This window comes from Bradyrhizobium sp. 35 (assembly GCF_023073215.1).
Classification (GTDB): Bacteria; Pseudomonadota; Alphaproteobacteria; order Rhizobiales; family Xanthobacteraceae; genus Bradyrhizobium; species Bradyrhizobium canariense_D.
Genome location: NZ_JADPJC010000058.1, coordinates 1 through 56,943, shown reverse-complemented (window position 1 = coordinate 56,943; position 56,943 = coordinate 1). Strand labels below are relative to the sequence as shown.

Here is a 56,943-nt window from a genome sequence, read left to right as displayed (position 1 = left end):
GCCGTAGCCGCTGGAGGCGTTGCGGGCCGGCGAGCATGAGGTAGGGATGACCCCGGCCCGCCCGCAAGGTTTCAAGGTGCGTCGCGGAGCCGCGGCACTGGTTTGAGGTCAATCGTTCCATTAAGCTTGGCCGAGAATCCAAGCGTCTCCTCCCCTTGCGGAAACCTCATGCTCCAGACCCGATTTGCGATCGCGGCCGCCGCCCTGCTCACGCTCGCCCTTCCCGCCTCTGCCCAGTTGGCGCCGCCGCCGGCAAAGCCCGCGGCTCCCAGGGCCACTGGGCCCTCGCCGCGCGCGGCGTCGTGCCATAACGGGGCGAACTTCGATCGCTTCCTGGTCGACGTGAAACAGCAGGCCGTTGCCGCCGGCGTGTCGCAGCGGACGATCGCGGCGGCCTCGCCTTACCTCGTCTACGACCAGGGCATCGTCAATCGCGACCGCGGCCAGCGCGTGTTCGGCCAGCTCTTCACCGAATTTGCCGGCCGCATGGCCGCGCCCTATCGCATGCAGAACGGCCAGCAGCATATCAAGCAACATGCGGCCGCGTTCGCGCGCGCGGAAAAGGAATACGGTGTGCCGCCGGCAGTGATCGCCGCGTTCTGGGGACTGGAGAGCGATTTCGGCGTCAACATGGGTAATCTGCCGACACTGAAATCGCTGGTGTCGCTGGCCTATGATTGCCGCCGCTCGGAGATGTTCGTGAACGAGACCATCGCCGCGCTGAAGATCATCGACCGGGGCGACCTGCATCCGGACGAGATGGTCGGCTCCTGGGCCGGCGAGCTCGGTCAGACCCAGTTCCTGCCCGTGCATTACGTCAACTATGCCGTCGACTATGACGGCGACGGCCGACGCGATCTCCTCCGCAGCGAGGACGACGTGATCGGCTCGACCGCGAACTACATCGCCAACGGCTTGAAGTGGCGGCGCGGCGAGCCGTGGCTGGAGGAGATCAAGGTGCCGCAGAACCTGCCGTGGGATCAGACCGACCTCACGGTGCAGCTGCCGCGCTCAAAATGGGCGCAGCTCGGGGTTACCTATCCCGACGGCCGGCCGCTGCCGAACGACAATCTCGCGGCCTCCGTGCTGCTGCCGATGGGACGCTTCGGTCCGGCCTTCATGGCATACCCGAATTTCGCGGCCTACACCGAGTGGAATAACTCGCTGATCTATTCGACCACCGCGGGCTATCTCGCCACCCGCATCGCGGGCGCGGCTCCGATGCGAAAGCCGTCCACACCGGTCGCGCAGCTGCCATTCAACGAGCTCAAGCAATTGCAGCAGCTTCTGGTCCAGGCTGGCTTCAATGTCGGCAAGGTCGACGGCGTGCTGGGCCAGCAAAGCCGCGCCGCGGTGAAGGCGATGCAGATCAAATACGGTCTGCCGGCCGATTCCTGGCCTACGGCCGAACTGCTCGCTCGCATGCGTGGGGGCACGGCACAGGCGCAGCCAGTGGGGACGATCCGGTAAGCACCAGGATCGCTCTCATGCCCCGCGAAAGCGGGGCATCCAGTACGCTGCGGCCTTCAATCACAGCTGCTCGGAGTACTGGATCGCCCGGTCAACCGGGCGATGACACGAGGGTATGACGCCGATAGCACCACAGCCCGCTCGGTAGAATTTTCGCACTGCACAAGCCCCTCCGGCGATTGTATTTTTCCATGACGTTCCCATGTGAGTAGCTCAGGTTTCTCCTGAGATTTCCCACTTTTGAAGCGAGCATCACATGTCCTTCCACGACGCCGTCGTTCCCGCCTATTTGCAAATGTTGAACAGCCTGATCGGCCTGCTCACGAAAGCCGAAGCGCATTGTGCGGCCAAGAAGGTCGACCCCAGCGTCCTGCTGGGCTCCCGCCTGTTTCCGGACATGCTGCCGCTCTCGAAGCAGATCCAGCTGGTCAGCGATTTCGCAGCCAAAGGTTGCGCCCGGCTGACCCATAGCGACGTGCCCTCCACACCGGACACCGAGACCAGCTTTGCGGAGTTGAAGCAGCGCCTGGCGAAGACCATCGACTACGTGAAATCGTTCAAGCCCGAGCAGTTCGAGGGCGCCGACACCAAGGACGTCACCTTCCCGGCCGGCCCCGACAAGTCCATCACCATGAAGGGCCAGCAATTCCTGAGCGCGTTCTCGCTGCCGAACTTCTATTTCCACGCCGCAACCGCCCACGGCCTTCTGCGCCACGCCGGCGTCGAGATCGGCAAGCGCGATTTCCTCGGCGCGAACTGAAAGGCGATTATTCAGACGGCCGCGGCGGGAGATCCAATCTGCTGCTGCGGCTGAAATTGCACATGCTTTATGCTGCGCGGCTCGGCTGCGCATCTCGCCTGCAGTTTCTGTATGGCTCCTCCCTTGCGCTGATTGCCGCAATGCACAAGTGTTCCGGATCTCTCACCGCCTGGAAGCATTCTCATGAGCCGTTCGACCAAATTGTTTGAGACCTACAAGCTCGGCCCGATCACGCTGGCGAACCGTTTCGTGATGGCGCCGCTGACGCGCAACCGCGCCGTTCCCGGCACCTTCGTACCGGGCGCGCTCGCCGCTGACTATTACGCCCAGCGTGCCTCGGCGGGGCTTCTGATTACCGAAGCGAGCCAGGTCTCACAGCAGGGCCAAGGCTACCAGGACACCCCCGGCATCTACTCAAAGGACCAGGTCGCCGGCTGGCGCACGGTCACCGATCAGGTGCATCAGCGCGGCGGCAAGGTCTTCATCCAGCTCTGGCATGTCGGCCGCATCTCGCATGTCGACCTTCAGGCCAATGGCGCAGCCCCGGTGGCGCCGAGCGCGATCCGCGCCAAGGGCAAGACTTTCGTCAACGGCACTTTCGCCGACGTCTCCGAGCCCCGTGCGCTCGAGCTCTCCGAAATTCCAGGCATCATCGACGATTTCAGGCGCGCCACGAAGAATGCGCTCGAAGCCGGCTTCGATGGCGTCGAGATCCACGGCGCCAACGGCTATCTGCTCGAGCAATTCGCCAAGGACGGCACCAACAAGCGTACCGACGCCTATGGCGGCTCGATCGAGAACCGCGCGCGGCTGATGCTCGAGGTCTCCAGGGCCGTCGTCGCCGAGGCCGGCGCTGATCGCACCGGCATCCGCATCTCGCCGGTGACGCCGGCCAACGACATCTCGGATTCGAACCCGCAAGCCTTGTACGACCATATCGTCGACGGCCTCGCCGCGCTCAAGCTCGTCTATCTCCATGTCGTCGAAGGCGCCACCGGCGGTTCGCGCGACATCGCGCCGTTCGACTATGCGGGCCTGCGCAAGCGCTTCCCCGGCGCCTACATCGCCAACAACGGCTATGATTTCGACCTCGCTGCCAAGGTGCTCGAGGCGAACGCGGCCGATCTCATCGCCTTCGGCAAGCCGTTCATCTCCAATCCCGATCTGGTCGAGCGGCTGAAGCAGGGCGCGGCGCTGAACGACTGGGACAAGAACACGTTCTACGGCGGCGGCGCGAAGGGATACACGGACTATCCGACGCTGGCGGCTGAGCCGGCGGAATAAGGTGTCGTTGTCGCTCCATCCTCCGTCATTGCGAGGAGCGAAGCGACGAAGCAATCCAGACTACCTCCGTGGAAAGACTCTGGATTGCTTCGCTTCGCTCGCAATGACGTGTGGAAGCAAAATCCACGACAATAAAAAGAAAAAAGGCCGGGATTGCTCCCGGCCTTTCGTCGTTATGCTGATGTGCTTTACTGCAGCGAAGCGCGCTTCGGGGGCTGTGCCGGCCACGACTTGATCAGAGTGTCGTAGTCGACCGTCTCACCCTTCGGCTTCTCGTTGGCGAGCTTGCGCTGCGGAGCAATCGTGCCGTCCTTCTGGGCCTTGGCGAACCAGAACTCGGCCGACTCCTTCTTGTGCAGCTTCGGACCGCAGGCGCCCTGCACGCCCGACTTCTCCAGACGCTCCATGACGGAGTCCTGGGCCGCGGCAAGCGAGTCCATCGCGGCCTGCGGCGTCTTGGCACCGGACGACGCATCGCCGATGTTCTGCCACCACAGCTGCGCCAGCTTCGGATAGTCGGGCACGTTGTTGCCGGTCGGGGTCCACTGCACGCGCGCGGGCGAGCGGTAGAACTCGATCAGGCCGCCGAGCTTCGGCGCACGCTCGGTGAACGACTTGTCCCAGATGTCGGATTCACGGATGAACGTGAGACCGACATGGCTCTTCTTCAGCGACACCGTCTTGGAGACGATGAACTGGAGATAGAGCCAGGCCGCCTTGCGGCGATCCGGGGGAGTCGATTTCAGCAGCGTCGCCGAACCCGCATCCTGGTAGCCGAGCTTCATGCCTTCCTTCCAGTACGAACCGTGCGGCGACGGAGCCATACGCCACTTCGGCGTACCGTCCGCGTTCATCACGGCGATGCCCGGCTTCACCATGTCGGCGGTGAAGGCGGTGTACCAGAACATCTGCTGGGCGATGTTGCCCTGCGCCGGCACCGGACCCGACTCGGAGAAGGTCATGCCCTGGGCCTGCGGCGGAGCATACTTCTTCATCCACTCGAGGTACTTGGTGATCGAGTAGACCGCGGCCGGACCGTTGGTGTCGCCGCCACGCTCGACCGAGGAGCCGACCGGACGGCAGCCTTCCATGCGGATGCCCCATTCGTCGACCGGCAGACCGTTCGGGATGCCCTTGTCGCCGTTACCGGCCATCGACAGCCAGGCGTCGGTGAAACGCCAGCCGAGCGACGGGTCCTTCTTGCCATAGTCCATATGGCCATAGACCTTGACGCCGTTGATCTCCTTGATGTCGTTGGTGAAGAACTCGGCGATGTCTTCGTAGGCTGACCAGTTCACGGGCACGCCGAGCTCGTAGCCATACTTGGCCTTGAACTTGGCCTTGTAGTCGGCGTTGGTGAACCAGTCGTAGCGGAACCAGTAAAGGTTCGCGAACTGCTGGTCGGGCAGCTGATAGAGCTTGCCGTCCGGCGCCGTGCCGAACGACTTGCCGATGAAGTCATTGACGTCGAGCATGGGGTCGGTGACGTCCTTGCCCTCGCCGGTCATATAGTCCGACAGCGCGATGGTCTGGCCGTAGCGGAAGTGGGTGCCGATCAGATCGGAATCGTTGATCCAGCCGTCGTACACGTTCTTGCCGGACTGCATCTGGGTCTGCAGCTTCTCGACGACGTCACCTTCCTGGATGATGTCGTGCTTGAGCTTGATGCCGGTGAGCTCGGAGAACGCCTTGGCCAGCGTCTGCGACTCATATTCGTGGGTCGTGATGGTTTCGGAGACCACGTTGATCTCCATTCCCTTGAAGGGCTCGGCGGCCTTGGCGAACCACTCCAGCTCCTTCTTCTGGTCTTCCTTCGACAGCGTCGAGGGCTGGAATTCCGCGATCCACTTCTGGATCGCGGCGTCGTCGGCGGCGCGCACCGGCGCCGAGACGGCCAGCGACACCGCGACGATGGCGGCGACGCTGGACATCGTCAGAAAGCTATTCTTGGTCAATGGACGTTCCCTTCTCCTAAACTGCCGCATGTTATTCCTCCGTTGCAGCGACAAACTTTTTACAGGCCCGGGTTGGTCCCGGATCTGGCCGTTCCTTCGCGGGCTAGACCGTGCGGAAAATGAGTACGGCCGTGGCCAGCGAAATTCCTGATGCGATCCAAAGGCGCGAAATTTCAACTCCGTCCTCGCCGATCGGCAGCGTGGCGAGGGGGTCGGTGCCGGCGAAGGCGATCCACAGCAAGTGGATGACCGCCGCCGTGATCAGGGAGATGAACAGGCGGTCGCCGCGCGTGGTCGGGATGCGCAGCACGCCGACGCGCTCGGCTTCGGGATAAGCCACCCCGAGCCAGGTCATCACAGCCAGCGTGCAGGCGAGCGCGACAAAAAAGATCGCCGTCGGCGGCGTCCAGGCCATCCATGCAATCCATTCCATTGATGCCTCCCTAGACCCGACCGAGCGCGAAACCGCTCGCGATATAATTGCGGACGAACCAGATCACGAGTGCGCCCGGGATGATCGTCAGCACGCCGGCTGCCGCCAGCAGGCCCCAGTCCATGCCCGCAGCCGACACCGTGCGCGTCATGATCGCCGCGATCGGCTTGGCCGAGACCGAGGTCAGCGTGCGCGCGAGCAGCAGCTCGACCCAGGAGAACATGAAGCAGAAGAAGGCGGCGACGCCGATGCCGCTCGCAATCAGCGGCACCAGGATCTTGATGAAGAAGCGCGGGAAGGAATAGCCGTCGAGGAAGGCGGTCTCGTCGATCTCGCGCGGCACGCCCGAGACGAAGCCTTCCAGGATCCACACCGCCAGCGGGACGTTGAAGATGCAGTGCGCGAGCGCGACCGCCCAGGGCGTATCGAACAGCCCGATCGCCGAATAGAGATTGAAGAACGGCAGGGCATAGACCGCGGCCGGCGCCATGCGGTTCGAGAGCAGCCAGAAGAACAGATGCTTGTCGCCGAGGAAACGGTAGCGCGAGAACGCGTAGGCCGCCGGCAGCGCCACCGAGATCGAGATGATGGTGTTGAGGACGACATATTCCAACGAGTTGATATAGCCGGAATACCAGCTCTCATCGGTGAAGATGCGCTTGTAGTGCTGGAGCGTCGGCGCGTGCGGCCACAGCGTCATCGTCGAGACGATCTCGGCGTTGGTCTTGAAGCTCATGTTGACGAGCCAGTAGATCGGCAACAGCAGGAAGATCAAGAACAGCGCCATGATGAGGCGACGGCCGGGGATCGAGTGCATCACACGGCTCCTTCCTGCGGCTTCCGATCGCTGCCGGCGTTGGTCATGACGGTGTAGAAGATCCAGCAGACGATCAGGATGATGAGATTGTAGACCAGCGACAGCGCGGCGGCCTTGCCGAGGTCGAACTGGCCGAGCGCGATCTTGACCAGCTCGATCGAGACGAAAGTCGTCGAATTGCCGGGCCCCCCACCAGTCACCACGAACGGTTCGGTGTAGATCATGAAACTGTCCATGAAGCGCAGCAGCACCGCGATCAGCAGCACGCGGTTCATCTTCGGCAGCTGGATCGCCTTGAACACGGCCCAACGCGAGGCGCCATCGATCTGCGCCGCCTGGTAATAAGCCTCCGGGATCGACTTAAGTCCGGCATAGCACAGCAGCGCGACCAGGCTGGTCCAGTGCCAGACGTCCATCACGATGACCGTGACCCAGGCGTCGATGTCGTTGGAGACGTAATTATAATCGATGCCGGTCGCATTGAGGACATAGCCGAGCAGGCCGATGTCGGGACGGCCAAAGATCTGCCAGATCGTGCCGACCACGTTCCACGGGATCAGCAGCGGCAACGCGAGGATGACGAGGCAGGCCGCAACCGTCCAGCCCTGGCGCGGCATCGACAGCGCGACGACGATGCCGAGCGGCACCTCGATCGCGAGGATCACCAGCGAGAAGAACAGATTGCGGCCGAGCGAAGCCAGGAAGCGGCCGCCGAGATCGGTCGAAGGATCGAGCAATTCCTTGAACCAGCCGACACCGTTCCAGAAGAACTGGTTGTTGCCGAAGGTGTCCTGCATCGAATAGTTCACCACCGTCATCAACGGCAGCACTGCCGAGAAGGCGACGACCAGGAACACCGGCAGCACCAGGAACCAGGCTTTTTGGTTGATAGTCTTGTCCATCAGGCGGCTCCCTCCACCAGAAGGCTGTCGGCATAGACGTGGACGTGCGACGGATCGAATTTCAGGCCGGCCGTGCCGTCCGGGCTGGTGAAGCCGGCCGGCGCGCGCGCCGCTAGCTTGGCGTCACCGAGCCGCGCGCGCGCGAAGCGGATCCGGCCGAGGTCGTCGACGCGTTCGATCTTCGCACTGAGCAGGCCGGGCGCCGGCGCCACGACCTCAACGAATTCCGGACGGACGCCGATCTCGATCTTCGCGCCAGCAGGCAGCTTGTCGTAGCTGCGGTTGAGCGCAATGACGTGACCGCCGATCTTGGCCTCACGGCCCCTCACCTCGGCCGGCAGGATGTTCATGCCGGGCGAGCCGATGAAATAGCCGACGAACGTGTGCGCCGGCTTGTCGAACAACTCGGCCGGCGTGCCGCTCTGCACCACGCGGCCGTCATGCATGACTACCACGGTGTCGGCGAAGGTCAGCGCCTCGGTCTGGTCGTGGGTGACGTAGATCATCGTCAGGTCGAGCTCGCGATGCAGCGCCTTCAACTTGGAGCGGAGCTGCCATTTCAGCTCGGGGTCGATCACGGTGAGCGGCTCGTCGAACAGCACGGCGGCAACGTCGGAGCGTACCAGGCCGCGGCCGAGCGAGATCTTCTGCTTGGCATCGGCCGTGAGCCGCGTCGCCTTGCGGTTCAGATAGGGCTCGAGGTCGAGCAAGCGGCCGATCTCGGCGACCCGCTTGTCGATCTCAGCCTTCGGCACGCCGCGGTTCTTCAGAGGGAACGCCAAATTTTGCCCCACCGTCATGGTGTCGTAGATCACCGGAAACTGGAACACCTGGGCGATGTTGCGCTTCTGGGTTGACAGCGGTGTGATGTCCTCGCCGTCGAACAGGATTTTCCCCCGCGACGGCGTGATGATGCCGGAGATGACGTTGAGCAGCGTGGTCTTGCCGCAGCCGGACGGCCCGAGCAGCGCATAGGCGCCGCCCTGCCGCCAGGTCATGGTGACAGGCTTGAGAGCAAAGCTGTCCTGCGGGGCATCATTGCCGCCGTAGGAGTGGGCGAGATCGACGAGGTCAATGCGGGCCATGTCGCATCCCCCTCAGGCTTTTTTCTTTGACGCGTTTTCTTCACGCGAACCGCTCGGCACTTCGCTTGAAAACGCTATGGGACCGGGTGCCGCGACCAGCCGGTCGGCAGCATCGAAAACGAACACGTCGTTGGGATCGAGCACGGCATCGAGCGTCTGGCCGGGCTCGAATTCGTGCACGCCGTGCAGCACCGCCACCCAGTTCGATCCGTCGCGGGTCAGATGCACGAAACTCTCCGAACCGGTGATCTCGGTCACCGTTACCGTGGCATGGAAGGCGTGGCGGTCAGTCTCGCCATTGGCAAGTGCGAGCTGATGGGCGCGAAATCCGACGCGATAGGCGCCGTCCGCGAGCGAGGAATAGAGACCGGACGCCGGCGCGGCAATGCCGCCCGCATATTGCACGGAACCGTTCTTCTTCTCGATGCCGACGAGATTCAGCGGCGGATCGGAGAACACCTGCGCGACCCGCAAGGTCTGCGGATGACGGTAGACCTTTGGAGTCTCGCCGATCTGGAGCGCCTCTCCCTGCCACATGCACACCGTGTTGCCGCCGAGCAGCAGCGCCTCGGTCGGCTCGGTGGTGGCATAGACGAAGATCGCGCCGGAGGCCTCGAAGATGCGCGGCAGCTCGGTGCGCAGTTCCTCGCGCAGCTTGTAGTCGAGATTGGCGAGCGGCTCGTCGAGCAGCACGAGGTCGGCGCCCTTCACCAGCGCGCGCGCCATCGCAGTTCGCTGCTGCTGGCCGCCGGAAAGCTGGAGCGGCGTGCGCTTCAGGAACGGCTCGAGCCGGAGCAGCCGGGCGGCTTCCGCAACGCGCGCCTCGATTTCGGCGCGCGGCTTGCCCTGCACGCGCAAAGGCGAAGCGATGTTCTCGTAGACCGACAGCGAGGGGTAGTTGATGAACTGCTGATAGACCATGGCGACCGAGCGCTGGCGCACGTCGACCCCGGTGACGTCCTTGCCGTTGACCAGCAGCTTGCCCGATGTCGGTTTGTCCAGGCCAGCGAGCAGCCGCATGATCGAGGTCTTGCCCGACAGCGTCGGCCCGAGCAGCACGTTGAGCGTGCCGCTCTCGAGCGTCAGCGAGACGTCGCGGATGTGTGGGACCCCGTCGACAGTCCGGGTCACGTGATCGAGTGCCACCGTCATGAGCGTCCTCCGGCTTCCAGCAGGGGACTTTGCTGCACGGCGTGGGTCCTGATCCAGTCGTCCAGCGCCGCGATCTCGTCGGCACTTAGTCGCAGGCCGAGCTTGGAACGGCGCCAGACGATATCTTCGGCAGTAACGGCCCATTCGTTGGCGATGAGATAGCGGACTTCGCGCTCGGTCAGCGTCGCACCGAAGGCTTGGCCGAGATCGACCGCCGATTTCGCATCCCCAAGCAGCTTGATCGCCCTCGTGCCATAGGAGCGCGCCAGGCGCCGCGCATGCTCGTGGCTGAGGAAAGGATAGCCGCGCTGAAGCTCGGCGATCAGGCCGTCGACATCGGACACGCCCATGTCGCCGCCGGGCAGCGGCCATTTGCCGGTCCAGCCTTCGCGTGCTTTCGCACTGCGAAGATAGGGCGCGAGCCGCTCCAGCGCCTCCTCGGCGAGACGGCGATAGGTCGTGATCTTGCCGCCATAGATCGACAGCAGCGGCACGCCGCCGGACGTGTCGAGCTCGAACACATAGTCGCGCGTCGCGGCCTTGGCTTCGCTGGCCCCGTCGTCATAGAGCGGACGTACGCCGGAGTAGGTCCAAACCACGTCATCGGGCGTGACAGGCTTGGCCAGATATTCGCTCGCCGCCGTGCAGAGATACTGGATCTCTTCGGCCGTCGCCTTCACCTTGGCGGGATCGCCGTCATAGTCGCGGTCGGTGGTGCCGATCAGCGTAAAATCGTCCTGATAGGGAATGACGAAGATGATGCGGCCATCTGCATTCTGGAACATGTAGGCGCGGTCGTGGTCGTAGAGTTTTTTCACGACGATGTGCGAGCCCTGCACCAGGCGCACCTTGGCTTTCGCGTTGACGCCGGCGCCGCGGCCGAGCACATCCTCGACCCAGGGCCCGCCGGCATTGACAACCGCACGGGCCTGGATCGACGAGCGCGCGCCTGTCAGCGTGTCGATCATGCTGACGGTCCAGATGCCGTCTGACTGTTTGATATCCGTCGCGCGAGTGCGGGTGCGGATCTCGGCGCCCTTATCGGCGGCATCGCGTGCGTTGAGCACGACGAGACGGGCGTCGTCGACGAAGCAGTCGGAATATTCGAACGCGCGGCCGTAGCGGTTCGGGATCAGCGGGCGGCCGACCTCGTCGCGTCGGAGGTCAACCGAGCGCGTCGCCGGCAACAGATGACGGCCACCGATGTGGTCATAGAGAAAGAGGCCGAGGCGCAGCAGCCAGGCTGGCCGCAGGCCCGCATGGTGCGGCAAAACGAAACGCAGGGGGCGAATGATGTGCGGCGCGATGCCCCAGAGAATCTCGCGCTCGATCAGCGCCTCGCGAACCAGCCGGAACTCGTAATATTCGAGATAGCGCAGGCCGCCATGCACCAGCTTGGTCGACCAGGACGACGTCCCGCTCGCCAGATCGTTCATTTCGCACAGGAAAACCGCGTTGCCGCGGCCCACCGCGTCGCGCGCGATGCCGCAGCCGTTAACACCGCCTCCAATAATGGCGAGGTCGAAAATACGATCCAACAGACGCATCCCCCGGCGACCGCCCGTTCAATCGAGCGGTTACTTTCGCTTTTGATTAGATCACACCAGAAAACGAAAGCAAGATGAAAGAGGAGAGAAACGAAGTGAAAGCGGAACTTTTAAGTGGGCACGCGGGGGGCGAAATAGGCAGTTCAGGAGGGATTTGAGCGGCATTATTGCTCTTGAAAAGTCGTTGATGACCCTTATTAGTAAGAATAGTCATATTGGTCGTTATTTGCATGACAGAACACACTGCACCAGATTCACCAGCGACGGACTCGTGGACGCTTGCCAACGCCAAGGCCCGGCTCTCCGAGGTGATCGATCGTGCCCAAGCCGGCCCGCAAATCATCACCCGACACGGCAAGCCCAACGCGGTGATCGTTTCCGTCGAGGAATGGGCGCGCAAGACGGCGCGCAAAGGTACCTTGGCCGAATTCCTGCTGGCTTCGCCGCTGCGCAGCGCCGACCTCAAGCTTGAACGCGTTCACGACGCGCCGCACGACGAGCTGCCGTGAATCTACTGCTCGACACCAACGTGTTATCGGAGGTCCAGAGGCCCGCCCCTTCGCCGAAAGTCTTGTCATGGCTTGATACGATCGACGAGGATCGTGCGTTCATCAGCGCGGCATCGATCGCCGAGCTTCGTCGCGGCATCGCGTTGCTGGAGGACGGCCGTCGCCGTGCAGCACTGGCCGCCTGGCTTGCCCGCGATCTGCCGGAGCGTTTTGCCGGGCGCACACTGCCGATCGACCACGCGGTCGCGGAACGCTGGGGTGACCTGATGGGTCAGAGTCGCAGAAGCGGCCTCGCATTGTCTGTCATGGACGGCTTCTTTGCCGCGACCGCGCTGGCAAACAACCTCATGCTCGTCACGCGCAATGTGAAGGATTTTGCGGTATTCGGCGTGCCGCTGCTGAACCCGTGGGACAACCCATAGTCCTACCTCAGCCGCACCACCGGCGCGGCCTCGGGCGCTTCTTGTGCCTCGGCCTGAGCCTCATCGACGTCCGCCCCCTTCGGCATCGCGGCCATCACCTCGATGCCCTTGCCGTGGCAGATGGTGGCGAGGCGCTCTGGCAATTCCTGGTCGGTGACGAAGGTCTGGATCTGGCTGATATGCGCGATGCGGACCGGCGCGCTGCGCCGGAGCTTGGTGGAATCAGCGACCAGCATGACGCTGCGGGCGTTGGCGATGATGGCCTGCGCCACCTGCACCTCGCGATAGTCGAAGTCGAGCAGCGCGCCCTCCTCGTCGATCGCGGACGCTCCGATGATGGCATAGTCGACCTTGAACTGGCCGATCAGCTGCGTCGCGGTCGAGCCGACCACCGCGCCGTCGGCGCGCCGCACCGTGCCGCCGGCGACCACCACCTCGATGCGGGGATGACGATAGAGCAGCATGGCGACGTTCAGATTGTTGGTGATAACGAGGAGGTCCTCGTGCGAGGTCAGCGCGCTCGCGACCTCCTCGGTCGTGGTGCCGATGTTGATGAAGAGCGAGCAGCCGTTCGGGATCAGCGAGGCGGCCGCGGCTCCAATCGCCTTCTTCTCGTCGGCGGCGACGAAGCGCCGCGCCTCGTAGGCGAGGTTTTCGACGCCGGATGCGATGATGGCGCCGCCATGAATGCGGGTCAGCGAGCGCCGCTCACAGAGGTCGTTGAGATCCTTGCGGATGGTCTGCGCCGAGACCTCGAACCGGCGCGCCAGCTCCTCGACCATGACGCGGCCCGAGGCTCGCGCGATGTTGAGGATTTCGGCTTGTCGATGAGTCAGTCCGGTCACGGCGATGGCCTCAAATCAGGAAGCTGCATGGTGCGGCGGTTCGCGCGCTCGGTCAATGCGCGCGCCGATCACGGTTAACGGACGAAGGTCCTCACCATGCCATCGCGGCGGCGAGGCGCGTCAGCAGATCGGGATCGTCGAAGCCGCTGGCGGAGGCGATAGCCCCGGCGGCGACGAGATCAGCATGGTTGAGGCTGGTCCGGATGCCGATGGTCGGAATGCCGGCCGCTGCGGCCGATTGCACGCCGGTGCGGGAGTCCTCGAACGCGATCGAGGCCATGGCGCTGGCGCCGGCAAAGCGCAACCCTTCCTGATAAGGCAGCGGATGCGGCTTGCCGTGCAACAGCTCGGCACCGATCACGAGCGCCTTGAAGCGGTGCGTGATGCCGAGGCCGGACAGCAGCAGCTCCGCATTGAGCCGCGGGGCATTGGTCACGGCAACCATGGGAATACCGGCCGCATCCGCCCTGTCGAGCAGCGCCATCAGGCCCGGCAGCGGCTCGATCTGCCCGGCAACAAGCGTGCGGAAGACTTCCTCCTTCTCATCGAGGATCAAGGCACGCCGTTCGGGCGCCTCGTCGGGCAGAAAACGCTCGCCGATCGATACATTCTCGAAGCCTTGCAGCTCTCTGGAGAAGCGCGCGTGATCGAAGACGTGGCCGCGAGGGCCGAGCACCAGATTGAACGCCTTCAAGTGCAGCGGATCGGTGTTGGCGAGCGTACCGTCGATGTCGAACAGCAACGCCCTGCCGATAGCCTCGATCATGTCCGTACTTTCCCGAATATATGACGCATCAATACGAAAGCCGTATCAATACAGCGTCAATCGCGCAATGACGCACGTGCATGACCAATACGCGACCCTCGACAAAGTCGCGTGCGACTGCAACACTCCATGCAAGACCAAAAAGGAGGAAACGATGACGATCAACCGACGCGATCTCGCTCTCTCGACTCTTGCCGTCCCAGCTCTTGCCGTCTCCACTCTTGCAGTTTCAGCGCTCACGACACCGGTGCTGGCGGCCTCGGCCGACGAGGAAGCCGTGGCGAAGAAGGTCGAGGCGTTCCGTCTCGCCCAGATCGCGGCCGATCCCAAGGCGCTCGGCGCACTCTGCGCCGAAGAGGTGAGCTACAGCCATTCCAGCGGCAAGGTCGAGGACAAGGCGACCTTCATCGCCAACGCCACCGACGGCAAATCCAAATTCCTGTCGATCGAGTACAAGGACCCGACCATCAAGGTCGTCGGCCCCGCCGCGATCGTGCGCTTCCACTGGGTGGCGGAACAAGAGATGGCGGCTGATGGGAAAAAAGTGCCGACCAACCTTCACATCCTGATGAACTGGCAGAAGCAGGGCGACGACTGGAAGCTGCTCTCACGGGCGGCGACGAAGTTGTGAACAACGGCTCTTCCCCTCTCCGTTGCGGGAGAGGGTGGCTTCGCGAAGCGAAGTCGGGTGAGGGGTTTCTGTCCGACAACGAATCCTCTCGCATTGGAATTCGCGGAGACGACCCCTCATCCGGCGCTACGCGCCACCTTCTCCAACAAGGCGAGAAGGGAAGGCAGAGTTCGCGGCAAAAGATTCCCACCTCTCGGGCCACACGCGGCCCGGAATGACCCGCGGGAGGACTAAGCCGCTTCCTTCACATCACCGTTAACCAGCTTGCGCGCGGCGCGCTCGGCTTCGCGGGCGTTGCGGAAGAGCTGGCCTTCGAGACGGTTGAAGCGGCTGGACGAGGCGAAAAAGCAGTAGCCTCCCTGGGAACGAACGACGATACCTGCGGTCTGCGAATCGACTTCGATGATGTAGCTGTCCGGCATGGTCCGTGGATTCCTCAGTGCGGGCAAACAACGGCAGTTCTGCCCAAAGGTTCCTGGGCATTTTGACGCCGTTTCCACCCCGGATCGACACGCGACGGAGTACGCCGGGACCTCATCCGTTTTATGACTGGTTCTTGGCAAAGCCGCGGCGGCGGGACTCAGTCGCGCCGCGTTTGGTGTTGCCGCACGCATCAGACAGATGAGGCGCAACGCCGCGTGCGATTACGTCGCGATCGCGGTGTCGGTCGGGCGAACCGGCTGCGGGCGGCCGTGCTCGTCGATCGAGACGTAGGTGAAGTTGCCGTCGGTGACGAGGAACGGTTGCTGCTCGCCGCGGCGCAGCGCCCATGCTTCCAGATGCACGGTGATGGAGGTGCGCCCGACGCGAACGAGGTGGGCGTGGACCGAAACGAGATCGCCGACATAGACGGCCTTGCGGAAATTCATCGCCTCGATGGCGACGGTCACGGTGCGCGACTTCGCGACCTTTGACGCAAACACGCCGCCGCCGACGTCCATCTGGCTGAGCAGCCAGCCGCCGAAGATGTCACCGTTGGCGTTGGTGTCGGCAGGCATCGCCAGCGTGCGAATGCAGAGATCGCCGCCCGGCCCGGCATTGGCTTGCTCGTTCATGCCGCTCTCACTTGAGGATTGCTCACTTGAAATTGCTCACCTGAAACTGCTCACTTGAAATTATCCCAGCCCGGATCCGGCGCAAAGCGCTCGCCGAATCTTCCGGCCAGCGCGCGCAAGGTGGATACGACATGATCCACGCCACGCGTGCGCGCATAATTCAACGGGCCGCCACGAAACGGTGCATAACCGGTGCCGAAGATCATGGCGCCGTCGACCATGTCGGCATCATCCACGATACCCTCGCGAAGCGCCGCGACGCAGACGTTGGACATCGGCAGCACCAGGCGGTCGATCATCTGGTCGGTGACGCGCGGACCGGTCTCGGGCAACGGCGCCTTCTCGGCCTTGCCGTCGCGCCAGACGTAAAAGCCCTTGCCGGTCTTGCGGCCGAGTTCGCCCTTGGCGACCTTCTCGCGGAGCCAGGCCGGCGTCGGCGGCAGCAGATCGCCGAACTTGGTGCGCAGCATGTCCCCGACATCGAGACAAATGTCGAGCCCGACCTGGTCGGCCAGTTCGATCGGCCCCATCGGCATGCCGAACTGCTCCGCGGCGGCGTCGATCAGGCGCTGGTCGATCTTCTCGTCCAGCATCACCATCGCTTCCAGCATGTAAGGCGTCAGCGCGCGGTTGACGAGGAAGCCCGGCGAGCTCTTCACCGGCAACGGCAGCCGATCGATCGCGCCGACGAAGGCGAGTGCCTCCTTCAGCACCTGCGTATCGTTACCGTCATGGCTGACGACTTCGACCAGCTGCAACCGCGACACCGGGTTGAAGAAGTGAAGGCCGACCAGCCGCTCCGGCCGCGCCAGCGTGGTGCGCAAATCCTGCAGCGGAATGCTGGACGTGTTGGTCGCGAGAATCGCGCCCGGCTTCATCCGCGGCTCGAGGCCGGCATAGACCTTCTGCTTCAGCTCGAGCCTCTCCGGGACCGCCTCGATGATGAGATCGGCGTTGCGGACGCCCTCCCCGTCCATGTCGGGGATCAGGCGATCGAGCGCGTCGCGCACCTCGGTCGGCTTGCGGATGATCTTGCCGTAGAGCTCGGCGGCGCGCTTGATTGCGCCCGCGATCGGCTCCGCCTTCATGTCGGCGAGCGAGACGCGCAGCCCCTGCCCCGCGCACCAGGCCGCGATGTCGCCGCCCATGGCGCCCGCGCCGATGACGTGGACATGCCTGATCGTGTTGCCGGAGCCTGCCGCTTTCTTCATCTGCTCGCGCAGGAAGAACACGCGGATCAAGTTCTGCGCGGTCGGCGTCACCATCAGCTTGGCGAACGAGGCCTGCTCTGCCCCGAGCATCGCGGCCTTGCTGCCGCCATGGGTCTCCCAGAGATCGATCAAGGCATAGGGCGCCGGATAATGCTCGCGGGACGCGGCCTTCGCCGCCTCCGATCGCATCCGTTTGGCCAGCAGCCCGCGCACCGGGCCGAAATTCGCCGCACGCGTCAGAAAACCCGGCCACGCCCTCTTGAGGCGGCCGAACAGCGCATCCTTGACGGCATTGCGAACGTGGCGCTCCTGCGTCACGGTATCGACGAGGCCGAGCGATCTGGCGCGGCGGGCATCGATGGTGCGGCCGGTCAGCATCAGGGCCATCGATTGTGTCGGATTGACCAGCGCAGTGAAACGCGCGGTGCCGCCGAGACCGGGATGTAGCCCCAGCATCACCTCAGGGAAGCCGAAGCGCGCGCCGTCGATCGCGATGCGCGATTGGCAGGCGAGCGCGACTTCGAGCCCGCCGCCGAGGCAGAAGCCGTGGATCACCGCGACCGTCGGCAGCTTCAGCGCTTCAAGATGATCGACCACCGCATGGGCGGCGCGGATCCGCGTCTCCACCATCCCGGCATCACTGGCGCCGCGAAATTCGTTGACGTCGGCGCCCGCGATGAAGCCGGACGGCTTTGCGGAGCGGATCACGAGGCCGGCAGGGCGCTCGGTCTCGATCGCCGCCAGCACGGCGTCGAACTCCTCCATCACCTCCGAGGACAGCGTGTTGGCGCTGGCGTCAGTGCGGTCAAACAGCAGCCAGGCGACACCGTCGGCGTCGCGCGTCAGCTTGAAGTGCTTGTAGGGACGATCGGCGGCGGGCTTGGGCCCGAGCTCCAGCACGCGGTCGCCGAGCGCGGTCATGATCCTGGAATCCATGGTCATACCGCCTCGATCAGCATGGCGCCGCCGAGCCCGCCGCCGATGCATTCGGTGGCAACGCCGCGCCGCGTGCCGAGCCGCTTCATGGTGTTGACGAGATGCAGCACGATGCGATTGCCGGACGTGCCGACGGGATGCCCGAGCGAGATAGCGCCGCCATCGACGTTGAGTTTGTCGCGGTCGACCTCGCCGGCAGCGCCGTCCAGTCCCAAAATCTCGCGGCAGAACTTGTCGTCATTCCAGGCGGCGAGGCAGCCGAGCACTTGGGTGGCGAACGCCTCGTTGAGCTCCCAGGTCTCGACGTCCTGGCTGGTGAGATCATTGCGCTTCAGTAACGGCGTCGCCGACATCACAGGACCGAGACCCATGATGCTTGGATCGAGTGCGGCCCAGTTGCTGTCGACGATGACGGCCTTCGGCGTCAGCTTGTGCCTGGCGACCGCTTCGTCGGACGCCAGGATCACCCAGGACGCGCCATCGGTGATCTGCGAGGAATTGCCGGCGGTGACCTGGCCCCAGGGACGCTCGAACACGGGCCGGAGTTTTGCGAGCCTCTCGGCCGTCGAGTCCGGACGCACGCCATCATCATGGTCGAAGAATTTTCCGTCGCGGGAGAACGCGGTTTCGACTTCGCCCTTGAGAAAACCTTCCGCCTGCGCATGCGCGAGCCGGCGATGGCTCTCGGCGGCATAGGCATCGGACTGCGCACGGGTGATGCCGAAGAGATGGCCGACGACTTCGGCCGTCTGGCCCATGTTGAGATCGGTAATAGGATCGGTCAGCCCGCGCTCGAGGCCGATGATCGGTTTGAGATAGCGCGGCCGCAGCTTGAAGGCCGCGGCAAGCTTCGCGGCGACGCCCTTGGCGGTGGCGAGGCCGGCGAACCAGCGCACGCCGGAATTGGGCCAGACCAGCGGCGCGTGGCTCAAGGCCTCGGTACCGCCGGCCAGGATCATGTCGGCATGGCCCTCGCGGATGTAGCGGTACGCGGTGTCGATCGACTGCATGCCGGATCCGCAATTGATCTGAACGGTGAAGGCGACCATGTCCTCGCCCATGCCGAGCCGGAGCGCGGCGACGCGAGCCGGGTTCATTTCGTCCGCGATCACGTTGACGCAGCCGAGGATGACCTGGTCGAAGGTATCAGGCGAAAACGGCTGACGCGCCAGCAGTGGCCGGCCGCATTGCACGGCGAGATCGACCGGCGTGAACGGCCCCGGCCCCGAACGCGCCTTCAAAAACGGCGTCCGACTGCCGTCGACGATGAAAACCGGTCGTGCCATCAGCTCGCCGCCCTCTGTTCACCGAGTTCCTGGAAGAACTGATGCACGTCGCCGGTTTTCTTGTAAATCGGCGACAGCGCCTCCGGCGCAAAATCGTCGACCTCGATCACCTTTGTAACGGCTTCGCGGGCCGCGGCCAGCTGCTCGCCCTCCGCCTGCGTGATCACACCGTTGGCCACCGCATCCTTCCAGTCGCTCAGATGAGCGGCGCGCATGCGCCTGGCGATGGCGTCCGTACCTGCGATCAGGTTGAACGCGCGCTCCAGCCGGGCGAAGCCGCCATCGTCGTCGACATAAGCGAGATCGGGCGTGAGGCGGTCGCGCGCGGCCGACGGCTCCAGCACGAGGCTCGCGCATTGATGCACGACCCGGTCGGAGGGACCCAGCACGCGGGCGCCGAAGGGCTGGACCACGAATTTGAGGATGCCTGCGACGAAGCGGTTCGGCAGATTGGCGAGAATCTCGGCAAGCCGGTTCTCGATGGTCCGAAAGCCCGTCGCCATGCACCATTCGAGCGCGGCAAAATCCTCCTTCTGCCGGCCCTCGTCCTGCCAGCGCTTCAGCGCGGCAGAGAGCAGATACAGCTCGGACAGGATGTCGCCGAAGCGCGCCGACAGCATCTCTTTGCGCTTGAGCGCGCCGCCGAGCGTCAACAGCGCCATATCGGCGCAGAGGGCAAAAGCCGCCGAGTAGCGCGAGAGCTGACGATAGAATGGTCTGGCGTCACCCGCATCGGGTGCAAGCGCGAAGACACCAAAGCTCCAGCTCCGGCCGAACGCGCGCAAGAGTGTCTCGAAGCTGTGGCCGACATGTTTCCAGAACACCTTGTCGAAGGCGGTGAGCCCGCGCTCGCGATCGGCATCGGCAAGCGCATTCATCTCGTCGAGCAGATAAGGATGGGCGCGGATGGCGCCCTGTCCGAACACGATGAGATTGCGGGTGAGGATATTGGCGCCCTCGACGGTGATGCCGACCGGAACGGCGCGGTGGAGATTGCCGAGATAGTTTTGCGGACCGTCGATCACGGCCTTGCCGCCATGGATGTCCATAGCGTCGTCGACCGCGGTGCGCATCCGCTCGGTCGCGTGCAGCTTCATGATGCCCGAGATGACGGCGGGATGGATCCCGGCATTCAGTGCCGCGCAGGTCAGCCGTCGCGCCGCGTCGAGCTGGTAGGCAGTGGCGACAATGCGGGCGAGCGGCTCCTCGACGCCCTCGAATTTGGAGATGGAGATGCCGAACTGCTCGCGGATGCGGGCATAGGCGCCGGTGGTGCGGGCGGCATAGGCGGCGCCGGCGGCGGAGAGCGACGGCAACGAGATGCCGCGGCCGGCGGCGAGCGCCGTCATCAGCATCTTCCAGCCCTGCCCCAGCCGCGCCTGGCCGCCGATGACGTAGTCGAGCGGAATGAAAACGTCGCGGCCCCAGTTCGGACCGTTCTGGAAGACCTGCATCGAGGGCAAATGGCGTTTGCCGATTTCGACGCCGGGAAGATTGGTCGGGATCAGCGCCACGCTGATGCCGAGCTCTTCCTGGTCGCCGACGAGATGATCGGGATCATAGGCCTTGAAGGCGAGGCCAAGCAGCGTCGCGACGGGGCCGAGCGTGATGTAGCGCTTGTGCCAGTTGAGCTTCAGGCCCAGCACCTCCTGGCCCTCGAAGGTGTCTTTGCAGATGATGCCGGTGTCGACCATCGAGGCGGCATCAGAGCCGGCCTCGGGGCTGGTGAGGCCGAAGCAGGGAATGTCGCGGCCATCGGCAAGACGCGGCAGCCAGCGCTGCTGCTGCTCCTTCGTGCCGAAGTGCATCAGGAGCTCGCCCGGGCCCAACGAGTTCGGCACCATCACCGTCACCGCGGCGGCGATCGAGCGGGTCGATATCTTGCGCACCACTTCCGAATGCGCATAGGGCGAGAAGCCGAGGCCGCCGAACTCCTTCGGAATGATCATGCCGAAGAATTTTTCGCGCTTGACGAAGTGCCAGACATCGGGCGGCAGGTCGCGCCATTCCCAAAAGATCTTCCACTCGTCGAGCATGGCGCAAAGCTCGTCGACGGGGCCGTTGAGGAAGGCCCGCTCCTCTTCGGTCAGCGTTGCCTGCGGGACCTTCAGCAGCTTCGACCAATCGGGGTTGCCGGTGAAGAGATCGGCCTCCCACCAGACGTCGCCGGCCTCCAGCGCCTCGCGCTCGGTGTCCGACATCGCCGGCAGCACGCCGCGCGCCCAGGAGAAAATCGGCTTGGTCAGGGTGTCGCGGCGGAAGCTCATGGCGGACCTCATGCATCGGCGCGGTGATCGGGCATTTTAGCGGAAAGTGGCCGGCGGCGGTGAAGACTTCGCCTGCGGAAAGACGCGAATTGACGCGGCCGGGCAGCCGCCCAGGGGCCATAACGGCCGAGGCGTGGTGGCAGTTCCGGGAGGGGATGGCTTCGCGGTCGGCCGGTCTAATCCGGCCGCACCATCTCGAACATGTTTTCCGGCTTGATTTCGAAATAATCCCCGCTGCGGCCGGCGCGTACGATCGGGCGGGCGGCGGCGGTCTGGTAGACGCCGTCCTTGATCATGGCCTTGTCGATGTGGACGGCAACGACCTCGCCGAGCGTCAGCCAGGCATTGGCTTCCTTGCCGTCGGCGCCCTTGAGGCGGACGATATCGGACACCTTGCATTCGAAGGCGACGGGACTCTCGCCGACGCGCGGCACGTTGACGAGCCTGCCGGGCGCGGCGGTGAGGCCCGCAACTTTGAACTCGTCGACCTCAGGGCCAACATGCGCCGCAGTCGCGTTCATGTGCCTGGCCAGGTCCATGGTGGCGAGGTTCCAGACGAACTCGCCGGTCTGCTGGATGTTTTCGACCGTGTCCTTCCAGTTGGTGGAGGAGAAGCCGATGATCGGGGGGACGTAGCAGAAAGCGTTGAAGAAGCTGTAGGGCGCGAGGTTGACGTGGCCGTTGGTGTCGCGCGACGAAATCCAGCCGATCGGCCGCGGCGCGACGATGGCGTTGAAGGGATCGTGCTTGAGGCCGTGGCCCTTGGCGGGCTCGTAGAAGTGCAGGTCTTTGTCGGTCACGGGCTGTTTCCTTCTCGTCATTGCGAGCGCAGCGAAGCAATCCAAAATCCCTCCGCAGAGACAGTCTGGATTGCTTCGCAAAGCTCGCAATGACGGAGTTTGTTGATCCGTCCTTGCCCGCCATCAGCCGTCATTCCGTGGCGGTCGGCCTGCTTATAGGAGGAAATCCGCCGCCGCGTCAGTGGCGCGGGGACAATCCCGCGATGACGAAATCGATCATCTGGTCGATGGTCGGGCCCGGCTTGGTAGCGCACTGGGCGATCATCTGGGGGTGGAAAAAGCGCATCATCGCGGTGCAGGCGCACAGCGCAGCCAGTTGCAGGTCCGGCGCCTCGAACTCGCCGGAAGCCACGCCTTGCGTGATCATCTGGCCGATGACCCCGGCAATGCACTCCATGTGGTTGACGCAGACGTCCCAGTCCTCCTGCATCGCGATCTCGACCATCTCGTGCAGCTTATTGTCGCCGACATAGCGCTCGGTGTTCATGCGATTGATGGTGGTGAGCAGCTCACGGAATCGCGGCAGTACCGGACCGGGCCTGGCCACGATCCGCTGCGCTTCCAGCTCGACCTCGCCCATTAGCGAACGGGCCACCGCCTGATGGATCGCCTTCTTCGATTCGAAGAAGCGATAGACGTTGGCGGGGCTCATCTTGAGCTCCTTGGCGATGTCGCCGACCGTGGTCTTGAGATAGCCGATCTGGCGGAACAGCCTCTCGGCCACCTCGAGAATGCGTTCCCGGGTGTCGCCTTCGATATGTTCCGAAACCAGTGTCATCTGTCAGACTCGTCAATCAGCAGTTCATCTTCACTTATTCAGCCGCCTCAGCAAGCGGAATTGCGTTCTGGTCATCGCTCCCATGCTGCGGCGCGGCAGGCTGCTCGGGCGTGCCCGCCTCATCCAGGCTCTTGCGGAACCAGAGGGCGTAGAGGCCCGGCAGGTACAGCAGCGTCAGGAAGGTCGCGACGAACAAGCCACCCATGATGGTGATCGCCATCGGCCCCCAGAACGCCGAGCGCGACAGCGGGATCATGGCGAGGATGGCGGCAAGCGCCGTCAGCACCACCGGACGGGCGCGGCGGACGGTGGCCTCCACGATCGCCTCGCGGCGGGTCAGGCCGTGCGAGACGTCGGTCTCGATCTGATCCACCAAGATGACCGCGTTGCGCATGATCATGCCGGCAAGCGCGATCAGGCCGAGCAGGGCCACGAAGCCGAACGGGGCGTTGGCGATGTTGAGCCCGAAGGAGGCGCCGACAATGCCGAGCGGCGCGGTCAGGAACACCAGGATCAGGCGCGAGAAGCTCTGCAGCTGGAACATCAGCAGCGTCAGCATCACCATGACCATCAGCGGGAAGAGAATGAAGATCGAGGCGTTGCCCTTGGCGGATTCCTCGAACGCGCCGCCGGCCTCGATGCGGTAGGCCGGCTCCAGGTTGTCCTTGATTGCCTTCAGCTTCGGCGCGATCTGGCCGGTGACGTCGGGCGCCTGCACGCCGTCGACGACGTCGGAGCGCACGGTGATCGCCATGTCGCGGTTACGCCGCCACATGATCGGTTCCTCGTGCGCATACTCGATCTTGGCGATCTGCTGCAGCGGCACGGCCACGCCGTTGCGCGAGGTGATGGTGAGATCGCCGACGGCGCCGAGGTCGAGCCGCTCGGACGAGACGGCGCGCGCGACCACGCCGACCTTTTCGATGCCGTCGCGCACGGTCGTCACCTGCGAGCCCGAGATCAGCATCGACAGCGCCTGCGACACGTCCTGCGGGGTCAGGCCCATGGCGCGTGCGCGATCCTGGTCGACGACAAGCTTGAGGTAAGGCGACTGCTCGTTCCAGTCGAGCTGGACGTCCTTGACGCTCTTGTTCTGCCGCATGACGTCGCGGACCTGGTAGGCGATCTCGCGCACCTTGTTGGCGTCGGGGCCGATAACGCGAAACTGCACGGGAAAACCAACCGGGGGACCGAAATTGAAGCGGTCGACGCGCACGCGGGCCTCGTTGAGCGCGCCGTCGGCAACGGCGTTTTCAAGCTTGGCCTTGATGCGCTCGCGCGCCTCGACGCCCTTTGCGACGATGACGATTTCGGCAAAAGCCTCGTTCGGAAGCTGCGGATTAAGGCCGAGCCAGAAGCGCGGCGAGCCCTGTCCGACATAGGCCGTGTAGGTCTCGATGTCCTTGTCGTCCTTGAGCATGGTCTCGGCCTTCTTCACCGCCTTTTCGGTGACGTTGAAGGCGGTGCCCTCGGGCAGGCGAAGCTGGAGGAACAGCTCGGGACGCTCGGACAGCGGGAAGAACTGCTGCTGGACGTGGCCGAAGCCGACGATCGAGGCGATGAAGACGCCGACGGTCGCGACCACCACGGTGATGCGGTGGTTGACGCACCACTGCACGATGGCGCGCAGGCCCCGATACATGCGGGTCTCGTAGACCGCGTGCGGATCGTGATTGTGGTGCACCTTGATGTTGGGCAGCAGCATGACGCCGATATAGGGCGTGAAGATCACCGCCACGAACCAGGACGCGACCAGCGCGATCGCCACGATCCAGAAGATGCTGCCGGCATATTCGCCGACCGCGGAATTGGCAAAGCCGATGGGGAGGAAGCCAGCGGCCGTGACCAGCGTTCCCGTGAGCATCGGAAACGCAGTGGATTCCCAGGCAAAGGACGCCGCACGCATGCGGTCCCAGCCCTGCTCCATCTTCACCACCATCATCTCGACGGCGATGATGGCGTCATCCACCAGCAGGCCGAGCGCGATGATCAGCGCACCGAGCGTGATGCGGTGCAGGTCGAGCGACATCGTGTTCATGACGACGAAGACGATGCCGAGCACCAGGGGCACCGACAATGCGACCACGATGCCGGTGCGCCAGCCAAGCGCCAGGAACGACACGAACAGCACGATGACGAGGGCTTCCATGAAAGAGTGTACGAACTCGCCGACCGCGTGCTCGACCACCTTGGGCTGGTCGGCGATCAGTTTGACGTCGACGCCCTGCGGCACCGCCTTCATGAATTCAGCCGTCGCCTTCTCGACCTCCTTGCCGAGATCGAGGATGTTGGCGCCCTTGGCGGTGACGACGCCGATGCCGATCGCGGCCTTGCCTTCCTGGCGCACGATGAAGCTCGGCGGGTCGACATAGCCATGGGTGACGGTGGCGATGTCGCCGAGGCGGAACACGCGGCCGTTGCTCTCGACCGGGGTTTCGGCGACGGCCTTGGCGCCGTCGAGCGCACCGGTGACGCGCAGCGGCACGCGCTGCGACGAGGTCTCGACCGTGCCGGCCGGCGTCACGTTGTTCTGCTTGGCGAGCGAATCGAACAGCGCCTGCGGCGTGATGCCGAGCGTGGCGAGCTTGGCATGGCTGAACTCGACGAAGATGCGCTCATCCTGGTTGCCGTAAACGTCGACCTTGGTCACGCCCGGCACCTTCAGAAGGCGCTGACGGAAACCTTCCGAGACCTTCTTGAGCTGGGCGTAGTCGGCGCCGTCGCCCGTCATCATGTAGAGGATGGAATCGACGTCGGAGAACTCGTCGTTGACGACGGGCCCGAGAATCCCTGGGGGCAACTGGCCCTGCACGTCGACCAGCTTCTTGCGCAGCAGATAAAAGAGATACGGCACGTCCTTCGGCGGCGTAGAATCGCGGAAGGTCACCTGGAGCGCAGTGAATCCGGGCTTGGAATAGGTCTGCACCTTCTCGAAGTAGGGCAGCTCCTGGATCTTCTTCTCGATGGGATCGGCGACCTGCGCCTGCATTTCCTGCGCTGTCGCGCCCGGCCACAGCACGGAGACGTTGACCACCTTCACCGTGAAGAACGGATCCTCGGCGCGACCGAGCTTCTGATAGGAGAAGAATCCGGCGACGCCGAGTATGAGCATCAGGAACAGGATCAGCGTCGGATGGCTGACGGCCCAGGCCGAAAGATTGAAGCGCTTCATCGCACTCTCCAAAGATGATCCGGTTGCAAAAACCACAGCCACTCTGTTGAACGCGTCGTCGCGAGGCAGCGAAGCAATCCAGGGGGCTGGGCAGGTTCTGGATCGCTTCGCCGCTTCAGCCCCAGCATTTGCGCTTGGGCCGAAACTCACCTCACACGACGTAACTCGTAAACGAGACTTAAAAGGACAGTGACGACACGACCCGTACCTTCTGGCCCGGATCGAGCTTCTGAACGCCGAGGGCGACGATCTTGGCGCCCTCTTCGACACCACCGGTGATGACGACGTCGTTGCTCTCGTAGGACTTCACCACGACCGGCTTCAGCGTGACCGCGCCGTTGTCGTCGACGACGTAGAAGGACGGCTTGCCGCCTTCGTTGAACAGCGCCGACAGCGGCAGCCGCGCGACGCGTTCGGTGGCGGCGTCCGACAGCGTCAGCGTCGCGGTCATGCCGAGCGAGACCTTGTCGTCGGCCTCGGGCAGCGAAAACTTGGCAAGATAGGTGCGCGTGGCGGGATCCGCGGTGGGCGCGATCTCGCGCAGCTTGGCCGTGTACTTTTTGCCCGGCTCCGACCAAAGAGTGACGCTGGCGGCGCCCGATTTGGCACGTCCGACCAGCGTCTCAGGGATCGCGACGACCGCTTCCTTTTCGGCAAAGCGGGCGACACGGATCGAGGTCTGGCCTGCGGCAACCACCTGGCCAGGCTCGATCAGCGTTGCGGTGACGACGCCACGGGCGTCGGCGTTGAGCGTCGCGTAGGAAAGGGAATTGTTGGTCAGCTCGACCGAGCGCTCGGCCCGGTTCAGGCGCGCACGCGCCTCGTCGGCGGCAGCGCGGCTCGAATCCAGCTGCGCGTCGGTGGTCCAGCCCTTGGCCTTCAAATCCTTGGCGCGCTGCTCGGCGGCGGCGGCCTGGGCCAGCACGCCGGTCGCAGCGGTCTGTTCGGCGACGGCTTGCTCGGCCTGGAGCTTCAGATCGACCTCATCGAGGACCGCGAGCGGCTGACCGATCTCGACGGTCTGGCCAACTTCGACCAGACGCTTGGCGACCTTGCCCGCGACCCGAAAGCCCAGATCGCTCTCGATCCGCGGCCTGATGGTGCCGACGAAGCTGCGCTCGGGCTTTTCGGCATCGTAGTGGGCGGTGGCGACCAGGACCGGCCGCGGCGGGTCGGCGTTTTCAGCGACGGTGTCATTGCACCCAGCGAGGGCGGCAGCCATCAGCGCCAGCGAAACACCGGCCAAGAGCCTCGAATAGCTGGATAAAACGGATCGGACGAACATCGGAGGACACTCCCTCGGCTGCAATGAGAGGAATGTCGACTAATCACTGATGAAAGTCAATAATCGTCAGTCATCAGGAAAGCGTGATCGTTAAGAGGTGGTAACCTCCCCGCTGCCCTTGGCGGAAAGCCCGGACTGTTGGAAGAGAGCTCGCGCCGCGGCCCCAGAGGGACCGCGCGGAAATGGGCCCTGGCTTTCGCCAGGGCGACATTTCGAGGCTACCGCCCCTGTTCGGCGAACTCGTGCTTGCTGTCGTGGCCACCGATGAAGACCAGGATGCCGGCGATCAGCGGCAGCACCGCGAGCACGAGCAGTCCGATCGAGGTCTGCCCGGTGGCTTCCTTGACCCAGCCGATCAGATACGGTCCGCCGAACCCGGCGAGATTGCCGATCGAGTTGATCAGAGCGATGGCGCCGGCCGCCGCCGTGCCGGAGAGCCAGGCCGTCGGCAGGGTCCAGAACACGCCGAAGCAGCAGAACACGCCGATCGCGGCAACCGTCAGCACGATCATCGTCAGGGTGGGGTCGGTGAGATAGCTGGAGACGCCGAGAGCGACGGCGGTGAGCAGCAACGGCGCGCCGACATGCATCACGCGCTCGCGCGTGGCATCGGAATGCCGCGCCCACAGGATCATTGCGATGGTGCCGAACAGACACGCAATCGCGGTGACGAAGCCGGTCTGGGCGTTGGTGAGGCCGAACGCCTTGACGATCTGCGGCAGCCAGAACTGCATGCCATAGAGCGCGCCGACGAAGCCGAAATAGACCAGGCTCAGCATGATCACCTTAGGTGAGGTCAGCGCCTCGCCGAGCGACATATGCTTCACCGCCTGCTTGGCCGCGATCTCGGCATCGAGCTTGGTCTTGAGCCAGGCCTTCTGCTCGGCCGAGAGCCAATCCGCCTTCTCTGGCCTGTCGGTGAGATAGAACCAGGTGACGATGCCGAGCAGCACGGAGGGAATGCCCTCAATGATGAACAGCCACTGCCAGCCCTTCAGGCCCATGGCCCCGTCGAGGCCGAGCAGCAGGCCAGAGACCGGCGCGCCGATCACGGTGGAGACCGGAACGGCGATGGCGAAGGCCGCGAGGAAGCGGGCGCGATATTCGGCCGGATACCAATAAGTGAGATAGAGGATGATGCCGGGGAAGAAGCCGGCTTCGGCGACGCCGAGCAGGAAGCGCAGCACGTAGAAGCTCGTGACCCCGCTCGTGAGCGCCATCAGCGCCGAGATGATGCCCCAGGTCACCATGATGCGGGCGATCCAGCGGCTGGCGCCGAACTTCTCCAGCGCCAGATTGCTCGGCACCTCGAAGATGAAATAGCCGATGAAGAAGATGCCGGCGCCCCAAGAGAAGATCAGCGGCGTGAATTTCAGCTCGGCATTCATGGTCAGCGCGGCGAAGCCGAGATTGACGCGGTCGAGATAGGAGAAGAAATAGGCCAGCACCAGGAACGGGATCAGGCGCCAGGAGATGGCGCGGATCGTCGAGGTCTCGATTTCCGACTTGGCTGCGCCGGTCGAACCGGCATAGGTCGTGGTCTGGCTCATGGCTTCCCCCGGGTTGTTGCTTTTATGGGCTGATCCGGGGTTTTGAGCATCGCCGCGAAAGAGTCAATGGAGCAAGCAATGCAAGGGGCGCAGCCGGCCACCACGTTGCGCTACGACAGAGCTCGGTGATCCGCGCCGCGCACAACTACTCTGCCAATTGAAACTTCGCAAAGCGATCGAGCTCCTCCTCGATCTTCCGTTTGAGCTCCTTGCGCCCCGCGGTCTTCTTCCCCTCGCCGACCCAGGTCCATTTCTGCATCAGCAGCTTCTTCGCCTGCCGGTCGGTCTTCAGATCGAGCGCGGCGACGATCTCGTCGCCGACCAGCACGGGCAGCGCGAAATAGCCGAGCTTGCGTTTGGCCTTCGGCACATAGGCCTCGAACAAATGGTTGTAACCGAAAATGAGATTGGTGCGCTTGCGCTGGATGATCAGCGGATCGAACGGCGACAGGATATGGACCAGATCCGGCGGCGCGCACTCGCCCGGCTCGAGCGCAGCCGGCACTGCCCAGTGCTCCTGCTTGCCGGCACCGTCGATGGCGACAGGCACGAGCTCGCCACGGCGGACGCGCGAGCCGATCAGGGCAGCCACCGCCGGCTTGCGCGGCGCGTTGAGATGGCAGACCGAATCGAGGCTCACGACACCTTGCGATCGCAGCGCGCGATCGAGCAGATAGACCGTGATGTCCTTTGCCGACGCCGGCCTCGGCAGCTTGTCCCAGCCGAAATGGCGCGTCATCAGCTCATAAGTCTTGAGCATGCCCTGCCGCTCGCTGACGGTCACGGCACCCATGTAGAAGGCGAGCTGCAATGCCCGCTTCGAGGGTTTTCGGCTTTGCCAGAGATGCTCCTTCTCGGTGAGCACGTCGTCCTCGATGTCGCGGATCGTCAGCGGGCCGGCGCGCACCAGCCGCATCACCTTGCGCATGTCGGCAGGTTTCACCGAGGCGAACCATTTGTGCCCCTCGCGGCGGTGCTCGCACATCGCCGGCAGGAAGAAGCGGAAGTCGCCGGCCGGCACGTAAGACAGCGCATGCGTCCAATATTCAAAGACGCTCTTGTCGACGCTCTGGGCATGGCGCAGGTCGGCGCGCCGGTAGGACGGGATCCGGCTGAACAGGATGTGATGATGGCAGCGCTCGATCACGTTGATGGTGTCGATCTGCACATAGCCGAGATGGGCGACCGCGTCGGAGACGGCTTGCGCGCCGTCACCGAACGGCGCGCGCTCGTCCAGCCGCTGGGCATGAAGCCAGATTTGCCGGGCCTGTGTCGTGGTGAGTGGAATCGGTTTGGGCGCGCGGGACATTGCGGAATGCAGTGTAGCGGGATTCGCATCCAGCCAAGAAGCCGATCCAGGAGCGGACAAGGAAAAACCGCGCCGCCATCTGCTGACAGCGCGGTCGGAAGGCGCTTGCTACTTCATCGACATGGCCTTCTGCGCCTTCATGTAATGCATGCAGGCGCTTTTCATCTTGCCGTTGCTCATGTCGGTGTTGGCCATGGCCATTTCCTTGTTCATGGCCGTCTTGGCCGGCGTATCCGCCGTGCCGCCCATCATGGCGGCGGACTTCATCATATTGTCGCTGGTGCACGCCATCATCGCGGCAGATGCAGGGGAAACGGCGAACGCGACCAAAGCTGCAGCTGTGAGCAAGATTTTCATCGAAAAGTCTCCTCCGTAAAACGAAACCGGCGTCATGCCGGCCTTCGCGATACGTATTCTCCGGCGAAGACGTTTCGTGGAGAAGACAATTTCTTGCTGCGGTGCGAAGACGGGAGGGCTCAGCGGCCGGCTTTCGGGGCTTTGGACCGGTCGCCGACGCTGCCTGTTGCGACATCGGGTTCGCACGAGGCCTTGCCGCGCTCCTCCGCCTGGCAGCGATAGACGTTGCCGGTGAGACGATCGACCAGCCACATGTTCTCGTCGGTTGGCGCTTGAAGCCCGACATAGCGGGAGGTCAGCCCCGTGATCAGTGTCGACAGCAGGATCGCCACCGCGATCATCGCCGCGCCGATGTAAATGGGCATGGAGCTCAGGGACACGGTCCGATCCGGCGGGCCATTGCGATAAAACTGGTAATCACTTGGCCTCGGCACTGGGTGGAACTCGGCTCCCTTCGTTTGCGCTTGTCGGAGGCTGTGCCCTGCTAGGCGTCCATCTGGCCGAAAAATTGTTCACAGACAGGCCAACACGCGACGGCTTTGCGACAATCGGTGAGCATGGGTTTCCTTGAGTGAACCGGCCCCCGCCGCCCGAGCGGCACCTCGGCGCGGCGGTCCTCAGTGATGCGGATCACGACAGGACTGCGACGGCTCGAACCATCGCCGGAGAGGTGTGCGACCACTTCTCTTCTCGCGCTGGCGCCCCTCCTCGGAGCGGACCGCGGGTCGGCTCTCTATGAACCGAAACCGCTTGAAATACGCTGCCGTGGTCCAGGACGGCCCCGTTTCCACCGTGACCAAGATCACACCAGGGCTTTTGAACCTGCCCTATGCTCGCAGCATCAAATAGCCATCAGGCGTCACAACGAGGATACGACAATGACCCGTTTCAATAACTCTTTTGCACTGAAGGCGGTGACCCTCTCGGCAATTCTGTCGATGACAGCCGGCTTGGCTATGGCCGGCGACGGCAATGTCTCTACCAACCAGATCCTGGATGCACTGAAGCCGAAGCCCGTGACCCGGGGTCTGTCCGCAGGTCCGCAGGTTGATCCGGCGGTCCAGGCCAAGGAATCGACGTTCCTGAACACCGTGCGCAACCGCTCGACGCGGTCGCTGTCGACGGGCGAGCGCGAGCAGATTGCCGAGCTCGCCGCGACCAAGCCGAAGATCGATCTGGAGATCCAGTTCGACTACAACTCGGCCGACATCGCCAAGACGTCGGTGCCGTCGGTACAGGCGCTCGGCAAGGCGCTGTCCGATCCCTCGTTGAAGGGCTCGACCTTCGTGGTCGCCGGCCACACCGATGCGGTCGGCACCGAGGCCTACAATCAGGGGCTCTCCGAGCGGCGGGCCGACACCATCAAGAAATACCTGGTGCTGAACTACGGTCTCACCGGCACCGATCTCGTCACCGTCGGCTACGGCAAGACCAAGCTGAAGGACGCCGCCAACGGCGCCGACCCGATCAACCGCCGCGTCCAGGTCGTGAACATGGACACCAAGACCGCGTCGAAGTGATTCCAAAATTGTCGCCCATCAAGACGCCGCCTGCCGTTCTCCCGGCGGGCGGCGATTTCATATCCAGCTTTGGAAGAGCATCAGCCGATTGAAGGTCTGCATCGATGTGCCGACGAAGGCCGCCGAGATCGGCAGCATGGCGGCAAAGCCGATCGCGACGACCCCGACATAGGCCCACAACAGCCAGCCCGGTAGACCGTCCCGCCGCAGCACGTAGACCAGCGCGAGCGACGCCACGGTCGCAGCCGGCAGATAGTAATAGATGAAGGCGAGCGTACGCGGCAGCAACGCCCAGGCGAGCCAGGACCCGAAATAGAAGACCGCGATCAGGAACGCATCCCGGCGACGCGCGACGACGAAATCGCGCAGCACGACGGCGAGCGCGAGCAGCGTCGGCCACAGCACCAGGGGGTTACCGAGAAAGACGATCGCGGAGACATTGTCGTCCACGGTCTTGTCGAACAGGAACCACACCGGGCGCGCGAGCAGCGGCCATGACGGCCAGGCGCTCATATAAGTGTGGCCGGCGATGGCAGTGGTGGTGTTGTCCGCGAAGATCCGGCGCTGCGCCTCGACCAGATCCGGCAGCGACACGCCGTAGAGTGGGACGAAGGCCGCAAGATATGTCATCGCGGGCAGGACAGTGAAGCAGAGCACGACGTGATGTAATCTGAAGTCGGGCCAGAGATCAGGCCGGTACCAATCCCCCGGCTTCGCGTCGGCAAACAGGGTGTGCCAGCCCTGCATCAGGCGGATCACCGCGACGATGACGATGCAGATTCCGAGCGGAAACAGGCCGCTCCATTTGCAGGCGGCCGCACAGCCGAACAGGCTGCCGGCAGCCGCGAATAATGCATGGGGACGATCCTTTCGAAAGCCATGCATGAAGGCGGCAATCGCGAGCAGGCCGAAGCCGAGTGCAAAAATGTCGAGCATCGCGACGCGCGCCTGCACGTACAGCATCTGGTTGCAGGCGGCGATCAGCGCGGCGGCGATCGCAGGCCCTTGCGCGGCGAACAGCGCGAGGCCGCACAGATAGATCGCGACGATCGCGAGCGCGCCGAACAATGTCGCGGGATAGCGCCAGCCCAGCGCGCTGTCGCCTAAGGCCGCGATCGATAGCGCGATCAGCTCTTTCGCCAAAGGTGGATGCATCGGATTGAGCATCGATTGCGACACCGCTGGTGCCAACATCTGCCGCGCCGCCGGCACGTAGTGCACTTCGTCGAAGACGAACTTCTCCGGCGTCGTCAGGCCAATCAGCAGGGCAAGATGCGCGACCAGGAAAATCGCGACAGCAATCACTGCGCTCCGCGACACCTTCGGAACCGCAGGCAAGTCAAGTCGCGTTTGTGGGGATGTCTTGCGTGGCAGTTTTGCGTCACCGCGGAGAATAATAGAGATCGCGGTTTTCATTGAACGCATTCTGCCGCAACTGTCACTAAGCATAACGCAGGTCTCGCGCTGCTTGTGATAATTCCGCCACATCGCAAGCGCGCGTGATCCGGTACGATCAGGGACACATCGATCGGTTGCGAAATGAATTTGCGTTTCTGGCTTTTCTCCACGCTGTTGTCGACCCTCTTGTGCGCGGCCCCTTGCGCCCAAGCCCAGACGCGCGTCGGTGAAGCCGTCTTGATCCAGAATGAAGTCGTTCGCGTGGCCGCGACCACGACGCCGATCAGCGTCGGCGACAGCATGCTGCGGGACGAGACCGTGCGCACCGGCGCCGGCAGCGCGGCTCGCTTCGTGATGGCCGACAGCACCAATCTGTCGCTCGGCCCGAGCGCGACGCTCAAGCTCGACCGCACCGTCTTCAACGACGAGCACAGCTATCGCGACGTCGCGATCCGCATGACGACGGGCGCATTCCGTTTCGTCACGGGACATTCCGAGAAGACCGCCTACAAGATCACGACCCCGCTCGCGACCATCGGCGTGCGCGGTACCACACTCGATATCCTGTCCCAGCGCGGCCGCTCGGTCGTCGTGCTGCAGGACGGTGCCGCCAGCGTCTGCACGACGAGCCAGCAATGCGTGCAGCTCACCCAGCCCGGCGACACCGCAATCATCACCTCGACCGGCGGCAAGATCTCCATCAGTAAGACCAATACGCCGCCCTGGACCTTTGCCGCGACCTGCGCCGCGAGCGCGGGACTGTGCGCGGTCAGCCAATATGCGGACGCGTCGCCGACCATCACGCCCGCCCAAGACGACGGCATGCTGTGCGGGCGCTAACGATGGAAGTATTCAACGTCAGGCGCTTCATGCTCGCGAGCGTGCTGACCGTCGTGGCTGCGTTTGCGTTGATCGCGGTCGAGGCCCGTCCGGCGGCAGCCGCCACGATTTGCGAGTCCGAGTGCGGAGGGCCGACGCCCACCCCGGCGCCGAGCTATTCACCCTCGCCGACGCCGACCTACAGCCCCTCGCCATCGCCGAGCCCTTATCCGTCCTCCACGCCGAGCCCGACGCCGACGCCGACACCGAGCCCAACGCCGACGCCGAGGCCGACCGGCGCGGATTCCAGCGGCGGCTCGATCGGCGGCCTCGCCAACCAGCGCTTCAACCAGATGATCACCAACCGGGTGCTCGGCACGGTGCTGCTCGGGGTCAACGAGCAGGTCAATTGCAGCAATTGCGTCAGCGCGTTTGGCTCCGCCGGCTCGTTCTCGGCCGGAATCCACGGCCGCAAGGAGCTGACCAACAATCTGTCGCTGCTCGCCGGCATCGCCTACACGCAGTACAGCGAGGGCGGCTACAACATCACAAGCGCTCCCATCGCCGCGTTCGCGCTGCGCTATGATTTCACCGACTGGGGCTCGTCGCGCCCGTTCTTCGACGTCGGCACGATCCTGACGCCGTGGGAGAAGGCGCGCTACACCCGCAGCTACAACACCAACCTCGGCCCGGTGAACGTCACGAGTTCGACCAACGCCTCGAACTACGCCGTTTATGGCCGCGCCGGCTGGATGAGCCGCGTGTCGCCCCGCGACGAGGTCGCCGCCTCGATCGAGGTCTGGCAGCTCTGGCAGCGTGTCTCGGGCTATACCGACAGCGCAGTGGCGTTCAATCCGTTCGACGCCAGCATCGCGACCGGCACCGACCGCACCAGCCTGGTCAAGATCGGCGGCCAGTGGACGCATCTCTACGGCAGCAATATCGAGGCCAACATTAACGGTGGCTGGGTGCAGTCATTCGCCAGCCATAGCGGCATCGTCGCCACCGTGACCGGTGACGGCATGGTGGTGCCGACCATGGGTAACCAGGGCTGGTTCGAATATGGCGGCCGGCTCGGCTTCCGCGTGCAGAAGGGCTGGATCGTCGACCTGTTCGCCAACGGCACGCTCGGCCCGCAGCCGGTGGGTAACACCATCCATGGCGGCGTGGGGCTGCGGATCAATTATTAGCGGCGGGCCTTCGCTCAGATTCCGCTGTCATGCCCCGGCTCGACCGGGGCATCCAGTACGCCGCGGCCGATCGATTGACCAACGACCGTCTCGGCGTACTGGATCGCCCGGTCAAGCCGGGCGATGACAGTGAGGATGTGGCAAGGGCACGCCCTTCACGCCGCCGACTTGCCCTCGAACGCCCGCCGCAGCGCCTCCACGTCCAGCTTCACCATCTTCATCATGGCCTGCATCGCGCGTGCGGCAGCCGCCTTGTCGGGGCTGGAGAGGAATTCGAACATCACCTTCGGCACCACCTGCCAGGCCACGCCCCAGCGATCCCTGAGCCAGCCGCACTGCTCTTCCTTGCCGCCATGGGCCAGGAACGCATTCCAGACGCTGTCGACCTGGGCCTGATCGTCGCAATGGATCATCAGCGAGATCGCGTGGGTGTATTCCATTTTCATGCCGCCGTTGAGCGCGACCAAAGGCTGTCCCGCCACCGAGAATTCGACGACGAGCACGGAGCCTTCCTTGCCGGACGGGCCATCTGAAACGTTGCGCTGAACATGCGTGATCGCCGAATTCGGCACGAGCGAGACGTAGAACTTCGCGGCTTCCTCGGCATCGCCGTTGAACCACATGCAGGGAACGACCTTGGACATCTTGAATGCTCCTCTTCGGTTTCTTGCTGTTGTGGGGTTAATCAGGCGTTCGCCATGTCGGACTGCGCCGCGAAGGCTGCCATGTCCATCCAGTTCACGCCCCACATGTGGCCGTCCGGATCCTCGAAGCTGCGGCCGTACATGAAGCTGTATTCGTCCTTCGGGCTGGGATCGGCCACCCCGCCTGCAGCCGCGGCCTTGCTGACGATATCGTCGACCTCGGTCCGGCTATCGGCGGACAGGCAGAACAGCGCCTGGTTTGAGGTCTTTGCATCCGAGATCGGCTTCGGCGTGAACTGCCGGAATTTCTCGTGGGTCGTCAGCATCGCGTAGATGGTCTCGGAAAAGACCATGCAGCTCGCTGTTTCGTCGCTGAATTGCGGGTTCCTGGTCGCACCGACCGCCTCGTAAAAGGCAGTGGCGCGCTTGAGGTCGGTCACGGGCAGATTGAGGAAAATCATCCTGGGCATCGGAGCTCCTTGGGCGGGGTTCTGCCCAAGGACGGACGGCCAAGCGGCGATCCGACACGGCTTCCGGATCTTTTTTGGAGCCCTGCCCGCGAGGTTCTGTCACACAGAACCCGCTGGCTTTCAGGCGATCCTCACTTCTTCTCGTTCGGATCGCGGTGAATGGGATCGACCCACAGGACGGTCTCGGGCTTCTCGACCGGCTCGATATCGAGGTTGATCGCCACCGCCTCGCCGTCGCTGCGCACCAGCACGCATTCCAGCACCTCGTCCGCGCTGGCGTTGATCTCCTGATGGGGCACGTAGGGTGGCACGAAAATGAAGTCACCGGGGCCGGCCTCTGCGGTGAATTGCAGGCTCTCGCCCCAGCGCATCCGCGCCTTGCCCTTCACCACATAGATCACGCTTTCGAGATGGCCGTGGTGATGCGCGCCGGTCTTGGCGTCGGGCTTGATGCTGACCGTGCCCGCCCACAATTTCTGCGCACCGACGCGCGCGAAATTGATCGCGGCCGCGCGGTCCATGCCCGCCGTCGACGGAACGTTGGTATCGAGCTGGTTGCCGGGAATGACGCGCACGCCGTCATGTTTCCAGCGATCGTGGTGATCGTGGTCATGGTGGGAATGCGAATGGTCATGGCCGGTCATGGGACTTGCTTTCTATTGGTTCCGTGTGCGGCAAACTAACCCAAAGCCGCGACATCGAGCCATAACAAAATCGGAACCCTCATAACCGTCGAACGTTGTCTTGGCGAGCAAACCGCAGGAGAGTTTCATGGGTAGCACGACCGACAAGATCAAGGGCACCGCAAACGAGGCAATGGGCAAGGCCAAGCAGGGCGTTGGCGAAGCCACTGGATCCGAGCGCCTGAAGGGTGAAGGTGCAGTCCAGGAAGTGAAGGGCAAGGGCCAGCAGGCCATGGGCGACGCCAAGGACGCCGCGAAGGACGCGGTTGATCGCGCAGCCGCTGCGGCCAAGCGCGCGACGGAGTAACGGCGTCGCACTCAAAGCGAAAAGACCGGCCGAGAGGCCGGTCTTTTTGTTTGCGGGCTTACTTCACCCCGAGCAATTCCACGTCGAACATCAGCGTCGCGTTCGGCGGGATCACGCCGCCTGCGCCCCGGGCGCCATAGCCGAGCTGCGGCGGAATGATCAGCGTGCGCTTGCCGCCGACCTTCATGGAGGCAACACCCTCGTCCCAGCCGGCGATGACGCGGCCCTTGCCGATCGGGAATTCGAAAGGCTCGTTGCGATCCACTGACGAGTCGAATTTCTTGCCCTTCTGGCCGTTCTCGTAGAGCCAGCCGGTGTAGTGCATCACGCAGATCTGGCCCGGCTTGGGCGAAGCTCCGGTGCCGGCGACGCTATCGGTAATCTGCAAACCTGAAGCTGTTGTCATGGTCTTCCCTGCGGTCTGGGCCGAGGCCGTGGTGGAAACGAAATCGGACACGCCGGCGATCACGGTGATCGCGAGTGCCGACATGATGGCGAGGAGCATGCGCTGTAAACGCTGCATAAGAGACCTTCCGTTTGAGGCGCAAGGTGTCTAGCGCAACGCTGACGCCGTTTCCACCCCTCACACCTCGATATTTTCGAGCCGCACGGGCAGCTTGCGGATGCGCTGGCCCGTGGCGTGATAGATCGCATTGCAGATCGCCGCATTGGTGCCGACATTGGCGAGCTCGCCAAGGCCTTTCACGCCGGCCGGGTTGATACGGTCGTCCTGCTCGGAGAGCAGGATCACTTCGACACCGGGCACGTCGGCATTCACGGGCACGAGATAGTCGGCGAGATTATCGTTGACGTAGCGTGCATTGCGCTCGTCGATCTCGGTGGCCTCCAGCAGCGCCGAGGACATGCCCCAGATCAGGCCGCCCATGAGCTGGCTGCGCGCCGTGCGCGGATTCATGATGCGGCCCGCCGCAAACGCTCCCACCAGCCGGGGGCAGCGGATTTCATGGGTAAAGCGGTTGACGCGGACCTCGACGAACTCAGCACCGAAGGCATAGGCGATCTTGTCTTTCATCTGATGGCCACCGACGAGCCGCGCGTGCCCGCTGTGCATGGCCGTGAAGGAATCCAGCGGCGCGCCTTCGGGCTTCCACTCGCCGTATTCCTCGACGATGCCGACGCCGAGCGCGTCGAAGGCCTTCTCGAGATCGAGTGGACGATCGCTCTGCGCCGCCTGCGTGCTCGGCGCCTGGCTGATGCCGACAGTCTCCTTGGCCTTGTCGGCGAGGCTGTCGCTCGGCATCACGGCCTTGAACAGCCTTTGGCGAATGCGGTCGCACACCATCATCACCGCCGAGCAGGTGCTGGCAGTCGAGTTCGAACCGCCGGCAACGGGCGCCGGCGGCAGATCGCTGTCACCCAGGAAGACCGCGACCTTCTCCAAGGGCACGCCGAGCCGCTCGGCCGCGGTCTGGGCGATGACGGTATACGCACCGGTGCCGATCTCGTGACCGGCGATCTCGACCCGGGTACGGCCGTCGCGCTGGAGGCGGACGCGCGCGGCAGAGGGCGCCATCTGCGTCGGATAGCAGGTGGCGGCACAGCCATAGCCGACCAGCCAGTCGCCGTCCGACATCGATTTCGGCTGCGGCGAGCGCTGCGACCAGCCGAACGCCTTCGCGGCCTCGTCGAAGCACGCCATCAAGGACCGCGATGTATAGGGCTTGCCGCCGATCGGCTCGACGGTGGTGTCGTTGATGCGGCGGAGCTCGACGGGGTCCATGTTCAGCTTCACAGCGAGCTCGTCCATCGCGCTCTCCAGCGCGAAGAGATACGGCACCTCCGGCGGCGAGCGCATGAAGCCGGGCGTATTGCGGTCGGCGCGCACGATCGACACCAGACTTGCGACGTTCGGGCAGGCATAGAGCCGCGTCGTCGTCTTGGTGCCGCCGACGCAATAGGCATCCGGACGCGACGAAACCTCCGCGCCGTCATGCCTCAAAGCCACCAGCTTGCCGTCCCGACCCGCACCAAGCCTGATCTCATGGCGCGTCTCGGCGCGGTAGGTGGCGATGGTGAAACCCTGGTCGCGGGTTGGCACCAGCTTGATCGGCCGGTTCAGGCGTTTGGCAATGCCGGCGATGATGGCAGTGCGGGACGTCATCGAACCGCGCGAACCAAAGCCGCCGCCGACATAGGGATTGACGACACGGACCTTGTCGGCGTCGATACCGAGCTGCTCGGCGACGCCGTTCTTCAGGCCGTAGACGTACTGGCTGCCCTCGTAGACGACGAGCTCGTCGCCCATCCAGGCGCAGCTCGTCGTAAACAGCTCCATCGGATTGTGGTGCTGGGTCGGCGTTTCATAAGAGGCGGTGAGCTTGACCTCGGCCGCGTCGAACGCCTTGGCGAAATCGCCGACCTCCGGGTCTTCCTTGAACTGTGCGTTCTGTCCCTTTGCCGCTGCCGTGGTGGTCCCCGGCGAGTCGAAGCTCGCACTCGGCGCTACGGCCGTGTAGCTGACCTTGACGCGATTGGCGGCCTCGCGCGCCCCCTCGTAACTCTCGGCGATGACGACGGCGATGATCTGGCCGTCATGGGCGATGTCAGCCGATTTCAGCGGCTGGATCGTGGTGCCGGCATAGCCGCCATTGCTGAACAGTTTCGATTCCTTCAGCTTCGGAGCGTTCTCATGCGTGACGATGTCGATCACGCCGCGGACCCGCCTGGCATCGTCGAGATCGAAACTGTCGATGCGGCCCTTGGCGATGGCGCTGGTGACCAGGAATGCGTAGGCAGGATTGTCGAGCGGCATGTCGGACGCATATGTCGCCCGGCCCGTGACCTTTGCGGCCGCATCATAGCGCGGCACGGGCCGGCCCATGTTTGCTTTCGGCTCGGGAGCTGCAGCGGTCATGATCAGATCTCCATCGTTGCGGCCTGCTGGAGCGCGCGCGCCACCACGCGCTTGCCGAGCGCGATCTTGAAGCTGTTGTGCCGGCGGCCTTGGGCGTCCGCAAACGCGGCATCGGCCACACGCTGCGCCAGACCGTCGTCGAATTTCTGTCCCTTCAGCAGCGCCTCCGCCTCGCGCGCCCGCCACGGCACGGTGGCGACGCCGCCGAGCGCGACACGCGCGTCCCTGATCGTGCCATCCTGCACGTCGAGCGCGACCGCAGCCGACGACAGCGCGAACTCGTAGGACTGCCGGTCGCGCGCCTTGAGATACACCGAGCGCGGCCAGCGGCCGGGAACGGAGAACGCAGAGATCAGCTCACCGGGCCGAAGCGTGGTCTCGATGTCGGGCGTCCTGCCGGGTGCCTTGTGCAAATCCGCAAACGGCAGGTTGCGCGTTCCGGACCTGCCGGTAATCTCGACCATCGCATCGAGCGCGATCAGCGCCTGCGCAAAATCGCCGGGATAGGTCGCGATGCACTGATCGGACGTACCGAGCACCGCATGCATGCGATTGACGCCGTCCATGGCGGCACAGCCCGAACCAGGATTGCGCTTGTTGCAATTCTCATAGGAAACGTCGCGGAAATAGCTGCAACGCGTTCGCTGCATCACGTTACCGCCGAGCGTCGCCATTTTGCGCAGCTGGGCGCTGGCGGCGAGCTTCAGGGAATTCGCGATCACCGGATAGTGGCGCTGGATCTCGGCATGCGCGGCCACGTCGGACATCTTCGCGAGCGCGCCGAGCCGCAAGCCGTCACTGCCGGGCTCGATCGCCGACCAGCCCCGCGCCAGCGGATTGATATCGACGATCGCGGCGGGCCGCATCACGTCGAGCTTCATCAGGTCGATCAGCGTGGTGCCGCCCGCGAGCGGCTGTGCTGTAGCCTTCGTCAGCGGATTGTTCGCAGTTGCGGCAGCACTGAGCGCCTGCACCGCCATGTCGGGGTCTGTTGCCCTTTGATACGAAAACGGTCGCATGCGCCTAGCCTTTCATGATCTCGGGCGCGGCCTGCTTCACGGCGGCGACGATGTTGGGATAGGCGGCGCAGCGGCAGATGTTGCCGCTCATGTATTCGCGGATGTCGGCCTCGCTGCCCGCATGCCCCTCCTTGACGCAGGCAACGGCGGACATGATCTGGCCCGGCGTACAATAGCCGCATTGAAACGCATCGTTGTCGACGAAGGCCTGCTGCATCGGGTGCAAATGATCGTCGGTGGCAAGGCCCTCGATCGTGGTGATCTCCTGCCCCTCGGCCGCGAGCGCGAGCGTCAGGCACGACACCACGCGCCGGTCGTCGATCAGTACCGTGCAGGCACCACATTGGCCGTGGTCGCAGCCCTTTTTGCTGCCGGTGAGCTTGAGATGCTCCCGCAGCGCGTCGAGCACCGTCGTGCGGGCGTCGATGCGCAGGCGCTTGTCCTTGCCGTTGACCCGCAGCGTGACATCGACAGGAAGCGCCGGATCCTGGGCGGCCGACACGCTCGCATCCTGCGCGGCCGCACGCGCCGTCATGGGGACCAGCGCGCTGCCGGCAACGCCGGCCATGAAGGCGCGCCGATCGAATCCGGACGGTCCGGAACCTGATTTTTCGGACATGGAGGGCCTCCGCCGCTTCGAGCAAGAGCAGCGCACGCCTGCACCGCTCATCGGCCCTTAACCTGAAGCAATGAGCTCCGTTCCGAACGAGAAAGGGCGACGCAGCAAATGCCGCGTCGCCCTTCGTCAACTTTTCCTGATCTCGCGCGGGGAACTCCGTGCGCGGTGGTCAGTATCCGAGCGCGCAACCGTCTTTGCGCGGATCGGAACCGCCGGTGAGCGTGCCCTTGTCCCAGTCGATCCAGATCGCCTGCGCGCCGCCGAGCGGACCGACGACGCTGGTGGTCTTGTGGCCGAGCTTCTTCAGGCCTTCGACAATGGCGGCCGGCACGCTGTCCTCGAGCTGGTACTGACCTTCATAATGCAGGCCGCGCGGCATATCGATCGCCTCCTGCACGTCGCAGCCATAATCGAGAATGTTGGTCACCACATGGGTCTGGCCAACCGGCTGATATTGTCCGCCCATCACCGCGAACGGCATCACGGAACGGCCGCCCTTGGTGAGCAGGCTTGGCATGATCGTGTGCAGTGGACGCTTGTCGCCGGCGATGCAATTCGGGTGGCCGGGCTGGATGCGGAAGCCGCCGGCGCGGTTCTGGAGCAAAATGCCGGTCTTGTTCGAGACGATCGCCGAGCCGAAGGAATGCGCAACCGAGTTGATGAAGGAGCAGACGTTGCGGTCCTTGTCCACGACGGTGATGTAGATGGTCGACGGGTTCATCGGCGGCGCGACGTTCGGCAGGTCGAGCATGCGGTCCATGCGGATCTTGTCGATGTGCTCGTTGCAGTATTCCTTGGCGAGGATCCTGGCGACCTCGATCTGCATATGCTCGGGATCGGCGACATGCAGCTCGCGATGCATGTAGGCGATGCGCGCGGCCTCGGCTTCGAGGTGGAAGCGCTCGATGCTGAGCGGCGCGTATTTCGTCAGGTCGAAACGCGACAGGATGTTCAGCATCAGCAGCATGGTGAGGCCGGGTCCGTTCGGCGGGCACTGCCAGACGTCATAGCCCTTGTACATGGTGCCGATCGGCGTCGTCGTCTCAGTGGTGTGCGCGGCGAAATCGTCGATCGTGTGCAGGCCGCCGATCCCGCGCAGGGTCTCCACCATGTCTTCCGCGATCGGGCCCTTGTAGAAGGCGTCGCGGCCGTCCTTGGCGATCGCCCGCAGCGTCTTGCCGAGCTCGGCCTGGCGGATGACGTCGCCGGCCACCGGCGGCTTGCCGTGCGGCAGCAGATACCGCTCCGTGTTGGTGCCGGCCTTCAGCTTCTCGAACTGGTTCTTCCAGTCGAAGGCGATGCGGGGGGCGACGACGTAGCCTTCCTCGGCCGCCTTGATCGCGGGCTGAAGCAGCCGGTCGAAGCCGAACTTGCCGTGATCGCGCAAGACGGTTGCAAAGGCGTCGATCACGCCGGGGATCGAGACCGCATGCGCCGAGGTCAGCGGCACGGAGTTGATCTTGCGCTCGAGATACCAATCGGCGTTCGCCGCCTTCGGGGCGCGGCCGGAGCCGTTATAGGCGATGATCTTGCCCTCGCCGCGCGGCTGGATCAGCGCAAAGCAGTCGCCGCCGATGCCGGTCGATTGCGGCTCGATCACGCCGAGAATGGCCGAACCCGCGACGGCCGCGTCCACCGCCGTGCCGCCCTCGCGCAGCACCTCGATCGCGGCAAGCGACGCCTGCGGATGCGAGGTCGCCACCATCGCGTTGGTGGCGTGGACCGTGGACCTGCCGGGGAAATGGAAGTTTCTCATCGAATTCTGCTCTCATTGGGCGTCTGGTGCGGATGGCGCGCCATCTCGGAAAATCCGGGCCTACATGACACATTCCGGCCGGCCGGGGCAATGCTGGCATGCCAGGGAAATGGCTGCCATCCGCCGGGAATAGAGCTGCTCGATGCGGGTTTTCCGGGCGAGCCCCGCCTGCTAAACGGGCGCCATGATTTACAAGGTCGCCGCCTTCTACCAATTCGCCGCCCTGCCCGATTACCGCGAGCTGCGCGAGCCGCTGCGCGCGTTCTGCGCCGGCCTGGAGCTAAAGGGCAGCGTGCTGCTCGCGCAGGAGGGCATCAACGGCACGGTCGCGGGCGCGGGCGAGGCGATCGACGCGCTTACCCAAGAGCTCGCTCACGGCGACATGTTCGGCGGCAGGTTGAACAATCTCGAATTGAAGTTCTCGACCGCCGAGACGATGCCATTCGGCCGGCTCAAGGTGCGGTTGAAGAAGGAGATCGTCACGCTCGGCGACGAAAGCGCCGACCCGACGCGGCAGGTCGGCACCTATGTCGATGCGGCCGAATGGAACGCGCTCATCGAAGCGCCGGATACGCTGGTGCTCGACACCAGGAACGCCTTCGAGGTGGCGATGGGGACGTTCGAGGGCGCGCTCGACCCCGGCATCAGGAGCTTTGGCCAGTTCAAAGATTTTGCGGCCGAGCAGCTCGATCCCGCCAGACACCGCAGAATCGCGATGTTCTGCACCGGCGGCATCCGCTGCGAGAAGGCGAGCGCACACCTGCTCGCGCGCGGCTTTGCCGAGGTCTATCACCTCAAGGGCGGCGTTCTCAAATATCTGGAAGAGGTGCCGGAGGCTCAGAGTCGCTGGCGCGGCGAATGCTTCGTGTTCGATGAGCGTGTCGCGCTCGGCCACGGTTTGCAAGAATGTGGATTGCGCGAACGGGACAAGGACGCGGCACGTGACGAATGAGATCAAGACGCTCGGCGAGCGCATCGACACGCTGGAGACCCGCCTCGCCTATCAGGACGACGCGATTGAGACGCTGAACCAGACCATCACGGCGCAGTGGAAGCAGATCGACGCGCTGACGCGGAGAATCGCAGAGCTCGGCGAGCGGCTGCAGGAGGCCGAGGCGAATGCGCCGGGAGCCGCCAATGAGCGTCCGCCGCATTATTGAGCGGGCTTACTGACCGGACGCCTTGAGAAGAAGGTTACTCACCTCGCCCGACATCATCAGCCGGTTGCGCCCGGCCTCCTTGGCAGCATAGAGCGCCTGGTCGGCGGCCTCGACCAGCGAGGTGACGCCGGCCGTGCGCTCCAGCGCCGGCCGGCACGCAGCACCGCCGAGCGAAGCGGTGACGCAGCCAGCCACATGGTTGCTGGTGTGGACCAGGCCCGCATCACGGATCGCCCGTCGAATCCGGTCGCCGATCAGGGCGCAGCCCGCAGCGTCGGTGTTCGGCAACAACATGGCGAACTCCTCGCCGCCGTAACGCGCCGCAAGATCGCCGGAACGCTGCGCCTCAGCAGCGATGATCTGGGCCACCTGCCGGAGGCAGGCATCGCCCGCGGGATGGCCGTAGTCGTCGTTGTAAGACTTGAAGTGGTCGACGTCGATCATCAGCAAAGAGAGGCTGGAGCGCTCGCGATAGGCACGCGCCCACTCCTCCTTCAATCGTTCATCGAAGCGGCGGCGATTGGCAAGCCCGGTGAGGCTGTCTTCGATCGCGAGCGTTTCGAGCCGGGTCTCGAGCTTCTTCTGCTCGGTGATGTCGCGCGAGATCGCGACCACGCCGTCGACGCGGCCATTCTCCTTGCGGGTCACCCGCATGGTCGATTCGAGCCAGACTTCCGAGTTCTGCCGGTGCACATTGCGATAGGTGACCCGCGCCTCCTCCGCATCGCCGCGCTTCATGGCGTCGACGAGGGCCTGGACCTGCGGCCGGTCGTCCGGGTGAATGCCGGCCAGCGCGAGGGTACCGATCAGTTGATTGGCGCGCCAGCCAACGACGCCAATCGATGACGGCGAGACATAGCGCAGCCGCTCGTCGAGCCCGATACGGGTCACCATGTCACTGGAGCCTTCGGCAAGCAGCCGGAAATGCGCTTCCTTCTCGACCAGCGCGGCCGCCATACTCTGGCCCCGTTGCAGCTGCCGCACCAGCACCGCACCGATGATCGCGATCAGCATGACCAGCGCGAGCACGTAGAGCATGCGGGAGATCGCCGCAGCACGCCAGGGCGCCAGCAATTCGGCCTTGTCGACGGTGGCGAGCAGGACCAGCGGATAACGGCCGGAGCGCTTGAAGAAGCTGACCCGGTCGGCACCGTCGAGCGGCGACTTGAAATGGTAGGCGCCGCCCGGCCGCTGCAAGGCGGTATCGCGGAACAGCGGCGTATCGGCAACGCTGCGACCGACGAACCTGTCGTTGCTGGGGTTACGCGCGATGATCAGGCCGTCGCCGTGCGTCAGCGCCACCGAGCTGTTGCGGCCGATCTCGAACTGTTCGTAGAAATGCGAGAGATATCCCGAGCTGATGGTCGCGAGCACCACGCCGCCGAAGCTGCCGTCGAGCTTGTTGAAACGGCGCGACAGGGTCACGACCCACTCACCGTCGAGCAGGCTCTTCACGGGACGGCCGACATGGGGCTCCCGTTTCGGCGAGAGCTGGTGATATCGGAAGAACGCGTCGTCGTTTAGCGTCGAGCCGATCGTGCCAGGCGAGGTCAACCAGTTGCCGCGCTCGTCGATGATGGCGAGGCTATGGATGCGCTCTATCGCCTTCTTTCGCGCCTCCAGCAGGTTTCGGAGCTTGGCGATCGTGGCCGGCTCGGTGCCGTCCATCTCCAGCCGGCTGACGACGCCGACGACGCCTGAATCCAAGAGATCGAGGCTGTCCTCTGCATGTTGCGTCAGCGAGCGCGCAACGTTCGCCATTTCTGCCTCGGCGCCTTTGAGCACCGCGTCGCGGGCCGCCCATTCCCGCCAGCCGCTGACGCCGAGGATGGCCACGCAGGTCAGCGCGACGAACGCAGCCGCCCGCAGCGGCAGGCGGCTCCATCCGGCTCTTTGGGTTACAGCACTCATGCAGCAGAATTCTCCGATGACCGGAAACTCTGCTGCTTCTGTTATTGAACTCTGAAACACCGGGAGAAATATGCAGTGATGTCCCCGGCTTTCCGTAGTCGTACGGACGCCGGAATCAGCGCATCGCTAACAAGGCATTAGCAAACCTATCGGAATCCGGCGCTCTCCGCCTTAGCTGAAGATCGCCTTAACCTTGTCCCAGAGCGAGGGATTGTCGGCCTCCGCATCGGCCTTCGAGGGCGTCGGCTGGGCGGCGCTCACGGGGTCGGACGCCGGGAAGGTATCTTTCAGACCGGCGTCGAGCTTGGCGTGGCGGTCGGCGGCGAGCGCTTCGTGCAGATCGTCGGCGTGCTTGTCATGCGGCGCGGGGTTGAATGTCTCAGCCATGGTCTCGTCCTCCGTTGGCTGGTCAACGCGGCCCAATTGCGCTTGGTTCCCCTGTTCCGCTTCGGGCCGTGGCGGTGTATCAGGAGCCCTAACCATCTTCAGGACCGTTCGTGCCCCAGTCTGCGACCAAACCATTCATCGACGTCCTCTCCGGCCCGCGGCAGGTCGTTCCGCCGATCTGGATGATGCGGCAGGCCGGCCGTTACTTGCCCGAATATCGCGAGGTGCGCGCCAAGGCCGGCGGCTTTCTCGATCTCTGCTTCAACCCGGAGCTTGCCGCCGAGGTGACGCTGCAACCGATCCGGAGGTTCGGCTTCGATGCGGCGATCATCTTCTCCGACATCCTGGTGATCCCCTATGCGCTCGGACGTTCCGTGCGCTTCGAGGTCGGCGAGGGTCCGCGGCTCGAACCGCTGGATGATCCCGCCAAGGTCGCAACACTGGCGAAGCACGCCGATTTCGGCAAGCTCGCGCCGGTGTTCGAGGCCCTCAAGATCGTGCGCAGCGCGCTCGATCCCAAGATCGCGCTGATCGGCTTCTGCGGCGCTCCGTGGACGGTGGCGACCTACATGGTCGCCGGCCAGGGTACGCCCGACCAGGCCCCGGCGCGGATGATGGCCTACCGGCATCCGGAGGCGTTCGCAGCTATCATCGACGTGCTGGTCGAGAACTCGATCGAATATCTGCTGGCGCAGCTTGCGGCCGGCGCCAACGCCTTGCAGATCTTCGACACCTGGGCCGGCGTGCTGCCACCCTCCGAGTTCGCGCGCTGGTCGGTCGAGCCGACCCGGCGCATCGTCGAAGGCGTGCGCGCCAAGGTGCCGGACGCCAAGATCATCGGCTTTCCGCGCGGTGCCGGTGCGCAACTGCCCGGGTTCGTCGAGGCGACCGGCGTCAACGCCGTCAGCATCGACTGGACCGCGGAGCCGGCCTTCATCCGCGAGCGCGTGCAGAGCAAGGTTGCGGTTCAGGGCAATCTCGATCCACTGGTGCTGATCACAGGCGGCGCCGCGCTCGACCGCGCGGTCGACGACACGCTGGCGAATTTCGCGCAAGGGCGGTTCATCTTCAATCTCGGCCACGGCATCCAGCCGGAGACGCCGATCGCCCATGTCGAGCAGATGCTGAAGCGGGTTCGGGGCTGATTTATTTTGCGCCTGGGGAGCGGAAAAACAAAAAAACGCGAAAACAACCCCATGCACAGTAGAGAGGCCACGCCCGATCAATGACTTAGGGCGGACTGAAATCAGGTGCGCCGTCATCGCATCAGAGCGCGCCAACATTTGACCCGTCGGGCAAAACAGGCGCATGATGCCATCATCCACCGATGCCCGCCTCGCGGCCGACTTAGCGCGGCCGGCTGCGCTCGATGATCTCCGCGGCGCCCTTGGCCAGCAGATCCAGTCCCACCGCACGGCCGAGTTCGCGTGGGCGATTGGCGGGGCCCGAACGCAAGGCTTCGATGATGGTGTTGCCGGAGAGATCGAGCACGGACGCGGTGAGCGACATCTGATCACCCGCAATGGTCGAAAAGCCCGCCACCGGCGAATTGCAATGGCCGTTCAGCACCCACAGCACCTCGCGCTCTGCATCGGCGCAGGCGTGGGCAGCGGGATCGTCGATCGATGCGAGGATGCGACGCGTCTGCCAGTCCTGCGCGGCGCATTCGACGGCGACGATGCCCTGCCCCGCTGCCGGCAGCATCTCGGCTGCGGTAAACTCGTAGGCGATGCGCTGTGAAAGGCCGACGCGGTCGAGGCCGGACCGCGCCATGATGAGCGCATCCGCAGGCCCCACCGCGCCGCCATCCGGCAGGCGCTGCTTCTCGCCATTGTCGAGTTTTCGCACGCGCGTGTCCGCGGCGCCGCGGAAGTGGATGATCTCCACGTCCGGAAACAACCGCCGCGCATAGGCGGCGCGGCGGACGGCGTTGGTGCCGATCTTGAAACCCTTGCCACGAGATTGGCGCAACGCCTCCAGCGTCACGCCGTCACGCAGCACCAGCGCGTCGTTGGGAGGATCGCGCGAGAGCGTGGCGCCGATCACGAGGCCGGGCGTGTCTTCGTTGCCGGGCATGTCCTTCAGCGAATGCATCGACGCGTGGAGTTCGCCCGACAGCACCGCGGCGCGGATCTGCGCCACGAAGGCACCGCCCTTGCCGCCATGGGGCAACAGCTTGCTGGTCTGGTCGAGATCGCCCGTGGTGTCGAACTTGACGATCTCGACGTCGAGATCGGGCATGGCGGCGGTCAGGCGGCGCGCGATCTCTTCCGTCTGTGCCAGCGCCATCGCGCTCTTGCGTGTGCCGATCTTGAATCGCGTAGCCAAGCCCAAATCCTCTCAAGACGCGAGTTTACCGCGCATCCTCCAATATCATGTCGGAGGCCTTTTCGGCGATCATGATGATCGGCGCGTTGGTGTTCCCCGACACGAGATCGGGCATGATCGAACCGTCGACGATTCGGAGGCCTTCGAGGCCCCTCACCTTCAGCCGCTGATCGACCACCGCGAGCGCATCATTGCCCATACGACAGGTCGAGGTTGGATGGTAGATGGTGCTGCCCCGCTCACGGCAATAGTCCAGCAGCTCGGCATCCGTGGACACCTTCGCTCCGGGATCGTACTCGTCGACCACGAACGGCTTCAGCGCCGGTGCATGCAATATCTTGCGCAGGATCTTCAGGCCTTCCACGTTGGTGGTGCGGTCGGTCTCGGTCGACATGTAGTTGATGCGGATCTCCGGCGGCACTGTCGGGTCGGCGCTCTTGATGCGCAAGGACCCGCGGCTTTCGGGACGGAGCTGGCACACCGACGCCGTGAAGCCGGAGAAATCGTGCAGCTTCTCGCCCATCTTGTCGGTCGAGAACGGCAGGAAGTGGACCTGGATGTCGGGCGAGGCCAGCCGCGGACTGGTCTTGAAGAACGCGCCCGCCGTGCCGGCCGCGATCGTCAGCCAGCCTTTGCGGAACAGCGCATAGCGCGCGCCAGCCATGGTGCGGCGGAGCGGATGATTGACGGTGTCGTTCAGCGTGATCTTCTGCGAGCAGCGCATCACGATGCGGACTTGCATGTGGTCCTGGAGATCGTGCCCGACGCCCGGCGCGTCCAGCACGACGTCGATGCCGTGCTTGCGCAGGAGGTCGGCGGGTCCGACGCCGGAGAGCTGGAGCAGCTGCGGCGAGTTGTAGGCGCCGCTCGACAGCACGACCTCCTTGCGCGCACGGGCGCGGCGCAATGTGGCGCCCTGACGGTATTCAACGCCGATCGCGCGGCGGCCCTCGAACAGCACGCGCTGGCCAAGCGCGCCAGTTTCGATCTTGAGATTGCGACGGGCCTTGGCGGGGCCGAGATAGGCCACCGCCGTCGAGGCGCGGCGGCCGTTGCGCGTCGTGGTCTGGAACAGGCCGACGCCTTCCTGGGTGGCGCCGTTGAAATCAGGATTGTAGGGCAGACCGGTCTCGACCGCGGCATCGATGAAGGCCTTCGACAGCGGGTCGGTCACCACCATGTTGGAGACCGGCAGCGGGCCGCCGCTGCCGTGGTATTGATCGGCGCCGCGCGACTGGTTCTCGGCCTTCTTGAAATAGGGCAGCACGTCGTCATAGCCCCAGCCGGCGTTGCCGCGCTGACGCCATCTGTCGTAATCCTCGTGCTGACCGCGGACATAGAGCAGGCCGTTGATCGAGCTCGATCCGCCCAGCGTCTTGCCGCGCGGCTGGAACACCTGACGGCCCTTCAGCTCAGGCTCCGGTTCGGTCTGGTACATCCAGTTGACGGTCTTTTCCTTGAACAGCTTGCCGTAGCCGAGCGGCACGTGGATCCAGATGTTGGAATCCTTCGGGCCTGCCTCGAGCAGCAGCACGCTGTGCTTGCCGTTGGCCGACAGCCGGTTGGCGAGCACACAGCCGGCAGAGCCGGCACCGACGATGATGTAGTCGAATTCAGGGTCGGAGGGTGTCAGGGAGGAAGTTGCGTTCATGCGCTACTGTTCTTTTTGTTGACGGGCGTTTCCAATCATCACTTAGCACGATCATGCAGCCACGCGCAGCGCCTCGACCAGCGACCTGAACGCACGGGCATATTCCGCACCCGCCCTTGCGATATCGGCGCGTCCGGCGCAGGCGACGGCGGCCTCCGTTACCGCGCCGAGCAGCAGCCGGGCCAGCGGCTCGACCGGCTGCCGCGCGATCAGGCCGGCCTCCATCGCCGCCGCAATCGCGCGCGGCAGCTTGCCGCCGAAATGTTTGGCGTCGATCTCGCGCCAGCGCTCCCAGCCGAGCACGGCCGGGCCGTCGCGCAGGATGATCTGGCCGGTCGGGCCCTTCGCGGTCGCGGCGAAATAATGCTGGGTGCCGGCGACCATCGCGGCAAGCACGTCCTTCTCGGCACGGGCCGTGCTGTCGATTTCGGCGACGAGGTCGCGCGAGACCTCATTGAACACCGCTTCGAACACCGCCTCCTTGGTCTTGAAGTGATGATACACCGCGCCCTTGGCGACGTGGGCGGCTTCGGCGATCTCGTCCATCGTCGTCGCGACAAAGCCTTGCGTCCCGAACAGGCGGCGCGCCGCCGTCAGGATCGCCTCCGATGTCGCAGCCCGCCGCTCCGCCTGTTTCGCCATGGGTCTGCTGTAGTCGAAATGGACGAGGACAGCCAGTTGACTTTTCGACCGTCGGTCGGTATTTACCGACCAACAGTCGGTTTTATTCGTGAGGTGCACCATGCCGAGCCGTGATGTCGTCGAAGCTTTTGCCAAACGATTGGAGGACGGGGATTTCGTCGGGGCGATCCTCGACTACTACACGCCGGACGCCGCCACCTATGAAAACCAGGGCGATCCCGTGGTCGGACGCGACAAGCTCGCCGCCAAGGAGCGCGGCGTGCTGGCAGCCTTCAAGGAGGTCAAGGCGGTGCGCATTGGGCCGAGCCTGATCGAAGGGGATCATGTCGCGACGCGCTGGAGATTCAGCTTCACCAATGCCGAAGGCATCATCCGAACGTTGGATGAGATCGCATGGCAGACCTGGCGGGGCGATCAGTTGATCGAAGAGCGGTTCTATTACGATCCGAAGCAGTTGGGGCGGTGATGCCTGAAGCACAACTGTCATCGCCCGGCTTGACCGGGCGATCCAGTACTCCGAGACAGGCTTGATTGATCCGATAGGTCGCGGCGTACTGGATGCCCCGCCCCAGTGCGCAAGTGCGCACAAGGCGAGGCATGACAGCGGAATTGGTAGCGAACATAGCCTCCCGTCACAGCCGTAACGCGAGGCGCCGCATTTGTATCGATTTGTTATCGATACAATATCGCGAACACGCAGAAGTGGTCAGAGCAATCGTCGCAAGTTTGGATAATTCATAGTTCGTCAAAGGTTTGCAGCGAATTCTCCTGACCGGGCCGGACAAGCGGCCCATGCTGCTAGGCTCTGGAATGCGGACTCAAACGACCAGCTATTTCGCGCGGCTGTTCGCCGGTGATCTGTCGGCCTTTGGCGGTCCCGTAACCGACGAAGCCGTCGCCGGCCATATCCGCGCCGAACAGATGTCGCTGGTGCTCGGCTATTCAGTCGGCATCATGCTGGCCAATGCCTGCAACGCCGGGGTACTCGTCGTCGCGCTGTGGCATTCGCCGGACTTGAAGCTGGCCTTGATCTGGGCCGCCATCGTGGCGGGCGCCGCGATCGCGTTCGGCCTGCAATCCCATGCCGCGCGCCGCATCACCAAACCGCAATTCGTCTCGCGCCGGGCCATGCATCGGCTGGTGCGCAATGCTTTCATCCTCGGCGCCGCCTGGGGCACCGTTCCGGTCGCATTCTTCGTCAATGCCTCAACGGGCGGGCAGCTCGTCATCACCTGCCTTTGCTCGGGGATGCTGGCGGGGGGCGCGCTGGCCTTCGCCACCATCCCGATCGCCGCGATCGCATTCACGGCCCCGATCTTCGCTGGCATCGCGATCTGCCTCGGCAGGAATGGCGATCCGGCGTTTCTGCTGATCGCTTTCCTGGTGGTCGTCTACGGATCAGTGCTGCTGCGCAGCGTGTTCGTCAATTCGATCGCGTTCGCACGGCGCGTGATGCGGCAGATCGAGGCCGAGCGTACGGTGCGGCAGGACTCGCTGACCCATCTGCCCAATCGCGTCGCGTTCAACGAAACGCTCGATGCAGCCTTGAAGCGGCTCGCTCTGTCCGGCGAGGAATTCGCGGTGCTTCTGCTCGATCTCGATCGTTTCAAGGAGGTCAACGACAAGTTCGGCCATCCCGCCGGCGACGAGTTTCTGGTCCAGATCGCGAGCCGCCTGCAACGCTGCACCCGCGCGGCCGAGCATGTCGCACGCATCGGCGGCGACGAGTTCGCGCTGGTGATGGCCAATCGGGCGCGGCCGGAGGATGCGCTCGAGATCGCCGAGCGCTTCGTCGCGGCCTTCGATGAACCGTTCCAGATCGAGGGCCGCCAGATCGTCGGCGCGACCAGCGTCGGCATCGTGCTGGCGCCGCGTGACGGCAGCACGCAACTCGACATCATGAAGAACGCCGACACCGCGCTCTACCGCGCCAAGAAGGCCGGACCTGGCACGGTGTGTTTCTTCGAGGAAGCCGACGACCGCTCGTCACGCGACCGCAAAGCGCTGCAATCGGATCTGGAAGGCGCCATCGCCAGGGACGAGCTGTTCCTGGTGTTCCAGCCGTTCCTCGACCTCGGCGGCAACCGCATCACCGGCTTCGAGGCACTGCTGCGCTGGCAGCATCCCCAGCGCGGGCTGGTGCCGCCGAGCGAATTCATCCCGATCGCCGAGGAAACCGGGTTGATCCACGAGATCGGCGAATGGGTCGTCCGCCGCGCCTGCGCGACGGTTGCCGAGTGGCCCGAAGAGATCAGGGTCGCGGTGAATTTCTCGGCCGCGCAGTTTCACAACAACGGCCTCCTCCAGATCATCGTGCAGGCGCTCGCGGACGCGAAGATCGCCCCGCACCGGCTCGAGATCGAGATCACGGAATCGATGCTGCTGTCGAAATACGCCTCGGCCGCGTCGGTCCTGAACGCGCTGCTGGAGCTCGGCGTCACCGTGGCGCTCGACGATTTCGGCACCGGCTTCTCCTCGCTGACTTACCTGCGCAAGCTGCCGTTCAGCCGCATCAAGATCGACCAGTCCTTCATCCGCGACATGCTGGTGCAGCCCGACTGCGCCGCGATCGTGAAATCGGTGATTGGGCTCGCGCGCGACCTGCGCATCGGCGTGGTCGCCGAAGGCGTCGAGACCGCCGACCAGCTCGAATATCTGCGCCAGATCGGTTGCGACGAGGTGCAGGGTTATCTCATCAGCCGGCCGGTGTCGGCGGATGGCGTTCTGGCGCTGCTTGATCCGAAGAAGTTGCGGGCGACCTACGCGGCGTAGAACGTGGACTCATAAAAGTGGAAGTGTCCGCTTTTGAAGTTCAAGCAGACTTGCACAAGCAGTCCCGCAGTTTCGACCTTTGGCCCAAGTCGGGCATGCATAAAAGACAGCGAGCCACCTAATTAGGGGGTTTTCGGACCGCACCAGGTTTGCCATCTCACCGCTGTGCCTTTGAGGCAACGATCACCATCAAACTGCGCCCCGTGGTTCAGCGGCGGTATCTTTGATGCTGACGATAGTTCACAGTGAAGATCAATTTTGGAATAACGGAAATTTGTATGGCGCGACAGTTGCTCAATGCGCGCCATCGCGCTCGCTCGGATACTGCACTAACGGAATCGCGCGCAGCCACGGGGCTAGCGCAAATGTCCGGGACTGCGCGGCTGCGTAGTGGCTCCGCTTGGTGGCGTGCCATCACGGCCGCGGCGCCAACTCTGGTCGCCGCCATCGCAATCGTGCTGCTGGCCGATACAGCCGCGCAGGCGGATTGCACCCCCGCATCCGCCAACGATGTCACCGCGACCTGTACCGGGATCACCATTAATCAGGGCGCCGGCGCGCCCGGCACCAGCGCAGACCCCAACAACGGCTACGGCACCGCCGTCGAAACTGGCGTCACGGTCACTGTCGATATCAACGCCTCCGTCACCGGTCTTCAGAACGGCCTCGCTCTCGGTTCGGGCGCTGTTACCAATTCCGGCAGCATCACCGGCACCGACGGCCTTTTGGGCCGCGGCATTTACGCCGACACCAACGCGACGGTGACGAACCTTGCCGCCGGCAGCATCACAGGCGGCGCGCACGGAATTTTTGCTCTCGGATCTGCCGATGTCACCAATTCCGGCAGCATCGCCGGCGCCGCCAACGCCGGTATTGGCGCGGTAGGCACTGCAACGGTAACCAACAATGCCGGCGGCAGTATTACGGGCGGCTTTTACGGAATTGGCGCCACGGTCGCCGATGTCACCAATTCGGGAAACATCACGGGCGGCCAGGTCGGCATTGCCGGCTCAGTCGGCGTGACGGTGACCAACAATGCTGCCGGCAACATCACGGGCGGCGGGTTCGGAATTGCCGCCGTCGGAGGAGGCTTTGCCAATGTCTCCAATTCCGGCAGCATCACCGGCACCGGCGCGGGCTCCTTCGGCGTCATCTCTCAGTCCAACGCGACGGTGACCAACAATGCCTCCGGCAACATCAGCGGCGCCGAGAGCGGAATTTCCGCCGTCGGAGGCTTTGCCAATGTCTCCAATTCCGGCAGCATCACCGGCGGCACCGACGCCGGTATTTTCGCCCAAACGACCGCAACGGTAACCAACAGTGCCGGCGGCAGTATTACAGGCGGCCTGTATGGAATTAGGGCCGCGATCGCCGATGTCACCAATTCCGGCAGCATCACCGGCGGCGCCATCGCTGGTTTCGTCGACGGTGGTATTATTGCCGACCAGAAGGCAACAGTAACCAACAAGGCCGGCGGTACTATTGCGGGCGGCAAGGTGGGAATTTACGTCGCCGCAGGCTCCGCCAACGTCACCAATTCCGGCAACATCACCGGCACCGTCGTTGCCATTGGCGCCATCGGAGGCTTTGCCAACGTCACCAATTCCGGCAGCATCACCAGTGGCCAGTACGGAATTTACGCCACCGGCGCCGGTTCTTCGGTCTTCAATGCCGGTACCATCAGCGGTGGCACCGCCGCGATCCGGTTTGCCGTCGGTGGCAATACGCTGACGCTGGCGCCGGGCTCGGTGATCACGACCAATGTGCTTGGCACCGGCGCCGACACGTTCCAGCTCGGCGGCACTGGCGCGGCGAGCTTCGATGTCTCGCAGATCGACGCGGCCGCGCAGTATCAGGGGTTCGGCACCTTCAACAAGGTCGACAATTCGATCTGGACCCTGACCGGCACCAGCACCTTTGCAGGTCCGGTCAACGTCAATGGTGGCACGCTCGCGGTCAACGGCGATATCACCTCGGCAAGCGGCATCACCGTGAACACTGGAGGTACGCTTGGCGGCATCGGCACGGTCGGCAACACCAACGTCAACGGCGGCACGCTGGCGCCTGGCAATTCGATCGGCACGCTCACCGTCAGCGGCAGCCTGACGATGACGGCGGCATCGACCTATCTGGTGCAGATATCGGGCGCATCGAGCGACATGACGGTTGTGACCGGCACCGCCAACCTTGCGGGCAAGGTCACGGTCG

Annotated in this window: 51 protein-coding genes and 1 pseudogene; 16 read left to right on the top strand and 36 right to left on the bottom strand. The window is 64.2% G+C overall.

Annotated elements, in window-relative coordinates; translation table 11 throughout:
- Positions 1 to 168 precede the first annotated feature (168 nt).
- From IVB36_RS13260 to IVB36_RS13250, 3 genes are all read left to right on the top strand, one after another.
- Positions 169 to 1,470, top strand: a complete 1,302-nt coding sequence (locus tag IVB36_RS13260; protein ID WP_247391644.1) for a lytic murein transglycosylase — start codon at positions 169 to 171, stop codon at positions 1,468 to 1,470.
- Positions 1,471 to 1,726: 256 nt separating this feature from the next.
- A complete protein-coding gene (locus tag IVB36_RS13255) occupies positions 1,727 to 2,230 on the top strand; it encodes a DUF1993 domain-containing protein (RefSeq protein ID WP_018454975.1) in 504 nt (167 codons plus the stop codon).
- A gap of 183 nt (positions 2,231 to 2,413) precedes the next feature.
- Positions 2,414 to 3,514 (top strand): alkene reductase, encoded by a 1,101-nt coding sequence (locus IVB36_RS13250; protein WP_018454976.1) that lies wholly within the window; start codon positions 2,414 to 2,416, stop codon positions 3,512 to 3,514.
- A gap of 188 nt (positions 3,515 to 3,702) precedes the next feature.
- On the opposite strand, the gene IVB36_RS13245 is transcribed toward IVB36_RS13250, so the two are convergent.
- From IVB36_RS13245 to glpD, 7 genes are all read right to left on the bottom strand, one after another.
- A complete protein-coding gene (locus tag IVB36_RS13245) occupies positions 3,703 to 5,445 on the bottom strand; it encodes an ABC transporter substrate-binding protein (protein WP_039799251.1) in 1,743 nt (580 codons plus the stop codon).
- A gap of 127 nt (positions 5,446 to 5,572) precedes the next feature.
- Positions 5,573 to 5,902, bottom strand: coding sequence for a DUF2160 domain-containing protein (locus IVB36_RS13240; RefSeq protein WP_018454978.1), 330 nt, complete (start codon positions 5,900 to 5,902; stop codon positions 5,573 to 5,575).
- A 10-nt stretch (positions 5,903 to 5,912) separates the two neighbouring features.
- Positions 5,913 to 6,719, bottom strand: a complete 807-nt coding sequence (locus tag IVB36_RS13235; RefSeq protein WP_018454979.1) for a carbohydrate ABC transporter permease — start codon at positions 6,717 to 6,719, stop codon at positions 5,913 to 5,915.
- Positions 6,719 to 7,621: a sugar ABC transporter permease gene (locus IVB36_RS13230; RefSeq protein WP_018454980.1), complete on the bottom strand. Its 903-nt coding sequence runs from the start codon at positions 7,619 to 7,621 to the stop codon at positions 6,719 to 6,721. The genes IVB36_RS13235 and IVB36_RS13230 overlap by 1 nt, the downstream gene beginning before the upstream one ends.
- Positions 7,621 to 8,706 carry an ABC transporter ATP-binding protein gene (locus IVB36_RS13225; protein WP_247391643.1) on the bottom strand — a complete coding sequence of 362 codons (1,086 nt, stop codon included), beginning with the start codon at positions 8,704 to 8,706 and terminating at the stop codon, positions 7,621 to 7,623. The genes IVB36_RS13230 and IVB36_RS13225 overlap by 1 nt, the downstream gene beginning before the upstream one ends.
- 12 nt (positions 8,707 to 8,718) lie before the next feature.
- A complete protein-coding gene (locus tag IVB36_RS13220) occupies positions 8,719 to 9,858 on the bottom strand; it encodes an ABC transporter ATP-binding protein (protein ID WP_247391641.1) in 1,140 nt (379 codons plus the stop codon).
- Positions 9,855 to 11,405, bottom strand: a complete 1,551-nt coding sequence (glpD, locus tag IVB36_RS13215; protein WP_247391640.1) for a glycerol-3-phosphate dehydrogenase — start codon at positions 11,403 to 11,405, stop codon at positions 9,855 to 9,857. The genes IVB36_RS13220 and glpD overlap by 4 nt, the downstream gene beginning before the upstream one ends.
- 230 nt (positions 11,406 to 11,635) lie before the next feature.
- On the opposite strand from glpD, the gene IVB36_RS13210 reads away from it, so the two are divergent.
- Both IVB36_RS13210 and IVB36_RS13205 read left to right on the top strand, forming a co-directional pair.
- A complete protein-coding gene (locus tag IVB36_RS13210) occupies positions 11,636 to 11,914 on the top strand; it encodes a type II toxin-antitoxin system Phd/YefM family antitoxin (protein WP_085361304.1) in 279 nt (92 codons plus the stop codon).
- Positions 11,911 to 12,336, top strand: coding sequence for a type II toxin-antitoxin system VapC family toxin (locus IVB36_RS13205; protein WP_247372640.1), 426 nt, complete (start codon positions 11,911 to 11,913; stop codon positions 12,334 to 12,336). The genes IVB36_RS13210 and IVB36_RS13205 overlap by 4 nt, the downstream gene beginning before the upstream one ends.
- A 2-nt stretch (positions 12,337 to 12,338) precedes the next feature.
- On the opposite strand, the gene IVB36_RS13200 is transcribed toward IVB36_RS13205, so the two are convergent.
- Positions 12,339 to 13,181, bottom strand: a complete 843-nt coding sequence (locus IVB36_RS13200; RefSeq protein ID WP_018454986.1) for a DeoR/GlpR family DNA-binding transcription regulator — start codon at positions 13,179 to 13,181, stop codon at positions 12,339 to 12,341.
- A 91-nt stretch (positions 13,182 to 13,272) separates the two neighbouring features.
- On the bottom strand, positions 13,273 to 13,947 hold the full coding sequence (locus IVB36_RS13195; RefSeq protein ID WP_247391638.1) for an HAD-IA family hydrolase: 675 nt from the start codon (positions 13,945 to 13,947) through the stop codon (positions 13,273 to 13,275).
- A gap of 154 nt (positions 13,948 to 14,101) precedes the next feature.
- Between IVB36_RS13195 and IVB36_RS13190 the strand changes: the two genes are divergently transcribed.
- Positions 14,102 to 14,578, top strand: coding sequence for a nuclear transport factor 2 family protein (locus IVB36_RS13190; RefSeq protein WP_026232853.1), 477 nt, complete (start codon positions 14,102 to 14,104; stop codon positions 14,576 to 14,578).
- 230 nt (positions 14,579 to 14,808) lie between these two features.
- On the opposite strand, the gene IVB36_RS13185 is transcribed toward IVB36_RS13190, so the two are convergent.
- The 13 genes from IVB36_RS13185 to IVB36_RS13125 form a co-directional block, all read right to left on the bottom strand.
- A complete protein-coding gene (locus tag IVB36_RS13185) occupies positions 14,809 to 15,000 on the bottom strand; it encodes a hypothetical protein (protein ID WP_018454989.1) in 192 nt (63 codons plus the stop codon).
- 222 nt (positions 15,001 to 15,222) lie between these two features.
- Positions 15,223 to 15,633, bottom strand: a complete 411-nt coding sequence (locus IVB36_RS13180; RefSeq protein ID WP_247372636.1) for an acyl-CoA thioesterase — start codon at positions 15,631 to 15,633, stop codon at positions 15,223 to 15,225.
- A gap of 50 nt (positions 15,634 to 15,683) precedes the next feature.
- Positions 15,684 to 17,780, bottom strand: coding sequence for a 3-hydroxyacyl-CoA dehydrogenase NAD-binding domain-containing protein (locus IVB36_RS13175; protein WP_247391680.1), 2,097 nt, complete (start codon positions 17,778 to 17,780; stop codon positions 15,684 to 15,686).
- Positions 17,781 to 17,782: 2 nt separating this feature from the next.
- On the bottom strand, positions 17,783 to 19,066 hold the full coding sequence (locus IVB36_RS13170) for an acetyl-CoA C-acetyltransferase (RefSeq protein ID WP_247391621.1): 1,284 nt from the start codon (positions 19,064 to 19,066) through the stop codon (positions 17,783 to 17,785).
- On the bottom strand, positions 19,066 to 21,333 hold the full coding sequence (locus tag IVB36_RS13165) for an acyl-CoA dehydrogenase (protein WP_247372631.1): 2,268 nt from the start codon (positions 21,331 to 21,333) through the stop codon (positions 19,066 to 19,068). The genes IVB36_RS13170 and IVB36_RS13165 overlap by 1 nt, the downstream gene beginning before the upstream one ends.
- Positions 21,334 to 21,509: 176 nt before the next feature.
- Positions 21,510 to 22,133: a flavin reductase family protein gene (locus tag IVB36_RS13160; protein WP_247372627.1), complete on the bottom strand. Its 624-nt coding sequence runs from the start codon at positions 22,131 to 22,133 to the stop codon at positions 21,510 to 21,512.
- A gap of 178 nt (positions 22,134 to 22,311) precedes the next feature.
- Positions 22,312 to 22,911, bottom strand: coding sequence for a TetR family transcriptional regulator (locus IVB36_RS13155; protein WP_018454995.1), 600 nt, complete (start codon positions 22,909 to 22,911; stop codon positions 22,312 to 22,314).
- A gap of 34 nt (positions 22,912 to 22,945) precedes the next feature.
- The gene (locus IVB36_RS13150; protein ID WP_247372624.1) at positions 22,946 to 26,083 is read right to left on the bottom strand and encodes an efflux RND transporter permease subunit; all 3,138 of its coding nucleotides are present in this window, start codon (positions 26,081 to 26,083) and stop codon (positions 22,946 to 22,948) included.
- Positions 26,084 to 26,261: 178 nt separating this feature from the next.
- On the bottom strand, positions 26,262 to 27,368 hold the full coding sequence (locus IVB36_RS13145; protein WP_247372622.1) for an efflux RND transporter periplasmic adaptor subunit: 1,107 nt from the start codon (positions 27,366 to 27,368) through the stop codon (positions 26,262 to 26,264).
- A gap of 218 nt (positions 27,369 to 27,586) precedes the next feature.
- A complete protein-coding gene (locus IVB36_RS13140; protein WP_247391616.1) occupies positions 27,587 to 28,918 on the bottom strand; it encodes an MFS transporter in 1,332 nt (443 codons plus the stop codon).
- Positions 28,919 to 29,063: 145 nt separating this feature from the next.
- On the bottom strand, positions 29,064 to 30,227 hold the full coding sequence (locus IVB36_RS13135) for a crosslink repair DNA glycosylase YcaQ family protein (protein WP_247372618.1): 1,164 nt from the start codon (positions 30,225 to 30,227) through the stop codon (positions 29,064 to 29,066).
- A gap of 108 nt (positions 30,228 to 30,335) precedes the next feature.
- Positions 30,336 to 30,584, bottom strand: coding sequence for a hypothetical protein (locus IVB36_RS13130; RefSeq protein ID WP_007595197.1), 249 nt, complete (start codon positions 30,582 to 30,584; stop codon positions 30,336 to 30,338).
- A 119-nt stretch (positions 30,585 to 30,703) separates the two neighbouring features.
- On the bottom strand, positions 30,704 to 30,949 hold the full coding sequence (locus IVB36_RS13125; RefSeq protein WP_018455000.1) for a hypothetical protein: 246 nt from the start codon (positions 30,947 to 30,949) through the stop codon (positions 30,704 to 30,706).
- 513 nt (positions 30,950 to 31,462) lie between these two features.
- Here IVB36_RS13125 and IVB36_RS13120 point away from each other — a divergent pair.
- Complete coding sequence (locus tag IVB36_RS13120) at positions 31,463 to 32,104, top strand: OmpA family protein (RefSeq protein WP_018455001.1); 642 nt, start codon at positions 31,463 to 31,465, stop codon at positions 32,102 to 32,104.
- A gap of 57 nt (positions 32,105 to 32,161) precedes the next feature.
- Here IVB36_RS13120 and IVB36_RS13115 read toward each other — a convergent pair whose 3' ends face one another.
- A complete protein-coding gene (locus IVB36_RS13115; RefSeq protein ID WP_247372615.1) occupies positions 32,162 to 33,592 on the bottom strand; it encodes a phospholipid carrier-dependent glycosyltransferase in 1,431 nt (476 codons plus the stop codon).
- 51 nt (positions 33,593 to 33,643) lie between these two features.
- Between IVB36_RS13115 and IVB36_RS13110 the strand changes: the two genes are divergently transcribed.
- Positions 33,644 to 34,342 carry a FecR family protein gene (locus IVB36_RS13110; RefSeq protein WP_317244930.1) on the top strand — a complete coding sequence of 233 codons (699 nt, stop codon included), beginning with the start codon at positions 33,644 to 33,646 and terminating at the stop codon, positions 34,340 to 34,342.
- A 2-nt stretch (positions 34,343 to 34,344) separates the two neighbouring features.
- Positions 34,345 to 35,511, top strand: coding sequence for a hypothetical protein (locus IVB36_RS13105; protein ID WP_247372611.1), 1,167 nt, complete (start codon positions 34,345 to 34,347; stop codon positions 35,509 to 35,511).
- Positions 35,512 to 35,666: 155 nt separating this feature from the next.
- Here the strand turns inward: IVB36_RS13105 and IVB36_RS13100 are convergent, their stop codons facing one another.
- The 3 genes from IVB36_RS13100 to IVB36_RS13090 form a co-directional block, all read right to left on the bottom strand.
- Positions 35,667 to 36,155, bottom strand: a complete 489-nt coding sequence (locus IVB36_RS13100; protein WP_247372609.1) for a VOC family protein — start codon at positions 36,153 to 36,155, stop codon at positions 35,667 to 35,669.
- 41 nt (positions 36,156 to 36,196) lie between these two features.
- Entirely contained in the window at positions 36,197 to 36,625 is a 429-nt protein-coding gene (locus IVB36_RS13095) for a VOC family protein (protein WP_026232857.1), read from the bottom strand.
- A 131-nt stretch (positions 36,626 to 36,756) separates the two neighbouring features.
- Entirely contained in the window at positions 36,757 to 37,269 is a 513-nt protein-coding gene (locus tag IVB36_RS13090; protein ID WP_085349946.1) for a cupin domain-containing protein, read from the bottom strand.
- 127 nt (positions 37,270 to 37,396) lie between these two features.
- Between IVB36_RS13090 and IVB36_RS13085 the strand changes: the two genes are divergently transcribed.
- Positions 37,397 to 37,615: a CsbD family protein gene (locus IVB36_RS13085; RefSeq protein WP_007606928.1), complete on the top strand. Its 219-nt coding sequence runs from the start codon at positions 37,397 to 37,399 to the stop codon at positions 37,613 to 37,615.
- Between the two features lie 58 nt (positions 37,616 to 37,673).
- On the opposite strand, the gene IVB36_RS13080 is transcribed toward IVB36_RS13085, so the two are convergent.
- The 5 genes from IVB36_RS13080 to ggt all read right to left on the bottom strand — a co-directional run bounded on the left by IVB36_RS13080 (position 37,674) and on the right by ggt (position 43,884).
- Positions 37,674 to 38,138, bottom strand: coding sequence for an FKBP-type peptidyl-prolyl cis-trans isomerase (locus IVB36_RS13080; RefSeq protein WP_026232858.1), 465 nt, complete (start codon positions 38,136 to 38,138; stop codon positions 37,674 to 37,676).
- Positions 38,139 to 38,198: 60 nt separating this feature from the next.
- Positions 38,199 to 40,490, bottom strand: a complete 2,292-nt coding sequence (locus IVB36_RS13075) for a xanthine dehydrogenase family protein molybdopterin-binding subunit (protein ID WP_247372604.1) — start codon at positions 40,488 to 40,490, stop codon at positions 38,199 to 38,201.
- A gap of 2 nt (positions 40,491 to 40,492) precedes the next feature.
- Positions 40,493 to 41,509 carry a xanthine dehydrogenase family protein subunit M gene (locus tag IVB36_RS13070; RefSeq protein WP_247391589.1) on the bottom strand — a complete coding sequence of 339 codons (1,017 nt, stop codon included), beginning with the start codon at positions 41,507 to 41,509 and terminating at the stop codon, positions 40,493 to 40,495.
- A gap of 4 nt (positions 41,510 to 41,513) precedes the next feature.
- Entirely contained in the window at positions 41,514 to 42,128 is a 615-nt protein-coding gene (locus IVB36_RS13065) for a (2Fe-2S)-binding protein (RefSeq protein ID WP_085349950.1), read from the bottom strand.
- Between the two features lie 169 nt (positions 42,129 to 42,297).
- A complete protein-coding gene (gene ggt / locus IVB36_RS13060; RefSeq protein ID WP_085357460.1) occupies positions 42,298 to 43,884 on the bottom strand; it encodes a gamma-glutamyltransferase in 1,587 nt (528 codons plus the stop codon).
- A 184-nt stretch (positions 43,885 to 44,068) separates the two neighbouring features.
- On the opposite strand from ggt, the gene IVB36_RS13055 reads away from it, so the two are divergent.
- Together IVB36_RS13055 and IVB36_RS13050 are read left to right on the top strand one after the other, a co-directional pair.
- Entirely contained in the window at positions 44,069 to 44,836 is a 768-nt protein-coding gene (locus IVB36_RS13055; RefSeq protein WP_085357458.1) for a rhodanese-related sulfurtransferase, read from the top strand.
- Positions 44,826 to 45,044 carry a SlyX family protein gene (locus IVB36_RS13050; RefSeq protein ID WP_007606917.1) on the top strand — a complete coding sequence of 73 codons (219 nt, stop codon included), beginning with the start codon at positions 44,826 to 44,828 and terminating at the stop codon, positions 45,042 to 45,044. Before IVB36_RS13055 ends, IVB36_RS13050 begins: the two co-directional genes overlap by 11 nt.
- A 6-nt stretch (positions 45,045 to 45,050) precedes the next feature.
- Here IVB36_RS13050 and IVB36_RS13045 read toward each other — a convergent pair whose 3' ends face one another.
- Both IVB36_RS13045 and IVB36_RS13040 read right to left on the bottom strand, forming a co-directional pair.
- Complete coding sequence (locus IVB36_RS13045; RefSeq protein ID WP_085357456.1) at positions 45,051 to 46,955, bottom strand: diguanylate cyclase; 1,905 nt, start codon at positions 46,953 to 46,955, stop codon at positions 45,051 to 45,053.
- Positions 46,956 to 47,126: 171 nt separating this feature from the next.
- Entirely contained in the window at positions 47,127 to 47,342 is a 216-nt protein-coding gene (locus IVB36_RS13040) for a hypothetical protein (protein ID WP_007595236.1), read from the bottom strand.
- Positions 47,343 to 47,452: 110 nt separating this feature from the next.
- Between IVB36_RS13040 and hemE the strand changes: the two genes are divergently transcribed.
- Entirely contained in the window at positions 47,453 to 48,487 is a 1,035-nt protein-coding gene (hemE, locus tag IVB36_RS13035; RefSeq protein WP_247338853.1) for a uroporphyrinogen decarboxylase, read from the top strand.
- A gap of 202 nt (positions 48,488 to 48,689) precedes the next feature.
- Here hemE and hemC read toward each other — a convergent pair whose 3' ends face one another.
- The 3 genes from hemC to IVB36_RS13020 are packed head-to-tail and all read right to left on the bottom strand — an operon-like array spanning position 48,690 to position 51,963.
- On the bottom strand, positions 48,690 to 49,670 hold the full coding sequence (gene hemC, locus IVB36_RS13030; RefSeq protein WP_247372600.1) for a hydroxymethylbilane synthase: 981 nt from the start codon (positions 49,668 to 49,670) through the stop codon (positions 48,690 to 48,692).
- Positions 49,671 to 49,695: 25 nt separating this feature from the next.
- Positions 49,696 to 51,321, bottom strand: a complete 1,626-nt coding sequence (locus tag IVB36_RS13025; protein ID WP_085394149.1) for a choline dehydrogenase — start codon at positions 51,319 to 51,321, stop codon at positions 49,696 to 49,698.
- A 51-nt stretch (positions 51,322 to 51,372) separates the two neighbouring features.
- Positions 51,373 to 51,963 carry a TetR/AcrR family transcriptional regulator gene (locus tag IVB36_RS13020; protein WP_018455020.1) on the bottom strand — a complete coding sequence of 197 codons (591 nt, stop codon included), beginning with the start codon at positions 51,961 to 51,963 and terminating at the stop codon, positions 51,373 to 51,375.
- Positions 51,964 to 52,063: 100 nt separating this feature from the next.
- Here IVB36_RS13020 and IVB36_RS13015 point away from each other — a divergent pair, with 100 nt between their 5' ends.
- The 3 genes and pseudogenes from IVB36_RS13015 to IVB36_RS13005 form a co-directional block, all read left to right on the top strand.
- Positions 52,064 to 52,429 carry a nuclear transport factor 2 family protein gene (locus IVB36_RS13015; RefSeq protein WP_018455021.1) on the top strand — a complete coding sequence of 122 codons (366 nt, stop codon included), beginning with the start codon at positions 52,064 to 52,066 and terminating at the stop codon, positions 52,427 to 52,429.
- Positions 52,430 to 52,773: 344 nt separating this feature from the next.
- Positions 52,774 to 54,735, top strand: a complete 1,962-nt coding sequence (locus IVB36_RS13010) for an EAL domain-containing protein (RefSeq protein WP_204513796.1) — start codon at positions 52,774 to 52,776, stop codon at positions 54,733 to 54,735.
- 365 nt (positions 54,736 to 55,100) lie between these two features.
- Positions 55,101 to 56,943 (top strand): annotated as a pseudogene (locus IVB36_RS13005) (hypothetical protein); the annotation flags it as partial.

Excerpts from the sequence above, each read along its gene's own strand:
- IVB36_RS13100 (WP_247372609.1), bottom strand. The coding sequence starts at position 36,155 with ATGTCCAAGGTCGTTCCCTGCATGTGGTTCAACGGCGATGCCGAGGAA.
- IVB36_RS13260 (WP_247391644.1), top strand. The coding sequence starts at position 169 with ATGCTCCAGACCCGATTTGCGATCGCGGCCGCCGCCCTGCTCACGCTC.
- IVB36_RS13220 (WP_247391641.1), bottom strand. The coding sequence starts at position 9,858 with ATGACGGTGGCACTCGATCACGTGACCCGGACTGTCGACGGGGTCCCA.
- IVB36_RS13170 (WP_247391621.1), bottom strand. The coding sequence starts at position 19,066 with ATGGCACGACCGGTTTTCATCGTCGACGGCAGTCGGACGCCGTTTTTG.
- IVB36_RS13120 (WP_018455001.1), top strand. The coding sequence starts at position 31,463 with ATGACCCGTTTCAATAACTCTTTTGCACTGAAGGCGGTGACCCTCTCG.
- IVB36_RS13175 (WP_247391680.1), bottom strand. The coding sequence starts at position 17,780 with ATGGATTCCAGGATCATGACCGCGCTCGGCGACCGCGTGCTGGAGCTC.
- IVB36_RS13150 (WP_247372624.1), bottom strand. The coding sequence starts at position 26,083 with ATGAAGCGCTTCAATCTTTCGGCCTGGGCCGTCAGCCATCCGACGCTG.
- IVB36_RS13180 (WP_247372636.1), bottom strand. The coding sequence starts at position 15,633 with ATGAACGAGCAAGCCAATGCCGGGCCGGGCGGCGATCTCTGCATTCGC.
- IVB36_RS13110 (WP_317244930.1), top strand. The coding sequence starts at position 33,644 with ATGAATTTGCGTTTCTGGCTTTTCTCCACGCTGTTGTCGACCCTCTTG.
- IVB36_RS13040 (WP_007595236.1), bottom strand. The coding sequence starts at position 47,342 with ATGGCTGAGACATTCAACCCCGCGCCGCATGACAAGCACGCCGACGAT.
- IVB36_RS13010 (WP_204513796.1), top strand. The coding sequence starts at position 52,774 with ATGCGGACTCAAACGACCAGCTATTTCGCGCGGCTGTTCGCCGGTGAT.
- IVB36_RS13045 (WP_085357456.1), bottom strand. The coding sequence starts at position 46,955 with ATGAGTGCTGTAACCCAAAGAGCCGGATGGAGCCGCCTGCCGCTGCGG.
- IVB36_RS13085 (WP_007606928.1), top strand. The coding sequence starts at position 37,397 with ATGGGTAGCACGACCGACAAGATCAAGGGCACCGCAAACGAGGCAATG.
- IVB36_RS13080 (WP_026232858.1), bottom strand. The coding sequence starts at position 38,138 with ATGCAGCGTTTACAGCGCATGCTCCTCGCCATCATGTCGGCACTCGCG.
- IVB36_RS13245 (WP_039799251.1), bottom strand. The coding sequence starts at position 5,445 with ATGTCCAGCGTCGCCGCCATCGTCGCGGTGTCGCTGGCCGTCTCGGCG.
- IVB36_RS13020 (WP_018455020.1), bottom strand. The coding sequence starts at position 51,963 with ATGGCGAAACAGGCGGAGCGGCGGGCTGCGACATCGGAGGCGATCCTG.
- IVB36_RS13145 (WP_247372622.1), bottom strand. The coding sequence starts at position 27,368 with ATGTTCGTCCGATCCGTTTTATCCAGCTATTCGAGGCTCTTGGCCGGT.
- IVB36_RS13015 (WP_018455021.1), top strand. The coding sequence starts at position 52,064 with ATGCCGAGCCGTGATGTCGTCGAAGCTTTTGCCAAACGATTGGAGGAC.
- IVB36_RS13185 (WP_018454989.1), bottom strand. The coding sequence starts at position 15,000 with ATGCCGGACAGCTACATCATCGAAGTCGATTCGCAGACCGCAGGTATC.
- IVB36_RS13235 (WP_018454979.1), bottom strand. The coding sequence starts at position 6,719 with ATGCACTCGATCCCCGGCCGTCGCCTCATCATGGCGCTGTTCTTGATC.
- IVB36_RS13140 (WP_247391616.1), bottom strand. The coding sequence starts at position 28,918 with ATGAGCCAGACCACGACCTATGCCGGTTCGACCGGCGCAGCCAAGTCG.
- IVB36_RS13190 (WP_026232853.1), top strand. The coding sequence starts at position 14,102 with ATGACGATCAACCGACGCGATCTCGCTCTCTCGACTCTTGCCGTCCCA.
- IVB36_RS13165 (WP_247372631.1), bottom strand. The coding sequence starts at position 21,333 with ATGAGCTTCCGCCGCGACACCCTGACCAAGCCGATTTTCTCCTGGGCG.
- IVB36_RS13070 (WP_247391589.1), bottom strand. The coding sequence starts at position 41,509 with ATGCGACCGTTTTCGTATCAAAGGGCAACAGACCCCGACATGGCGGTG.
- glpD (WP_247391640.1), bottom strand. The coding sequence starts at position 11,405 with ATGCGTCTGTTGGATCGTATTTTCGACCTCGCCATTATTGGAGGCGGT.
- IVB36_RS13125 (WP_018455000.1), bottom strand. The coding sequence starts at position 30,949 with ATGCCCATTTACATCGGCGCGGCGATGATCGCGGTGGCGATCCTGCTG.
- IVB36_RS13130 (WP_007595197.1), bottom strand. The coding sequence starts at position 30,584 with ATGAAAATCTTGCTCACAGCTGCAGCTTTGGTCGCGTTCGCCGTTTCC.
- ggt (WP_085357460.1), bottom strand. The coding sequence starts at position 43,884 with ATGAGAAACTTCCATTTCCCCGGCAGGTCCACGGTCCACGCCACCAAC.
- IVB36_RS13095 (WP_026232857.1), bottom strand. The coding sequence starts at position 36,625 with ATGCCCAGGATGATTTTCCTCAATCTGCCCGTGACCGACCTCAAGCGC.
- IVB36_RS13090 (WP_085349946.1), bottom strand. The coding sequence starts at position 37,269 with ATGACCGGCCATGACCATTCGCATTCCCACCATGACCACGATCACCAC.
- IVB36_RS13135 (WP_247372618.1), bottom strand. The coding sequence starts at position 30,227 with ATGTCCCGCGCGCCCAAACCGATTCCACTCACCACGACACAGGCCCGG.
- IVB36_RS13225 (WP_247391643.1), bottom strand. The coding sequence starts at position 8,706 with ATGGCCCGCATTGACCTCGTCGATCTCGCCCACTCCTACGGCGGCAAT.
- IVB36_RS13195 (WP_247391638.1), bottom strand. The coding sequence starts at position 13,947 with ATGATCGAGGCTATCGGCAGGGCGTTGCTGTTCGACATCGACGGTACG.
- IVB36_RS13155 (WP_018454995.1), bottom strand. The coding sequence starts at position 22,911 with ATGACACTGGTTTCGGAACATATCGAAGGCGACACCCGGGAACGCATT.
- IVB36_RS13115 (WP_247372615.1), bottom strand. The coding sequence starts at position 33,592 with ATGTGGCGGAATTATCACAAGCAGCGCGAGACCTGCGTTATGCTTAGT.
- IVB36_RS13255 (WP_018454975.1), top strand. The coding sequence starts at position 1,727 with ATGTCCTTCCACGACGCCGTCGTTCCCGCCTATTTGCAAATGTTGAAC.
- IVB36_RS13075 (WP_247372604.1), bottom strand. The coding sequence starts at position 40,490 with ATGACCGCTGCAGCTCCCGAGCCGAAAGCAAACATGGGCCGGCCCGTG.
- IVB36_RS13240 (WP_018454978.1), bottom strand. The coding sequence starts at position 5,902 with ATGGAATGGATTGCATGGATGGCCTGGACGCCGCCGACGGCGATCTTT.
- IVB36_RS13055 (WP_085357458.1), top strand. The coding sequence starts at position 44,069 with ATGATTTACAAGGTCGCCGCCTTCTACCAATTCGCCGCCCTGCCCGAT.
- IVB36_RS13025 (WP_085394149.1), bottom strand. The coding sequence starts at position 51,321 with ATGAACGCAACTTCCTCCCTGACACCCTCCGACCCTGAATTCGACTAC.
- IVB36_RS13105 (WP_247372611.1), top strand. The coding sequence starts at position 34,345 with ATGGAAGTATTCAACGTCAGGCGCTTCATGCTCGCGAGCGTGCTGACC.
- IVB36_RS13065 (WP_085349950.1), bottom strand. The coding sequence starts at position 42,128 with ATGTCCGAAAAATCAGGTTCCGGACCGTCCGGATTCGATCGGCGCGCC.
- IVB36_RS13210 (WP_085361304.1), top strand. The coding sequence starts at position 11,636 with ATGACAGAACACACTGCACCAGATTCACCAGCGACGGACTCGTGGACG.
- IVB36_RS13230 (WP_018454980.1), bottom strand. The coding sequence starts at position 7,621 with ATGGACAAGACTATCAACCAAAAAGCCTGGTTCCTGGTGCTGCCGGTG.
- IVB36_RS13250 (WP_018454976.1), top strand. The coding sequence starts at position 2,414 with ATGAGCCGTTCGACCAAATTGTTTGAGACCTACAAGCTCGGCCCGATC.